Annotated in this window: 36 protein-coding genes (1 of these 36 only partly in view); 18 read left to right on the forward strand and 18 right to left on the reverse strand. The window is 64.7% G+C overall.

The genetic code is table 11. The annotated features are described in order from the left end of the window. From RND78_RS16000 to RND78_RS16025, 6 genes are all read left to right on the forward strand, one after another. On the forward strand, window positions 1-2,966 hold the 3' portion of the coding sequence (locus RND78_RS16000) for a translocation/assembly module TamB domain-containing protein (protein WP_312730164.1). It extends 727 nt beyond the left edge of the window; the window shows 2,966 of its 3,693 coding nt (coding positions 728-3,693); its start codon lies beyond the left edge, outside the window; the stop codon is at window positions 2,964-2,966. Between the two features lie 81 nt (window positions 2,967-3,047). After that, on the forward strand, window positions 3,048-3,548 hold the full coding sequence (gene tpx / locus RND78_RS16005; protein WP_312730167.1) for a thiol peroxidase: 501 nt from the start codon (window positions 3,048-3,050) through the stop codon (window positions 3,546-3,548). Between the two features lie 157 nt (window positions 3,549-3,705). Then, the gene (locus RND78_RS16010; RefSeq protein WP_312730169.1) at window positions 3,706-4,941 is read left to right on the forward strand and encodes an MdtA/MuxA family multidrug efflux RND transporter periplasmic adaptor subunit; all 1,236 of its coding nucleotides are present in this window, start codon (window positions 3,706-3,708) and stop codon (window positions 4,939-4,941) included. Window positions 4,942-4,950: 9 nt separating this feature from the next. Next, on the forward strand, window positions 4,951-8,082 hold the full coding sequence (locus RND78_RS16015; RefSeq protein WP_312730171.1) for a multidrug efflux RND transporter permease subunit: 3,132 nt from the start codon (window positions 4,951-4,953) through the stop codon (window positions 8,080-8,082). A gap of 1 nt (window position 8,083) precedes the next feature. Continuing rightward, window positions 8,084-11,194, forward strand: a complete 3,111-nt coding sequence (locus RND78_RS16020; protein ID WP_312730172.1) for an efflux RND transporter permease subunit — start codon at window positions 8,084-8,086, stop codon at window positions 11,192-11,194. Then, entirely contained in the window at window positions 11,191-12,672 is a 1,482-nt protein-coding gene (locus tag RND78_RS16025; RefSeq protein WP_312730173.1) for an efflux transporter outer membrane subunit, read from the forward strand. Before RND78_RS16020 ends, RND78_RS16025 begins: the two co-directional genes overlap by 4 nt. Window positions 12,673-12,907: 235 nt before the next feature. On the opposite strand, the gene RND78_RS16030 is transcribed toward RND78_RS16025, so the two are convergent. Next, window positions 12,908-13,219 carry an SCP2 sterol-binding domain-containing protein gene (locus RND78_RS16030; RefSeq protein WP_058765123.1) on the reverse strand — a complete coding sequence of 104 codons (312 nt, stop codon included), beginning with the start codon at window positions 13,217-13,219 and terminating at the stop codon, window positions 12,908-12,910. A 261-nt stretch (window positions 13,220-13,480) separates the two neighbouring features. On the opposite strand from RND78_RS16030, the gene sohB reads away from it, so the two are divergent. Next, window positions 13,481-14,506 (forward strand): protease SohB, encoded by a 1,026-nt coding sequence (gene sohB / locus RND78_RS16035; RefSeq protein WP_312730178.1) that lies wholly within the window; start codon window positions 13,481-13,483, stop codon window positions 14,504-14,506. Between the two features lie 48 nt (window positions 14,507-14,554). Beyond that, a complete protein-coding gene (locus tag RND78_RS16040; protein ID WP_312730179.1) occupies window positions 14,555-15,547 on the forward strand; it encodes a YhdH/YhfP family quinone oxidoreductase in 993 nt (330 codons plus the stop codon). A gap of 66 nt (window positions 15,548-15,613) precedes the next feature. Here the strand turns inward: RND78_RS16040 and RND78_RS16045 are convergent, their stop codons facing one another. The 9 genes from RND78_RS16045 to RND78_RS16085 form a co-directional block, all read right to left on the reverse strand. Continuing rightward, entirely contained in the window at window positions 15,614-16,114 is a 501-nt protein-coding gene (locus RND78_RS16045; RefSeq protein ID WP_312730180.1) for a DUF934 domain-containing protein, read from the reverse strand. Continuing rightward, window positions 16,098-17,756, reverse strand: a complete 1,659-nt coding sequence (locus tag RND78_RS16050) for a nitrite/sulfite reductase (RefSeq protein WP_312730181.1) — start codon at window positions 17,754-17,756, stop codon at window positions 16,098-16,100. The genes RND78_RS16045 and RND78_RS16050 overlap by 17 nt, the downstream gene beginning before the upstream one ends. A 202-nt stretch (window positions 17,757-17,958) precedes the next feature. After that, window positions 17,959-18,774, reverse strand: coding sequence for an iron uptake system protein EfeO (gene efeO, locus RND78_RS16055; RefSeq protein WP_312730182.1), 816 nt, complete (start codon window positions 18,772-18,774; stop codon window positions 17,959-17,961). Window positions 18,775-18,795: 21 nt separating this feature from the next. Further along, entirely contained in the window at window positions 18,796-20,085 is a 1,290-nt protein-coding gene (gene efeB / locus RND78_RS16060) for an iron uptake transporter deferrochelatase/peroxidase subunit (protein WP_312730184.1), read from the reverse strand. Next, window positions 20,082-21,281 (reverse strand): iron uptake system protein EfeO, encoded by a 1,200-nt coding sequence (efeO, locus tag RND78_RS16065; RefSeq protein ID WP_312730185.1) that lies wholly within the window; start codon window positions 21,279-21,281, stop codon window positions 20,082-20,084. Before efeO (RND78_RS16065) ends, efeB begins: the two co-directional genes overlap by 4 nt. After that, window positions 21,278-22,135, reverse strand: coding sequence for an iron uptake transporter permease EfeU (gene efeU / locus RND78_RS16070; protein WP_312730186.1), 858 nt, complete (start codon window positions 22,133-22,135; stop codon window positions 21,278-21,280). Before efeU ends, efeO (RND78_RS16065) begins: the two co-directional genes overlap by 4 nt. Before the next feature lie 149 nt (window positions 22,136-22,284). Continuing rightward, complete coding sequence (locus tag RND78_RS16075; RefSeq protein WP_312730187.1) at window positions 22,285-23,307, reverse strand: twin-arginine translocation pathway signal protein; 1,023 nt, start codon at window positions 23,305-23,307, stop codon at window positions 22,285-22,287. 51 nt (window positions 23,308-23,358) lie between these two features. Then, window positions 23,359-23,763 (reverse strand): 3-phosphoshikimate 1-carboxyvinyltransferase, encoded by a 405-nt coding sequence (locus RND78_RS16080; RefSeq protein ID WP_312730188.1) that lies wholly within the window; start codon window positions 23,761-23,763, stop codon window positions 23,359-23,361. Between the two features lie 101 nt (window positions 23,764-23,864). Beyond that, the gene (locus RND78_RS16085) at window positions 23,865-24,893 is read right to left on the reverse strand and encodes an RNA methyltransferase (RefSeq protein ID WP_312730189.1); all 1,029 of its coding nucleotides are present in this window, start codon (window positions 24,891-24,893) and stop codon (window positions 23,865-23,867) included. An 85-nt stretch (window positions 24,894-24,978) separates the two neighbouring features. On the opposite strand from RND78_RS16085, the gene RND78_RS16090 reads away from it, so the two are divergent. Beyond that, window positions 24,979-25,281: a DUF1883 domain-containing protein gene (locus RND78_RS16090; protein WP_133863084.1), complete on the forward strand. Its 303-nt coding sequence runs from the start codon at window positions 24,979-24,981 to the stop codon at window positions 25,279-25,281. 35 nt (window positions 25,282-25,316) lie between these two features. Here the strand turns inward: RND78_RS16090 and RND78_RS16095 are convergent, their stop codons facing one another. The 3 genes from RND78_RS16095 to metH form a co-directional block, all read right to left on the reverse strand. Continuing rightward, the gene (locus tag RND78_RS16095) at window positions 25,317-26,444 is read right to left on the reverse strand and encodes a PQQ-dependent sugar dehydrogenase (protein ID WP_312730191.1); all 1,128 of its coding nucleotides are present in this window, start codon (window positions 26,442-26,444) and stop codon (window positions 25,317-25,319) included. A 191-nt stretch (window positions 26,445-26,635) separates the two neighbouring features. Further along, window positions 26,636-27,199 (reverse strand): DUF2059 domain-containing protein, encoded by a 564-nt coding sequence (locus RND78_RS16100; RefSeq protein ID WP_312730192.1) that lies wholly within the window; start codon window positions 27,197-27,199, stop codon window positions 26,636-26,638. A gap of 80 nt (window positions 27,200-27,279) precedes the next feature. Further along, a complete protein-coding gene (metH, locus tag RND78_RS16105) occupies window positions 27,280-30,990 on the reverse strand; it encodes a methionine synthase (RefSeq protein ID WP_312730193.1) in 3,711 nt (1,236 codons plus the stop codon). Window positions 30,991-31,260: 270 nt separating this feature from the next. Between metH and RND78_RS16110 the strand changes: the two genes are divergently transcribed. The 3 genes from RND78_RS16110 (at window position 31,261) to nfuA (ending at window position 33,866) form a co-directional block, all read left to right on the forward strand. After that, window positions 31,261-32,232, forward strand: a complete 972-nt coding sequence (locus tag RND78_RS16110; protein ID WP_409457057.1) for a response regulator — start codon at window positions 31,261-31,263, stop codon at window positions 32,230-32,232. A gap of 2 nt (window positions 32,233-32,234) precedes the next feature. Next, a complete protein-coding gene (locus RND78_RS16115) occupies window positions 32,235-33,200 on the forward strand; it encodes a diguanylate cyclase (protein ID WP_312730195.1) in 966 nt (321 codons plus the stop codon). A gap of 81 nt (window positions 33,201-33,281) precedes the next feature. Beyond that, on the forward strand, window positions 33,282-33,866 hold the full coding sequence (gene nfuA / locus RND78_RS16120; protein WP_312730196.1) for a Fe-S biogenesis protein NfuA: 585 nt from the start codon (window positions 33,282-33,284) through the stop codon (window positions 33,864-33,866). A 61-nt stretch (window positions 33,867-33,927) separates the two neighbouring features. On the opposite strand, the gene RND78_RS16125 is transcribed toward nfuA, so the two are convergent. Beyond that, window positions 33,928-34,338 carry a PA2817 family protein gene (locus RND78_RS16125; protein ID WP_312730197.1) on the reverse strand — a complete coding sequence of 137 codons (411 nt, stop codon included), beginning with the start codon at window positions 34,336-34,338 and terminating at the stop codon, window positions 33,928-33,930. A 142-nt stretch (window positions 34,339-34,480) separates the two neighbouring features. Here RND78_RS16125 and RND78_RS16130 point away from each other — a divergent pair, with 142 nt between their 5' ends. The 3 genes from RND78_RS16130 to queF are packed head-to-tail and all read left to right on the forward strand — an operon-like array spanning window position 34,481 to window position 37,031. Further along, a complete protein-coding gene (locus tag RND78_RS16130) occupies window positions 34,481-35,413 on the forward strand; it encodes an ABC transporter ATP-binding protein (protein WP_312730198.1) in 933 nt (310 codons plus the stop codon). Further along, window positions 35,410-36,189, forward strand: a complete 780-nt coding sequence (locus RND78_RS16135) for an ABC transporter permease (RefSeq protein ID WP_059229419.1) — start codon at window positions 35,410-35,412, stop codon at window positions 36,187-36,189. Before RND78_RS16130 ends, RND78_RS16135 begins: the two co-directional genes overlap by 4 nt. A gap of 14 nt (window positions 36,190-36,203) precedes the next feature. Then, window positions 36,204-37,031: an NADPH-dependent 7-cyano-7-deazaguanine reductase QueF gene (gene queF, locus RND78_RS16140; RefSeq protein ID WP_312730199.1), complete on the forward strand. Its 828-nt coding sequence runs from the start codon at window positions 36,204-36,206 to the stop codon at window positions 37,029-37,031. Here the strand turns inward: queF and RND78_RS16145 are convergent, their stop codons facing one another. Next, window positions 37,032-37,301 carry a DUF4404 family protein gene (locus tag RND78_RS16145; RefSeq protein ID WP_312730200.1) on the reverse strand — a complete coding sequence of 90 codons (270 nt, stop codon included), beginning with the start codon at window positions 37,299-37,301 and terminating at the stop codon, window positions 37,032-37,034. It lies immediately after the preceding gene. Window positions 37,302-37,444: 143 nt separating this feature from the next. On the opposite strand from RND78_RS16145, the gene RND78_RS16150 reads away from it, so the two are divergent. Continuing rightward, window positions 37,445-38,146 carry a VacJ family lipoprotein gene (locus RND78_RS16150; protein WP_312730202.1) on the forward strand — a complete coding sequence of 234 codons (702 nt, stop codon included), beginning with the start codon at window positions 37,445-37,447 and terminating at the stop codon, window positions 38,144-38,146. Window positions 38,147-38,207: 61 nt separating this feature from the next. Here RND78_RS16150 and RND78_RS16155 read toward each other — a convergent pair whose 3' ends face one another. Beyond that, window positions 38,208-38,507 (reverse strand): PilZ domain-containing protein, encoded by a 300-nt coding sequence (locus RND78_RS16155; RefSeq protein WP_312730204.1) that lies wholly within the window; start codon window positions 38,505-38,507, stop codon window positions 38,208-38,210. A gap of 203 nt (window positions 38,508-38,710) precedes the next feature. Here RND78_RS16155 and rssB point away from each other — a divergent pair, with 203 nt between their 5' ends. Together rssB and rssC are read left to right on the forward strand one after the other, a co-directional pair. Next, a complete protein-coding gene (gene rssB / locus RND78_RS16160) occupies window positions 38,711-39,895 on the forward strand; it encodes a two-component system response regulator RssB (protein ID WP_059229409.1) in 1,185 nt (394 codons plus the stop codon). Continuing rightward, on the forward strand, window positions 39,892-40,374 hold the full coding sequence (gene rssC / locus RND78_RS16165) for an anti-sigma factor antagonist RssC (protein WP_059229407.1): 483 nt from the start codon (window positions 39,892-39,894) through the stop codon (window positions 40,372-40,374). Before rssB ends, rssC begins: the two co-directional genes overlap by 4 nt. A gap of 12 nt (window positions 40,375-40,386) precedes the next feature. Here the strand turns inward: rssC and tal are convergent, their stop codons facing one another. Both tal and dusA read right to left on the reverse strand, forming a co-directional pair. Beyond that, complete coding sequence (gene tal / locus RND78_RS16170; RefSeq protein WP_312730206.1) at window positions 40,387-41,313, reverse strand: transaldolase; 927 nt, start codon at window positions 41,311-41,313, stop codon at window positions 40,387-40,389. Between the two features lie 46 nt (window positions 41,314-41,359). Beyond that, window positions 41,360-42,322, reverse strand: a 963-nt coding sequence (dusA, locus tag RND78_RS16175; RefSeq protein WP_312730208.1) for a tRNA dihydrouridine(20/20a) synthase DusA, incomplete at its 5' end; no start/stop codon positions are given.

Raw genomic sequence — 42,322 nt, forward strand, 5'->3', positions numbered from 1 at the left:
TCCCGGCCGATCTGCAACTGGGGGCGAATGGCTTCAAGGCGGCGGCGAGCCTGCCCGATACCCTGCGCCTGGATGACCTCAAGCTCACCGCCCGGGGCGATCTGGCCGCGGGCTACGCCTTGCTCGGCCAGGCAAGGTTGCCTGGGGAGGGTGGCCCGGTGGCCCTGGAGCTGGATGGCCGCGTCGACGCCAAGGGCGCACGGATCGCTGCCCTGCGCCTGCAGGCCACGCCCGAACAGCGGGTGCTACTGGCCGGGCAACTGGACTGGCAGCAGGGCCTGTCCGCCGACGCCACCCTCGACTGGCGCGACTTCCCCTGGCGGCGTCTCTATCCCATGGCCGAACCGCCGGTGTCCCTGCAGCGCTTGCAGGGAGAGGTGGCCTATCGCGATGGCGGCTACCTGGGCAATCTCAAGGCCGAGGCCACCGGGCCGGCCGGCGCCTTCACCCTGGCCACTCCCTTCAGCGGTGACACCACCCAGCTCAACCTACCGTCGCTGGACCTGCAGGCCGGCCAGGGGCGCGCCCAGGGCAAGGTCAACCTGGGCTTCGCCGAGGGCGTCAGCTGGCAGGTGGCGCTGGACCTCAGTCGCCTGGACCCGGCCTTCTGGGTCGCCCAGTTGCCGGGTAGCCTGGCGGGTCCGTTGCGCAGCTCCGGCGCCTTCAAGGAGGGACGCCTGCAACTGGATGCCGACCTGGACCTGAAGGGCCGCCTGCGCAACCAACCGGCCGTGCTGGCGGCCCAGGCCAAGGGTGCCGGCGAGCAGTGGCAGGTCTCCCAGCTGGATATTCGCTTGGGTGACAACCGCATCCACGGAGAGGGCGCTCTCGACCAGCGCCTGCAAGGCCAGTTGCAGCTGGATTTGCGTCGCCTGGCCCAGCTCTGGCCCGATCTCTCCGGTAGCGCCGAGGGCCGACTCGACCTGGCCGGTACCCTCAAGGCGCCCGCAGGTCAGTTGCGGCTCAACGGTCGCCAACTCACCTATGCCGACAATCGACTGGCCAGCCTGGCGTTGTCCGCCGATCTGGACGAGCGCCAGCGCGGCCAACTGGACCTCACCGCCCAAGGTCTGCAGGCGGCCGGCCGAGACTTCGGGGTGCTGCGGTTGCAAGGGCAGGGCGATCGTCGACAGCAACAGGCGAATCTTTCGCTCCAGGGGTCTCAGTTGACCCTGGCCCTCGCGGCGGACGGCACCCTGTCCGAGAAGGGCGACTGGAAGGGGCAAATGGCCCGGGGCTCAGTCGCCGCCAGCGGCCAGGACTGGACGTTGGCGAGTCCGGCGCGTGTCGAGCGCCTGGCCAGCGGCCGTCTCGAGCTGGGCCGCCATTGCTGGCGGTCGGGCGCGGCCAGTCTCTGCGGCGACGATCAACAGCTGCTACCGGATACCCGCCTGGCCTGGCACCTGCGTGCCTTCCCCTTGGCCAGCCTGCAACCGCTGCTGCCACCGGAGCTGGCCTGGCAGGGCACTCTCGACGGTGACGTGGACCTGCGCCTGCCCAAGGCCGGACCCGATGGGGAAGTCCGCCTCCAGGCTGGCCGCGGCAGTCTCAAGCTACGTGACGCCACCGGACAGTGGCAAACCTTCAGCTACGACAGCCTCGACGTGACCAGCACCCTGAAGCCGCAACAGGTGGACACCCAGGTACACCTGACCAGCGCCGATCTCGGACGCCTGGATGTCCAGGCCCGGCTGGACCCACGTGACCCGAACCAGGCGTTGGCCGGGCACTTCCAGTTGCAGGGTCTCAATCTCGCCCTGGGCAAGGCCTTCGTCGAAGGCATCGAGCACCTGGAAGGCAAGATCAACGGCTCGGGCGAGCTGGGCGGCACCCTGTTGCAACCCCGCGTCAATGGCCAGATCCAGCTCAGCGGTGGCGACATTGGCGGCGGCAGCGTGCCGACCCGGTTGCAGGATCTCGGCCTCACCGCCCGCATTCAGGGGGATACCGCTATCCTCGATGGCGGCTGGCGCAGCGGTACCCAGGGCCACGGCCAGATCCAGGGCAGCGTCGGCTGGGCCCAGGGCCTGGACGTCAATGTCGCGGTGACCGGCGACCGGCTGCCGGTCAACGTCGAACCCTATGCCCAGCTGGAAGTGGCGCCCAATCTCAAGATCCTGATGAAGGACGGGCGCCTGGCGCTGGCCGGGGAAGTCAGGGTGCCGCGCGGACGCATCCAGGTGCGACAGCTGCCGCCCTCCACGGTCAAGGTGTCGGACGATGCCGTCATCGTCGGCCAGGAAGCCCCGGCCAGGCAGCCGCCGCTGCAGATCGCCATGGACGTCGACGTGCTGGTCGGCGCCGACAAACTCACCTTCGACGCCTTCGGTCTGTCCGCCGAGATCGTCGGCAAGGTCCACATCGGCGACAATCTCGATACCCGCGGCGAGCTCAACCTGCGCAACGGCCGCTACAACGCCTATGGCCAGCGCCTGACCATGAGACGGGCGCGGCTGTTCTTCCAGGGGCCTATCGGCCAGCCCTACATCGATGTCGAGGCGGTGCGGGTGGTGCAGGAGCAGAACGTCACCGCCGGCCTGCGCCTTTCCGGCTTCGTCCAGCAACCGCGCATCGAGGTGTTCTCCGAGCCGAGCATGAGCCAGGAACAGGCGCTGGCCTACCTGGTGCTGGGACGACCGCTGTCCAGCGGCAGCGAAGGGGACAACAACGTACTCGGCCAGGCCGCCCTGGCGTTGGGTCTGGCGGGTAGCTCGGGCACTGCCGGCGAGCTGGCCCAGCGCCTGGGTATCCAGAATTTCCAGCTCGACACCGCAGGCTCCGGCGACAAGACCAGTGTCGTCGCGTCGGGCAATCTCACCGATCGGTTGTCGCTGCGTTATGGTGTCGGGGTATTCGATTCGGCCAACACGGTCGCGCTGCGTTACCAGCTCACCCGGCGGCTCTATCTGGAGATCGCCAGCGGGCTGGCCAACTCCCTGGATTTCTTCTATCGCCGCGATTTTTGAGTAGGGGACGCGCAAGGCTTTGATCGGCCGCGGAAAACGTGTTTACTCCCTGTCCCCGTCTCATGAGAAAAGGAGCAATTCATGGCAACCGTCAATCTGCGCGGCAATCCGGTCGAAGTGCAGGGCAACCTGCCGCAGCCCGGCCAACAGGCACCGGCCTTCAGCCTGGTCAATGGCGACCTGCAGGACGTCACCCTGGCCAGCCTCGCCGGCAAGCGCAAGGTGCTCAACATCTTCCCCAGCGTCGATACCCCGACCTGCGCCACCTCGGTGCGCAAGTTCAATGCGGAGGTCGACAAGCTGGATAACACCCTGGTGCTCTGCATCTCGGCCGACCTGCCGTTCGCCCAGAAGCGTTTCTGCGGTGCCGAAGGGCTGGAGAAGGTGGTGAATCTCTCCACGCTGCGCGGTGCCGAGTTCCTGCAGAACTACGGCGTCGCCCTGGCCAGCGGTCCGCTGCAGGGCCTGGCCGCTCGCGCCGTGGTGGTACTGGACGAGCAGGACAAGGTGTTGCATAGCGAACTGGTCCCGGAAATCGGCCAGGAGCCGAACTACGCGGCGGCGCTGGCCGTCCTGGGCTAAGCCTTGCCCGCGGCGCTGTTGGGCCGCAGGCCACGAGAAACGGGCGGACGTCTTTGTTTCCGCCCGTTTCTCCCTAGGTAAAAACGCAGTAAAGGGGCTGGTGACTGCGGCTCCGGCTGCTTATCTTCCGCCTTCTCCTGCGCGTACGAACTCTTCGATGTCCGACTCTTCTCCCCACACCTCTTCGCGTCGCCGACTGCTCTGGCTGCTGCTCATCGTCTTGCTGTTGGCCGCTGCCGGCGGGTACTGGTATCACCAGCATGGGCAGAAGGAGGCGGCCGCCTCGGGCAAGGGTGCGCGGTCGCCCTTCGGTATGACCGGCCCCACACCGGTACGGGTGGTGGCGGTGGAGCAGCGCAGTTTTCCCATCGTGCGTAAATCCATCGGCACGGTCACGGCGCTCAATACCGTGAATGTCCGCACCCGGGTGGCCGGCGAGCTGGTGCGCGTGGCCTTCGAGGAAGGCCAGAAGGTCAAGGCCGGCGATTTGCTGGCGACCATAGATCCACGGCCCTACCAGGTGGCCCTGCAACAAGCCGAAGGTACCCTGCAGCAAAACCAGGCGCAGCTGCGCAACGCCGAGCTGGACCTCAAGCGCTACCAAGGGCTGTTCCGCGAAGACAGCATCGCCAAGCAGACCCTGGATACCCAGGAGGCGCTGGTCAATCAGTATCGCGGCACGCTCAAGAACAGCCAGGCGGCGGTGGCCGACGCCAAGCTCAACCTTGCCTTCACCCAGATCAAGGCGCCCATCACCGGCCGCGTCGGCCTGCGCCAGCTGGACGGCGGCAACCTGCTGTCCGCCAATGACAGCACCGTGGTGGCCGTGATCACCCAGACCCAGCCGATCTCGGTGGTCTTCACCTTGCCGGAAAGCCAGCTCGGCGAGCTGCTCAAGCGCGCGCGCAGCGGCCAGACGCTGCCGGTCGAAGCCTGGGATCGCGGCGGGATACGCAAGGTCGCCGAGGGTACCCTGCAGAGTTTCGATAACCAGATCGACACGTCCACCGGTACCCTTAAGTTTCGCGCGCGCTTCGCCAATGGCGACGAAGCGCTGTTCCCCAATCAGTTCGTTACCGTGCGGGTCCGCGAGCAGGTGCTGGACCAGGCGCTGGTGCTGCCGTCTTCCGCCATCCAGTTCGGCTCCAACGGCACCTTCGCCTACGTGGTGGGACCCGACAACAAGATTCAGGTCCGCGCCCTCAAGGTCGGCCCGGATGACGGTAGCCTGACGGTGGTCACCGAAGGCCTGGCCGCTGGCGATCGCGTGGTCACCGAAGGTACCGACCGCCTGCGCGAGGGCGCCGAGGTGGAGGTCGTGACAGGAGCCTCGGCGCCGCCCAGCGAACCGGCCAAGCCGGCGGTGCGCAAGCCCGGCAAGACCCAGGGCTGATCGGCCGCGATGGATATCTCGCGCCCGTTCATCCTGCGCCCGGTCGCCACCACCCTGTTGATGGTGGCGCTGCTCATCGCCGGTCTGCTGGCCTATCGGCTGCTGCCGGTGGCTGCGCTGCCGCAGGTGGACTATCCCACCATCCGCGTCCTCACCCTCTATCCGGGGGCCAGCCCCGACGTCATGACCAGCGCCGTCACCGCGCCGCTGGAGCGCCAGTTCGGCCAGATGCCGGGGCTGTCGCAGATGGCGTCCACCAGCTCCGGTGGCGCCTCGGTGATCACCCTCAGGTTCAACCTGGAACTGGACCTGTCGGTCGCCGAGCAGGAAGTCCAGGCGGCGATCAATGCGGCCAACAACCTCTTGCCCAACGACCTGCCGGCACCGCCGGTGTACAACAAGGTCAATCCGGCCGATACGCCCATCGTCACCCTGGCGATCAGCTCCAGGACGCTGCCGTTGCCCACCCTCTATGACCTGGTCGATACCCGCATGGCGCAGAAGCTGGCCCAGGTCAGCGGGGTCGGGATGGTCAGCCTGGCCGGTGGCCAGCGCCCGGCGGTGCGCATCCAGGTCGATCCCGATAAGCTCGCGGCCCACAACCTGACCCTGGCCGATGTGCGCAGCCTGGTCACCAGCGAGAACACCAACCAGCCGAAGGGCAGCTTCGACGGCCCCACGCGGGTCGCCACCCTGGACGCCAACGACCAGATACGCGATCCCAAGGCCTACGGCGAGCTGATCCTCAACTATGCCGACAACGGCGCCCTGCGCCTGGGTGACGTCGCCACCATCGCCCAGGGTGCGGAAAACGACCGCCTGGCGGCCTGGGCCAATCGCAGCGGTGCCATCCTGGTCAACGTCCAGCGCCAGCCCGGCGCCAACGTCATCCAGACCGTCGACCGCATCCAGGCGTTGTTGCCCAGCCTCAAGGAAAGCCTGCCGGCCGGGCTCGACATCGCCGTGCTCAGCGACCGCACCGAGACCATCCGCGCGGCGGTCACCGACGTCCAGCACGAGATGCTGCTGGCGGTGGGGCTGGTGGTCATGGTCACCTTCGTCTTCCTGCGCCGCTTCAGCGCCACCCTGATTCCCTCGGTCACGGTACCGCTGTCGCTGATCGGCACCTTCGGCGCGATGTACCTGGCCGGCTTCTCGCTGAACAACCTGTCGCTGATGGCCCTGACCATCGCCACCGGTTTCGTCGTCGACGATGCCATCGTCATGCTGGAAAACATCTCGCGGCATCTGGAGGAGGGTGCCACTCCACTGGAGGCCGCCCTCAAGGGCGCCCGGCAGATCGGCTTCACCCTGGTGTCCCTCACCATTTCCCTGATCGCCGTGCTCATCCCCCTGCTGTTCATGCAGGACGTGGTGGGCCGGCTGTTCCGTGAATTCGCCATTACCCTGGCGGTGGCCATCCTCATCTCCCTGGTGATCTCCCTGACCCTCACCCCGATGATGTGCGCGCGACTGCTCAAGCAGGAACAGGCCGCCGAGCATCGCCTGGTGTGGCTGGAGCGGCTGATCGCCGGCTATGGCCGGGCACTGCGTTGGGCGTTGCTGCACCGGGCGCTGATGCTGCTGCTGGCGGTGGCCACCTTCGTGCTCACCGCGTTGCTCTACCTGCTGGTGCCCAAGGGCTTCTTTCCGGCCCAGGACACCGGCTCCATCCAGGGCATCACCGAGGCGCCCCAGTCGATTTCCTTCCGCGGCATGAGCGAGCGCCAGCAGGCACTGGCCGAGGTGGTGCTACAGGACCCGGCGGTGGCCAGCCTGTCCTCCTACATCGGCGTCGACGGTGACAACGTCACCCTCAACAGCGGTCGCCTGCAAATCAACCTCAAGCCGCAAAGCGAGCGCGACGTCACCGCCCAGGAAGTGATCGACCGCCTGCGTCCCGCGGTCGCCAAGGTGGTGGGCATCACCCTCTACATGCAGCCGGTGCAGGACCTCAGCGTCGAGGACCGGGTCAGCCGGACCCAGTACCAGCTGAGCCTGGATTCGCCCGATGCCAACCTGCTCGACACCTGGGTGCCGCGGCTGACCCAGGCCCTGCAACAGCGCCCGGAACTCACCGACGTCACCAGCGACCTGCAGAACAAGGGCTTGCAGCTGTACCTGACCATCGACCGTGATGCCGCGGCGCGCCTCGGCGTCCAGGTGTCGGCCATTACCGACGCCCTCTACGATGCCCTCGGCCAGCGGCAGATCTCGACCATCTACACCCAGGCCAACCAGTACCGGGTGGTCCTCGCCAGCGCCGCCGCCGACAGCCTTGGCCCGGATGCCCTCAGCCAGGTCTGGGTCAAGGCGGGTAGTGGTACCAGCTCCAGCGGTAGCAGCGGGACCGGCACCGCGACCACGACGGAAACCACCACCGATACCGCCCGCGCCCCGGTGCGCCTCTCCAGCCTGGTGAAGATGGAGCAGCGGCCGACCCGGCTGGTGATCAACCACCTCAGTCAATTCCCGGCGGTGACCCTGTCCTTCAACCTGGCCACCGGCGTCTCCCTCGGCGCCGCCGTGGCGGCCATCGACGCGGCCAAGCAGGAGATCGGCTTGCCGCTGGGCATCAACACCCGCTACCAGGGCGCGGCGGCGGCCTTCCAGGCGTCGCTGTCCAGCACCCTGCTGCTGATCCTGGCCGCGGTGGTGGTGATGTACATCGTTCTCGGGGTGCTCTACGAGAGCTTCATCCATCCCCTGACCATCCTCTCGACGCTGCCGTCGGCGGCCATCGGGGCCTTGCTGGCATTGCTGCTCACCGGCAACGACCTGGGGCTGATTGCGGTGATCGGCATCATCCTGCTGATCGGCATCGTCAAGAAGAACGCCATCATGATGATCGACTTCGCCCTGGACGCCGAACGGCACCAGGGGCTCATGCCGGAGGAAGCCATCTACCAGGCGGCGCTGTTGCGCTTCCGGCCGATCCTCATGACCACCCTGGCCGCCTTGTTCGGCGCGGTGCCGCTGATGCTGGCGACCGGCGCGGGCGCCGAGCTGCGCCAGCCGCTGGGGCTGGTGATGGTCGGTGGCCTGCTGGTTAGCCAGGTGCTGACGCTGTTCACCACGCCGGTGATCTACCTGGCCTTCGACAGTCTTGGCGAGCGCCTGGGTCGGCGCAGGGCGGCCTGAGGTGAATCTCTCGGCGCCTTTCATCGCCCGGCCGGTCGCGACCCTGCTACTGAGCCTGGCCCTGCTGCTGCTGGGCGCCATCGCCTTCCGCTTGCTGCCGGTGGCGCCGCTACCGCAGATGGACTTCCCGACCATCACGGTCTCGGCGACCCTGTCTGGCGCCAGCCCCCAGGTGATGGCTTCCAGCGTGGCCACGCCCCTGGAGCGCTCCCTCGGCACCATCGCCGGCATCAGTTCCATGACCAGCCGCAGCAGCCAGGGCTCGACGCAGATCATCATCCAATTCGACCTGGACAAGGACGTCAACACCGCCGCCCGCGAGGTCCAGGCGGCTATCAACGCTTCGCGCAACCTCTTGCCCAGCGGCATGCGCCAGATGCCGCGCTACCGCAAGGTCAATCCGTCCCAGGCACCCATCATGGTGTTCTCGCTGACGTCCAAGACGCTGAGCAAGGGCGAACTCTACGACCTGGCCTCCACGGTCCTCGCCCAGAGCCTGTCCCAGGTCAATGGGGTAGGTGAGGTACAGATCGGCGGCAGTTCGCTGCCCGCGGTACGCATCGAGCTGGAACCGCGTCAGCTGGAACACTATGGCCTGGCACTGGACGACGTCCGCACCGCGATCAACAGTGCCAACCAGCGCCGCCCCAAGGGCGCGGTGGCCAACGATGACCACAACTGGCAGATCCAGGCCAACGATCAGCTGTTCAAGGCCGCCGACTACGCCCCGCTGATCATTCGCTACCAGGACGGCGCGACCCTGCGCCTGCGCGATGTCGCCAAGGTCAGCGACGCGGTGGAGGACCGTTACAACGCGGGGTTCTTCAACGACCAGAGCGCCGTGCTGCTGGTGGTCAACCGCCAGGCCAACGCCAACATCATCGAGACCATCGCCGCGCTCAAGGCGCGCCTGCCGGCCCTGGAAGCCATCGTCCCGGCCAGCGCCCGCCTGGAAGTGGCCATGGACAGATCCGGGGTGATCAAGGCGACCCTGCATGAAGCCGAGCTGACGCTGATCATCGCCGTGTTCCTGGTGATCGGCGTGGTCTGGCTGTTCCTCGGTCGGCTGCGCAGCGCAGTCATTCCGGCGTTGGCCGTGCCCATCTCCCTGGTGGGCACCTTCGCCGTCATGTACATCCTCGGCTTCTCGCTCAATACCCTGTCGCTGATGGCCCTGATCCTGGCGGCGGGGCTGGTGGTGGACGATGCCATCGTGGTGCTGGAGAACATCGCCCGGCATATCGACGAGGGCATGCCGCCGCTCAAGGCCGCCTATCAGGGCACCCGCGAGGTGGGGTTCACCCTGCTGTCGATGAACGTCTCCCTGGTCGCCGTCTTCGTCGCCATCCTGTTCATCGGCGGAATCGTCGAGAAGCTGTTCCGCGAATTCTCCCTGACCCTGGCCGCGGCCATCCTGGTCTCGCTGGTGGTGTCCCTGACCCTCACGCCGATGCTCTGCGCGCGCTGGCTGAGACCACACGATCCGGACAAAGAAGGGCGGTTGCAGCGTTTCAGCGAGCGGACCCATCGGCGCCTGGTGGCGGGCTACGACCGTACCCTCGGCTGGGCCCTGCGCCATCGGCGGCTGACCCTGCTGAGCCTGATCGCCACCATAGCGCTCAACGTGGTGCTCTACGTGGTGGTGCCCAAGACCTTCATGCCGCAGCAGGACACCGGCCAGCTGATCGGCTTCATCCGTGGGGACAATGCCCTGTCGTTCCAGGTCATGCAGCCGAAGATCGAGATCCTGCGCAAGGCGCTGCTGGCCGATCCGGCGGTGGCCAGCGCCTCCGGCTTCGTCGGCAGCTCCGGCGCCGGCAGCGGGGTGAACAACGCGGTGATGCTGATCCGCTTGAAGCCCATCGCCGAACGCCAGCTGGATGCCCAGAAGGTCATTGAGCGCATCCGGGCCAATGCGCCCAAGGTACCGGGTGCCCAGTTGTTCCTCATGGCCGACCAGGACCTGAGATTCGGCGGTCGCCAGCAGAGTACCTCGTCCTATGAGTACAACCTGCTGTCCGGTGACGTCGACCTGTTGGAGGCTTGGCAGCCCAAGGTCCTGGCGGCACTCAAGGCACTGCCGGAGCTGACCGCGGTGGACGGCCGCGAGGGCAGTACCCAGCAGATCACCCTGCAGATCGACCGCGAGATGGCCAAGCGCCTGGGCGTGAACATGGAGACGGTCGCCGCGGTGCTCAACAACTCCTTCGCCCAGCGGCAGATCTCGACCATCTACGAGCCGCTCAATCAGTACAAGGTAGTGATGGAGATCAATCCGCGCTATGCCCAGGACCCGACCGTCCTCGAGCAGATCCGCGTCATCACCAGTAGCGGGGCCCAGGTGCCGCTGGCAGCCTTCGCCCACTACACCAACAGCCTCGCCGAGGACCGGGTCACCCACGATGGCCAGTTCGCCTCGGAGAGCATCAACTTCGACCTGGCGCCCGATGTCAGCCTGGAACAGGCAACCCGGGCGGTACAGCGCGCCGTGGCCGCCATCGGCCTGCCGAGCGATGTCCAGGGCCGGCTGGGTGGCTCGGCCAACATCTTCGCCAGCACGGTATCCGGACAGCCGTTGATGATCCTCGGCGCCCTGGTGCTGGTCTACATCGTGCTCGGCGTCCTCTACGAGAGCTACGTGCACCCACTGACCATCCTCTCGACGTTGCCATCGGCCGGGGTGGGGGCCTTGCTGGCCATCCAGCTCACCGGCGGCCAGTTCAGCCTGATCTCCATGCTCGGCCTGTTCCTGCTGATCGGGGTGGTGAAGAAGAACGCCATCATGATGGTGGACCTGGCCCTGCAACTGGAGCGTAACCAGGGCCTGTCGCCCGAGGAGGGTATACGCCAGGCCTGCCTGTTGCGCCTGAGACCTATCCTGATGACCACCATGGCCGCCATCCTCGGCGCCGTGCCCTTGTTGATCGGCGGCACCGAGGGCGCCGAGATGCGCCAGCCGCTGGGCCTGGTGATCGTCGGCGGCCTGGTGCTGAGCCAGATCCTCACCCTCTACACCACGCCGGTGGTCTACCTCTATTTCGAACGCCTGCGCCGCCGCGTCAATCGCTGGCGCGGCATCCGTACCGACGCTGCCCTGGATACGCCGCTATGATCCCAACCCCGCGCCTGTCGGCGCTGACCCTGGCCCTGTTGCTGGCCGGCTGCACCCTGGGGCCGGACTACCAGCGGCCGAGTACCGCGGTGCCCGTCGCCTATCGCCACGCCGAGGGCTGGCAGGCCGCCGCACCCAAGGATCTGGAGGTGCGGGGTGACTGGTGGCGCCACTACGACGATCCCACCCTGGATCGGCTGATGGTCCAGCTGAACCAGCGCAACCAGAGCCTGGCCCAGGCCGAGGCCAGCTATCGGCAGTCCCTCGCCCTGGTGCGCCAGGCGCGCTCCGCGCTGTTTCCCACGCTCTCGAGCAGCCTGGGCGCCACTCGCTCCGGACGTGGCGGCGGCTCGGGCAACAGCACCGTCATCCGCAATTCCAGCGGCACCAGCAGCACCGTCAGCAGCGGTGGCGTGAGCACCATCAACAACTCCTATGACGCCAGCCTGGGGGTGAGCTGGGAGGTGGATCTCTGGGGCCGCGTGCGTCGCCAGCTGGAAGCGGACCGGGCCACCGCGCAGGCCAGTGCGGCGGAACTGGCGGCTACCCGCCTGAGCCTGCAGACCCAGTTGGCCACCAACTACCTGCAACTGCGGGTGCTGGACGCCCAGCAGCGGCTACTCGATGCTACCGTCGCCACCTACGAGCGCTCGCTGCGCCTGACGCAGAACCAATATCGTGCGGGGATCGTCACCCCGGCCGATGTCGCCCAGGCCACTACCCAGCTCAAGAGCACCCAGGCCGATGCCATCGACCTGAGGTATCAGCGCGCCCAGCTGGAAAATGCCATTGCGGTGCTGGTTGGCGAGGTCCCGGCCAACTTCCAGCTGGCCGCGGTCGACGCCATTCCGACCTTGCCGAGCCTACCCAGCGCCGTGCCCTCGACCTTGCTGGAGCGACGGCCCGACATCGCCCAGGCCGAGCGCCAGGTCATGGCCGCCAATGCCGCCATCGGCGTCGCCGAAGCCGCCTACTATCCCGACCTGACCCTGAGCGCCAGCGGCGGCTACAGCGCCGGCCAGTGGGACAGCCTGGTCAGCACGCCGAATCGCTTCTGGTCGATCGGGCCGTCCTTCGCCCTGGCGCTGTTCGATGGTGGCCTGCGCCGCGCCCAGGTGGAAGCCGCCGAGGCTAGCTACGACGCCAGCGTCGCCGGCTATCGCCAGACCGTGCTCGATGGCTTCCGCGAGGTGGAAGACTACCTGGTGCAACTACGCACCTACGGCGACGAAGCCGGTGTGCGCCAGGAAGCCCTGGACGCTGCCCGGCGTGCCCTGCAACTGGCCGAGAACCAGTATCGCGCGGGTCTGATCGGCTATCTGGACGTGGTCACCCTGCAGACCACCGCCTTGAGCAACGAGCGCACCAACCTGACCCTGCTGGGCAGTCGCCTGAGCACCAGCGTCCAGTTGATCGCGGCCCTCGGCGGTGGCTGGGATGGCAATATCGCTCCCGCCGTAGCGCCTCGCCGCCCTTGAACCCAGGCACGAAGAAGCCGGGCAGGTGCTAATGATCGCGGCCATGGGCCGCTCCTACAAAAGGCACGATGTAACTGTAGGAGCGGCCCATGGCCGCGATAACGCTTGAATTGGCACTGCCGATCACTCAAGAAAAAACGCCGCGTTCTTGGCAAGAGAACGCGGCGTTTTTCGTGGTTGCCAGGGCGGCTGTGATCACCGCTCAGCTGCCTGGCCTTGGTGTTGCGTGGGCGACTCAGTTGGGGAAGAGTTCGCCCAGCTTCATGCTCAGCATCATGTTGCCTTCGACGCGCAGCTTGCCGGACATGAAGGCCTGCATGCCGTCGGTCTCGCCGCTGACGATGCCGGCCAGGGTCGCCTGGTCCATGATCAGGGTGCAATCCGGATCGGCGGCGTCGCCCTGCTGGACGTCGCAGGTGCCATCCTTGATGACCACGTAGTAGTTGTCACCGCCCTCGACGTCGAACTGATAGGTGAGATCCAGGCCGGCCGCGGCGGAGGGGTCGAATTTGCTCTTCAGGGTAGCGATGGCATCGGCTGCGCTCATGGCGAGGGTCCTTGTAGTCTTCTTCGATGAGGCCAGGTCCGTGGTGGCCTGGCTGGGATACTCGACCGAGGGTAGGGGGCGACAGGTGCCCTGTCAACGGATATTCATACACTTGTTTGAATGCCTGGCAGGCAGGCCTCGCGCCGGCCCGACGAAGCCATTGCTCTGACTGGATAACCGGCCGGTGGCTGCCGAGTTTCTATCGGCCTGGCGACTCGGTATGCTGGGCAGGGCATTGCTGCCGCCATTCTAGGAGAGTCCGTGGAGTTTCTTGCCGACTATGCCAGTTTCCTGGCCAAAACCGTCACCCTGGTGGTGGCTATCCTCGCTGTGCTGCTCTTCGCTGCGACCATTCGCGGGCGCAATCGCCGTGGATCGGGCGGACAGCTTCAGGTCCAGAAGCTCAACGACGTCTACCGCGATCTGCGCCTGAGATTGCAGCAGAGCGTGCTCGGCAAGGAGGCCTTCAAGGCGCTGCGCAAGCGTGAGACCAAGGCCGAGAAGCACAAGCGCAAGAGCGAGTCCGGCAAGTCGCGGGTCTATGTGCTGGACTTCCACGGCGACATCAAGGCCTCGGCCAACGAGCACCTGCGCAACGAGATCACCGCCATCCTCACCCTGGCCACGCCCAAGGACGAGGTGGTGGTGCGGCTGGAGAGCGGCGGTGGGCTGGTGCACAGCTACGGCCTGGCCGCCTCGCAACTGGCGCGCATTCGCCAGGCCGGCGTGCCCTTGACCATCTGCGTCGACAAGGTGGCGGCCAGCGGCGGCTATATGATGGCCTGCATCGGTGACCGTATCCTCAGTGCGCCCTTCGCCATCCTCGGCTCCATCGGCGTGGTCGCCCAGTTGCCCAACGTCCATCGCCTGCTGAAGAAGCACGATGTGGACTTCGAAGTCTTCACCGCCGGCGAATACAAGCGCACCGTCACCGTGTTCGGCGAGAACGACGAGAAGGGCAAGGAAAAATTCCAGGACGACCTGGAGACCACCCACGAACTGTTCAAGAACTTCGTCGCCCACTACCGGCCGCAGCTCAACATCGAAGAGGTCGCCACGGGCGAGGTCTGGCTGGGGCAGGCCGCCCTGGGCAAGCAACTGGTGGACGAACTGCGTACCAGTGACGAGTACCTGGCCGAACGCGCGCAGGTCGTGGATGTCTTTGCCGTACGCTTCGTCGAGAAGAAGTCGCTGCCCGAACGGCTGGGCATGGCGGCCAGCCTCGGCGTGGATCGGCTGGTGACTACCTGGTGGGAGCGGCTTTCCGAGTCGACCCGCTGGCGCTGAGCCTCAGGCTTGCCGATCCCATAACAAGACTTCAAGGGAGGAACAGCGATGAGCAATTTCCAGGCACTCTGGGTGACCGAAGGGCCCCATGGGGCATTCCGTCAGGAGGTGGTGAGCCGTACCCTGGACGACCTGCCTGCGGGTGAGGTGCTGGTCCGGGTCCGTTACTCCTCACTCAACTACAAGGATGCGCTATCGGCCATCGGCAATCGCGGCGTGACCCGGCGGTATCCCCATACCCCGGGCATCGACGCGGCCGGCGTGGTGGAGGCCTCCAGCGCGGCCGAATTCGCTCCCGGTGACGAGGTCATCGTCACCGGCTACGACCTGGGCATGAACACCGCCGGCGGCTTCGGCCAGTACATCCGCGTGCCAGCCGCCTGGGTGATCCGCCGGCCGGACAACCTGGGTCTGCGCGAAGCCATGGTGCTGGGCACCGCTGGCCTGACCGCGGCGCTGTGCGTCGAGAAGCTCGAACAGATGGGGCTGACCCCCGAAGCGGGAACGGTGCTGGTCACCGGCGCCAGCGGAGGCGTGGGCAGCCTGGCGGTCAAGCTGCTGGCCAGGCTCGGCTATCACGTGGCGGCGTCCACGGCGAAGCTGGAGCGCGCCGAATGGCTGCATCGCCTCGGCGCACGGCAGATCCTCGACCGGGCGACCCTGGCCGACGGCGTCGGCAAGCCGCTGCTGGATCAGCAATGGGCGGGCGCGGTGGATACGGTCGGCGGCGACATCCTGTTCAACGTCATCAAGTCGCTGGAATACGGCGGCAGCGTGGCCTGCTGTGGGATGACCGCCGGCACCAAGTTCGAAGCCGGTATCTTCCCCTTCATCCTGCGCGGGGTGAATCTGCTGGGCGTCGATTCCGTCGAGTTGCCGCTGATGGCCAAGGCTGCCCTCTGGGACAAGCTGTCGGTGCAGTGGAAGCTGGACGACCTGGACAGCCTGACCCGGGAAATCGGCCTGCAGGAGCTGCCGGATACCATCAGCCAGATCCTGGCCGGGAAGATGGTGGGGCGTGTGGTGGTCAATCTGGGTTAGTGCCGAGTAAGCAAAAGAAAACCCGCCGCGGCGGGTTTTCTTTTGGCTGATCGCCGGACTGGCCAGTCAGGCCTGGCGGCGGCGGAACAGCGGCTGGGGCTCATCGACCGCAGCCTGGTAGGTCTCACTGAAGTCGCGCAGGCCTTTGAGGGCTGCTTCCGGATCGCGGTCGGCGCGGATCACGTAGGCGTCGAAGCCGCAGCGCTTGAGGAAGAACAGCTGATCCTGCAACACATCGCCAATGGCACGTAGCTCGCCTTTCCAGCCGAAGCGCTCGCGCAGCAGGCGGGCATAGGAATAGCCCCGGCCGTCGACGAAGGCCGGGAAGTTGATGGCGATGAGGGTGAAATGCTCAAGATGACCGGCGATGCTCTCGGGCTCCTCGTCGCTGTCCAGCCAGATGCCCAGGCGACCATCGCGGCAGGTGAGGGCATGACCGTGTTCCAGCCACAGGGCGGCGGGGATGATGACGTCGTCGCTGTTGGGGACGTCTGCCAGGGCGATGTCCTTGGGCAGCAGGTGCCAGTTATCGGTGACCAGCTGGTCGCCCTTAATGATTCTTTGCATAGACGCGCTCCTTGAAGGGGTCGATACCGATGCGGCGGTAGGTGTCTATGAAGCGCTCGTCTTCGGTGCGTTGTTCGACGTAGACGTTGATGAGCTTGCCGATCACCTCGGGCATCTGGTCCTGGGCGAAGGAGGGGCCGAGGATCTTGGCCAGGGTGGCGTCACGGCCGGCGTCGCCGCCCAGGGATACCTGGTAGAACTCCTCGCCTTTCTTGTCCACGCCCAGGATGCCGATGTGGCCGACGTGGTGGTGACCGCAGGCGTTCATGCAGCCGGAGATGTTCAGGTCCAGCTCGCCGATGTCGAACAGGTAGTCCAGGTCGTCGAAACGGCGCTGGATGGCCTCGGCGATGGGAATCGACTTGGCGTTGGCCAGGGAGCAGAAATCACCACCCGGGCAGCAGATCATGTCGGTCAGCAGGCCGATGTTGGGCGTAGCGAAGCCGTGCTCGCGCAGTTCGTGCCAGAGCTCCAGCAACTGCTCCTGGCGGACGTCGGCGAAGATGACGTTCTGCTGGTGCGAGGTGCGCAGCTCGCCGAAGCTGTAGCGATCGGCCAGGTCGGCCATGGCGTCCAACTGGCGGTCGATGACGTCACCCGGGGCCACGCCAGTGGGCTTGAGCGACAGGGTCACGGCGACATAGCCCGGACGCTTGTGGCGGAAGGTGTTGCGCTGGCGCCAGCGGGCGAAGCCCGGGTGCTCGGCGTCCAGGCGGGCGAGGGCGGCGTCCTGGTCCTGCAGCTCGGCATAGGGCGGATCGACGAAGAAGGCGGAAACACGGGCGACTTCGGCTTCGGTCAGGGTGATGGGGCCGTCCTTGAGGTGGGCCCATTCGGCCTCGACCTTCTCGGCGAAGACGTCGGCGCCCAGGGCCTTGACCAGGATCTTGATGCGCGCCTTGAACTTGTTGTCGCGGCGGCCATAGCGGTTGTAGACCCGCAGGGTGGCTTCCAAATAGCTGAGCAGGTGCTGCCAGGGCAGGAATTCACGGATGAATTCGCCGGTGTGCGGGGTACGGCCCTGGCCGCCGCCGACCAGTACGCGGAAGCCCAGCTCGCCGGCGTCGTTGCGCACCGCTTCCAGGCCGATGTCGTGTACCTCGATGGCGGCGCGGTCCAGGGCGGCGCCATTGACGGCGATCTTGAACTTGCGCGGCAGGAAGGCGAATTCGGGGTGGAAGGTCGACCACTGGCGGATGATCTCGCACCAGGGACGCGGATCGACGAGTTCGTCATGGGCCACGCCGGCGAACTGGTCGGTGGTGGTGTTGCGGATGCAGTTGCCGCTGGTCTGGATGGCGTGCATCTGGACGCTGGCCAGCTCGGCGAGGATCTCGGGGACGTCTTCCAGCTCCGGCCAGTTGAACTGGACGTTCTGGCGGGTGCTGATGTGGGCGTAGCCCTTGTCGTAGTCGCGGGCGATCTGCGCCAGCTTGCGCACCTGGGTGGTGTTCAGCAGCCCATAGGGCACGGCGACGCGTAGCATGGGCGCATAGCGCTGGATGTAGAGGCCATTCTGCAGGCGCAGGGGGCGATATTCCTCGCCACCCAGCTCTCCGGCCAGGAAGCGGCGGGTCTGGTCGCGAAACTGGGCGACACGTTCTTCGACGATCCGCTGATCGTACTGATCGTAAACGTACATGGTCATCCTGCTGTCAGGCGGCGCGCACGGCTGCGCGTGATCGAAGTCTTCGGCACCCGCGAGGGGAACGCCAGCGACTTTTCTAGGCCGTGAACGATAGCAGCAGGGCTATATGCTTAAAAGCGATGTTTCTTTATATATAAATCTATTCCGGCGATAAGCGGTAGGAGCGGTGCGGCGCCGGACACCGCCCCTAGGGCACTTAATTCAGGCCCAGCTTGCCACGCAGAGTGGACAGATCCTCGGCCAGGGTATTGACCGGGCCGACCAGGGCCTTGCGATCACGCTCGCTGACCTTGTCGTAGGTCTCGAAGCCGCCATCCTTGGTCTTGTACTTGGCCAGGATCTTGTCGACGGTAGCGAAGTTCTTGTCGACCTTGGCGACGAAGGCCTTGTCCTGTTTCTCGATCTGCGGGCGGAATAGGTCGACGATCTTCTTGGCGCCATCGACGTTGGCCTGGAAGTCATAGAGATCGGTGTGGCTATAGCGCTCTTCTTCGCCCGATACCTTGGTGGCCGCGACTTCTTCCATCAGCGCCGCGGCACCGCCTACCACCTTCTCCGGCGGGAAGGTCAGACCGTCGACCCGGCCTTGCAGGTCCTTGACGTCGCTCAGCAGCTTGTCGGCGATGGGCCCCTGGCCTTCGGTAGTATTCTGGGTGAAGAGGGCGTATTCCAAGCGGTGGAAGCCAGTGAAGTCCTCGGACTTCACCCCCTGCTCGTGGTCGTCTTCCCGTGAGTCGATGGCGGCGTCCAGGTCGCTGAAGAGTTCGGCGATGGGCTCCACCTGCTCGTAGGACACCCGGGTAGGGGCATAGAGCTTACGCGCCGTGGCCAGGTCACCGCGCTTGACCGCCGCGGTGAAGGCCTCGGTCTGCTCGGCGAGCTTGGCCAGGTTGTCGGTCACGTAGATCTTGTAGTCGGAGATGGGGCCGACCAGGTCCAGTGGCGAATTGGCGGCGAACACCGGCGCGCTGAGCGCCAGACCGAGGGCAACGGCGAGGAACGAGCGTTTCATTCGACTTCTCCTGTCGAGGTTTCAAGACTGCGCGGCGGCCAAGAGGCTGCGGCCGAGGTAATCCTTTGGATCGGTGATGCCCGGCAGGACGAAGAAGTAACCGCCGCCGATGGGCTTGATGTATTCCTCCAGGGGCTCGCCATCCAGGCGCTTCTGCACGGCGATGAAGCCCTGCTCGAGATCGGCCTGATAGGCGATGAACAGCAGGCCCATGTCGAGCTGGCCGTTCTTGCGCACGCCGTTGGAGTAGTTGAAGGGCCGGCGCAGGATGAGATTGCGCTGGCTCTCCAGGGTGCGTGGGTTGGCCAGGCGGATGTGGGCATCCAGGCGCGTGACCTGGCCCTTGGGGTCGCTGCCGTAATCCGGTACATCGGTCTCGTGACCGCCCGACATGGGCGCGCCACTGGCCTTGCGCCGACCGAAGATGGCTTCCTGCTCCTGCAGTGGCGTGCGATCCCAGCGCTCGACGAAGTTACGGATGATGCGCACCGCCTGGTAGCTGCCCTGGGCGGCCCAGGTGGGCTCGCCGTTGCCAGGCTGGACCCAGACGATGTGGTCCATGGCCTGCTGGTCGGTGGAGTCGGGGTTGGCCGAGCCATCGCGGAAGCCGAGGAAGTTGCGTGCGCTTTCCGCGGGCTTGCCGGGTACCGGGTCCTGCACGGGCACGCTGCCTTCCTGCTTCCAGCGGATCGCCAGCAGATCGGGCAGGTTCTTCACGATGTCGCGCAGCGCGTGGATATTGGTGTCCGGCGTATTGGCACAGAACTGCAGGCAGAGATCGCCGTGGCAGCAATCCGCTTCCAGGGCGTCGTTGGGGAAGCTGGTCATGCGCTGCAGATGCTTGGGCTTGGCTGCCGCCAGGCCGAAGCGGTCGTCGAACAGGGACTCGCCCACCGAGAGGGTGATGGTGAGGTTGTCGGGCGTCACCACTGGGCCGAGGATGCCGGAATCCAGCGGCGGTAGCCTGGGGTCCACCTCGGGCACGGGACCGCCCTGCATGAGGAAGCGAATGCGCTCGTCGAGGGTGCGCAGCAGCCGCTCCAGGTCTTCGCGATCGCTGGCCAGGACATCGAAGGCCACGACCATGCCGGCCGCCGGGCGCGGAGTGACGATGCCGCTCTGGTGCCGGCCAAAGAATTCCTGGCGCTGATGGGTGTTGGCACTGCCGGGGGCGCGGGTCACCTCGGCGGTGGTGGCGGCACTGGCATGCATCGGGCACAGACCGGCGCCGGCCAGGGCCAGGCTGGTGGCGCCGAGGCCGCCCAGCAGCCGGCGGCGTTCGATATTGGGCTGATCGGAAGATTTCTTCATGACGAGGTCTTGGTCGCGGCAAGGCCGAGGGCAGGGGCTACCTGGTCGAGGGTGTCGGCCAGGGCCTGCGCCGCTGCGGCGATGCGGTTGCGTTCTTCGCTGGAGAGGCTGGCATAGGGACGCCGCTGATCGCCCAGGGCCGTGGCGAAGGCCTGGACCTGGCTGTCGAGTCGCTGCTGCAGGTCCTGATTGCCCTTGCTTAGCAGGGGCCGCAGCAGGTCGATGATCTTGCGAGTGCCGTCCAGGTTCGCGGCGAAGCCGGGCAGCACGAGCTGGCTGTAGCGCTCTTCCTCGCCGGAAATGCGGGTGGTGGCCAGGTTGTGCAGCAGGCGCGCGGCGTTGCCGCTGAGTTGCTCCGGCGGCAGCGACTGGCCGAGCAGGGCGTCGCGCAGCGCGGCGGCGTCCTGTTGCAGGCGCGCGGCGATCGGCTCCAGCCCAGCCGTGCTGTTGGCGACGAACAATCCGTGCTCCAGGCGATGGAAGCCACCGAAGGCGGGATCCTGCTCGCGCTGTTCGTAGTAGTCGGCGCGGGCGTTGAGGCGATTGTCCAGCTCGGCGAAGCGCTGGGCGGTGGCGGCCAGGCGCTGGTAGGGCAGGCGGGCGGCGGCGTAGGCGGTGCGTGCCTGGTTTAGGTCGCCGGTGGCCAGGGCTTGTTGCAGCACGCTGATGCCCTGCAACAGCAGGCGGCTCTGCTGATTCAGGTAGACGCGGTATTCCGACAGCGGCCCGATGAATTGGGTCAGGGTCGGGCCGGCCTTGCTGGCGGCTTCCGAGGCAGCGGTGGGGAGTACCTTCAACGTCCCCCGTGGATTGCTCAGCAAGCCGCAGGTGATGGCGTAGTCGCCGGGGGCCAGGGTGGCGTTGATGACCTGGCTGAGTCCGGGGGCGATGTTCTCGCGTTCCTCGACCACCAGGACGCCGTCGAGAATCTCCCACTCAACCGCGCGGTCCGAGCGGTTGACGATGCGGAAGCGCGCCGGTCCCGCGGGCACTTCGAGGGCATTGGGTTCGCAGCGATTGGCCAGGATGTCGACCTTGATTTCGCCGTCGGCCACGGCGGCGTGACGCTCGCCCGCCGAGCGCGAGGCGTAGTAGAAGGCCGCGGCCGCCACGATCAGCAGGCTCGCGGAGCCGAACAGGGCCAGGCGCAGTGCCGGCGAGGTTTTCTTCGGCAGGTTGGCGTTCGGGGCGTTCACGGCTGGCGCTCCAGCGAAGCGGTGGAAGGATTCGACGCGGCCGGGCGCGGCGGTGCCGGAGTGCGGAAGAACAGCGGCAGGGTGACGGCGAGGAACAGCAGGTAGGCGCCGAGGGTACTCACGGTCGGGGTGTCCTGGTAACCGAACATGCCGGCCAGCACCGTGCCAACCGGGCCGTCGGCGGGCAGCAAGTGACTCCAGTCGAACAGCACCTGCTGCAGCGAATTCCACAAGCCGGCTTCATGCAGTGCCTTGATCGAGTTGGTGAACAGGCCGGCCGCGACGAACAGGATGAACAGCCCGGTGAAACGGAAGAACTTGCCCAGGTTCAGTCGCACGCCGCCGGTGTAGAGGCCATAACCCACCGCGATGGCGATGATCAGCCCCAGCAGGGCACCCAGCGGGGCACCCGGACCGGTGCTCTGCTGGAAGATGGCCAGCAGGAAGAACACGGTTTCCAGTCCTTCACGGGCGACTGCCAAGAACACCATGCCAATCAGGGCATAGACCTGGTTACGCGAGGCGGACAGGGCGTTCTCCAGGGATTCGTGCAGCTCGCTCTTGATGGAACGCGCTGCCTTGCGCATCCAGAACACCATGGAGGTCAGAATGGCGGTCGCGGCCAGACCGACCACCGCTTCGAACAGCTCCTGCTGGCGCTGTGGAAACTCGGCGCTGGCCAGCTGCAGGCCGGCGCCGACGAAGAGCGAAAGGGCTGCTGCCAGCATCACCCCGATCCACACCGCCGGCATCCAGTGGCCGCGACCGGTGCGCTGTAGATAGCTGGCGATGATGCCAACGATGAGCGCCGCCTCGATACCTTCGCGGAGCATGATCAGGAAAGGGACGAGCATGGAGTGGATCACCGCCTGAGAAGAGAAAGAGCGAACGCCCTTCGCAATCGGCACTTTGTATCACAATGATTCAGTTTGTTAAATGAGGATGATTCTCGTACGACAGCTCGCCAGGTCTGCACAAAGGCGACTGGCGCGCGCTTTTGGGCTCAGCTGCGGAAGACCACGGCGGTGTCGGGCGCCTTACCCGTGGCGAAGCGCCGGACCTCGCGCCAGTTACGCAGATCGACCACCGCCAGCTGGTTGTCTTCCAGTGCCGCGAACAGGCGCTCGCCGTCGGGGGCGAGGTTGAGCCCCGGTACGGCACTGCCCATGGGCAGATAGGCCACTTCGGCCAGGGTGTCGGGCCTGAGCAGTGACAGACTCTTGTCCGCCAGGTTGGAGACCAGCAGATGACCATCCGGCAGGGCGACTACGCGTACGGCTTCTCCGCGCAGCCTTGTCTGGCTGATGGGGGCGAGGTCGCGGGCGTCCAGCGCATGGAGGATGCCAGCGAAGCGATCCAGCACATAGAAGACGCGCTCGTCCGGACTCAGGCAGCAGCCTTCTGGCGCCTGGCCAAGTAGTCTTTTCACCGGCAGGACGGCGGGATTGTGGGTATCCACCAGGATCACCAGACCGCTCAGGGTATCGGCGACATAGGCACGGCGCCCGTCACGGGTCAGTACGAAGTAGTGGCTGCGGGTGCCGCCCACCGGGACGATCTGGCTGGGGTACTCGGCAGTGGCGGGCTGGTCGAAGCGGATGAGCAGCGAATCGGTCTCGCTGAGCACATAGAGGCGACCCTGGTCATCCAGGCGCATGCCGTGCAGGCGGTGATAGGGCGACAGATCGATGGATCTCACCAGGCGACGTTCGGCGAGATCGATCACGCTGACCTGATGCCCCCCTTCGCCAGGCGCTTGCCAGCTCTTTACTCCGTACTGGCCGACATAGGCATAGCGCCCTTGGCGATCGGCGACGATCTCGTGGGGTTGCGCAGGCAGCTCCAGGCTACTGGTGCGCTCGCCGTCGGCCAGGCGGTAGAAGGCGACGCCGGGCGCTTCCTTCTCGACCAGGGCGAGATACTCGGTGTTCGCCGCGAAGGCGCGGAGCGGATAGCTGCCCAGCAGGGGCAGGGCAGCACTGGCGGCGAGCAGGCCGAGGGTCTGGCGGCGATTCAGGTGGGGCATAGGAGGTCTCCCGGTAGGCAAGCCTCCCTGCCAGGGTCGTGCGAATCCGTGCTACTCGAACAGACCCTTGAACCAGTCCCAAAGTCCCACGTGATAATCCGGCAGGATGTCGATGCCGAGCGCGGACTTGAGCAGATAGAGCAACACCAGCCCGACCAGGCCGCAGGCCAGCAGGATCACCGCGAGCATGGTGGCCTTGCCGAGCAGCGACAATTCCTGCTCCAGGCGCGAGAGCTGCCGGTAGTTGCGCCCGGCCAGCACGACGAAGTAGTAGCGGCGATGCCAGAACTTGAGGGTGCCGCGCAGATCGATGCTGTGCTTGCCCCAACTGCGGGTACCGAAGGCCAACTTGAGCGCTTCCAACTGTTCCTCGGTGAAGGACTCCCGTAGCTCGTCCGGGAGCCGTTCCTTCAGGCCGGCGATGAAAGGGTCGTGGCGATAGCTGCGGTCCTGCATGAAGAGTGCTTCCCTTTGAATGGTGCAAAGGCAGTCAGAAAGACCGAAAAGGTCAGCGTTCCGCCTGACCTGATGGGCGGGTTCCTGGACGGGACGATCGGTCAGGCGCTGACTCGCCTTGGCCGCAGCACCTCGGCCCTTGCCCGCAACTGGCCGCAACCGCCATCGACGTCCTGCCCGGCGGAGTTGCGCACCTTGGTGAGAACACCGCGGCTATGCAGGTAGCGCACGATCTGGACGATGCGCTCGCCATCGGGACGCTGGTAGTCGTCCACTTCCAGGCTGTTGTAGGGGATCAGGTTGAGTACGCCGTACTTGCCCTTCAGCAGGCGCAGTAGCTCGTCCATTTCCTCCTGGCTGTCATTGATGCCGGATAGCAGCGTCCACTGGTACTGGATGGGATAGCCGATCAGTCGCGCATAGGCTTCGCCGAGTTCGACCAGCTCGGCGGGCTCGTAGCGTGGCGCCCTGGGCAGCAGCCGGGCACGGCGCTCGGCATCGGTGCTGTGCAGCGACAGCGCCAGCGCTGGCCTGACCTCTTGCCGGGGCAGGCGCTCGAACACCCGGGGATCGCCCACCGTGGAAAACACCAGGTTGCGATGACCAATGCCGCCGGCGGTGCCCAGCAGGTCGATGGCGTCCAGGACGTTGTCGAGGTTGTGGGCCGGCTCGCCCATGCCCATGAAGACCACCTTCTTCACTGGCCGCAGGCGCCGGGCGAGGGCGACCTGGGCGACGATCTCGGCGCTGCCCACCTGGCGCAGCAGGCCGCTCTTGCCGGTCATGCAGAAGACGCAGCCCACCGCGCAGCCGACCTGGGACGACACGCAGAGCCCGTCGCGCGGCAGCAGCACGCTTTCCACCGCCTGGCCATCGCCCAGGGTCACCAGCATCCGCGCCGAACCGTCGGCTCCCGGATGCTCCGAGGTCACCCGGGCCAGGCCTTCCAGTCGCGCGGTCAGTGCCGGGATGGCCTGGCGTACCTCCAGCGGCAGAAAGTTCTCCGCCTGCTGGCGCCGGGTGCCGGTATCCAGGGGCAGCCCCTGGCACCAGGCGCGGAGGATCCGGGCACTGTGCTTGGGCTTGGCGCCGGCATCGGCGAGCAACTGGACGACATCGGAAATACGCATGGGAAAAGGGCAGGTCGAGGGCGGGCGGCGATAATAGGACAGGGCAGGGATGCTATCCTAGTCCTTTGCAAGACGAGGACCCGTCATGAAGTTCATCCACCAGCGCGAGCATCTCAATGAGGGCGACCTGGTCGTCATCCAGAGTTCGGGGGTGTGCAACATCCGCCTGATGAACGATGCCAATTTCCGCAGCTTCAAGAACGGCGGCCGCCACTCCTATCACGGCGGCGCCTTCGACACCTTTCCAGCGCGCATCACCGTCCCGAGCACCGGCTTCTGGAACATCACCCTGGACACCGTCACCAAGCGGCCGATCAGCGTGACCCGCAAACCCGAGATCAAGCACTCGATCAAGATCGTCCGCCGCTCGCCTTCCGAGTTGCGTTGAGACAGCGGTCACCCGTCCCTGGGTGATCCTGCTGGCTATTTCGGCTGCAACTCCAGCAGCCGTGCCTTGGCGCCGTCTTCCAGGACCCAGAGGCTGCCGTTGGGACCTTCTTCGACGTCGCGGATGCGCGTGCCCATGGCATAGCGCTCGACTTCGCGTGCCTCTTCGCCCTTGAGTTCGATCCGCACCAGCGCCTTGGAAGACAGGCCGCCGATGAAGGCATTGCCCTTCCAGGCCGGGAAGCGGCTGCCCTCGTAGATCATCAATCCGGCCGGGGAAATCACCGGCGTCCAGGTGATCTTCGGCGGGATGAATTCCGGGCGCGTCGCGTGATCCGGGATCGGCTTGCCGCCATAGTGATCGCCATTGGAGACCTCGGGATAGCCGTAGTTACCGCCACGCTGGATCAGGTTCAATTCGTCGCCACCCTGGGGGCCCATCTCCTGTTCCCACAGGCGACCCTGGGTGTCGAAGGCGATGCCCAGCGGGTTGCGGTGACCCAGCGACCAGACCTGCGCCGCCACGCCGCCCTGCTGGGCGAAGGGGTTGTCCGCCGGCGTGCTGCCGTCGTCGTTGAGGCGGATGAGCTTGCCCAGGTTGCCGGTCATGTCCTGGGCCGGTGTGAATTTTTGCCGTTCACCCGAGGTGATCCACAGCTTGCCGTCCGGCCCGAATCTCATCCGGTGGCCATAGTGGCCGTTGCCCGTGAGCTTGGGCGTCTGGCGCCAGATCACCTGTAGCTCGCTGAGCGAACCACTGCCGTCGGTGTTCAGCTTCAACTTGGCCCGGGCGACCGCAGCACCCTGGGTGTCGCCTTCGCCGGCCTCGGCATAGCTCAGGTAGATCAGCCGGTTACTGGCGTATTGGGGATGCAGGATGACGTCGCCCAGCCCGCCCTGGCCGGCGGCGACCACCTTGGGCACACCGCTGATGTCCTGCGCCTTGCCGGTCTGCACGTTCAGGTGCTTGAGGACGCCGCCTTTCTCGGTGACCAGCGCCGTGCCATCCGGCAGGAAGGCGATGGCCCAGGGCGCGTCCAGGGTGGCCCGTGGGGTGGCGGTGAAGGGCCACTGAGCTTCACTCAGGGCCTGGGGCGCAGCATTGGCGTTCAGGGTGGCGAGACCGAGCAGGAGACTGCCGGCGGCTAGGGTAAGGCCTTTCATGGGCACGCGGTCCTCGTCGATGGAAGTCCCTACACCCTAGTAGGGACGCCCGCGAAAAGGGCCGCGTTTTTGTTACCTGAGGCGTCTAAGGCATAAAGGCTAACCAATAACCGGCGTCTTCTAGAGCTTATCAACCTCTTGGATTTCAGGTGTCTGTAGGGGCTTGTAACTAATTCGTTTCTATCTTGCTATCAGTTGGGTTGGGCTGTATTCGGTTGGGTTGAAGTGGAGGGCTTGGATTGTTTGGCGCAGTTGCACTGAATGGCGATTAGCTTTAGCTCTTTTATGTAATCGTCGGTAGCTTTTTTTATGATGGGTTGGTTTGCCTCTTCAAAGTAGGTGTACATACTCTTTAAAGAGCTTTTTGTGACTTTAAGATCTTTTTGTCCAATAGGGGATGAGTAGAAGCTAATTAACTGGTCAAGCTCTTTTTCAGAAAATTCAGGGCCATAATACTTGGCCCAGAGCGAAACCATTTTGTCGGCGGTCCACAATGCACCTGATGCCTCTACAAAATTATCGTTCGCAACTTTGAAACGCTGCTTGAAATCTTCATTGGGAGTCAGCTGGGAAAGGATTTGCTCGTTAATCTGTGCACTAAACTTCAAGCCGTATTCTTTGCTCTGTTCAAGTTGCTGCCCCCACGCCTCTTTCAACCCCTGGGCCTCTATGAGTCGCTCGATTTTTTCATTCTTGCTTTCTGCAAGTGCTTGAAAGGCCAACGTGAAAACTATCATTCCGATGATTTGGCGCATACCAATACATTCCTTGTAAGTCATATTTGTGTGTCGATGGATTAGCTACAGTTCGCGGCCGTGGAAGGGTACTAATACCGTCATGCATCATACCCCAGATTCGGCGCCAACCACCGTTCCGTCACCGCCAACTCCTGCCCCTTGCGCTCGGTATAACGCTCCACCTGATCCTTGTCGATTTTGCCCACGGCGAAGTACTGGGCCTCGGGATGGGCGAAGTACCAGCCGCTGACGGCCGCTGCCGGGAACATGGCGTAGTGTTCGGTGAGGAAGACGCCGCTGCGACCGGCCTCGTTGAAGCGTGCCTCGGGGTCGAGCAGGGCGAAGAGGGTGGCCTTCTCGGTGTGGTCGGGGCAGGCCGGGTAGCCGGGGGCGGGGCGGATGCCCTTGTATTGCTCGCGGATCAGCGCCTCGTTGTCCAGGGTCTCGTCCGCGGCGTAGCCCCAGTGCTCCTTGCGCACCCGCTCGTGCAGCCATTCGGCGCAGGCCTCGGCAAGACGGTCGGCCAGGGCCTTGACCATGATGGAGTTGTAGTCATCGCCCTTGCGCTCGTAGTCCTTGGCCAGCTCCTCGGCACCGATACCGGCGGTGACGATGAAGCCGCCCATGTAGTCGGTCACGCCGCTGTCCTTGGGCGCGACGAAGTCGGCCAGGGACAGGTTGGGCTTGCCCTCGGGTTTGATGGTCTGCTGGCGCAGGTGGTGCAGGGTGGCCAGGCGTTGGCCGTCTTCGCCATAGACTTCCAGGTCGTCGTCACGCACCTGGTTGGCCGGCCAGAAGCCGAACACGGCGCGGGCCTTGATCAGCTTCTCGTCGATCAGCTTCTTGAGCATGGCCTGGGCATCGTGGAACAGCGCGGTCGCCGCTTCGCCCACCACCTCGTCGGTGAGGATGCGCGGATACTTGCCGGCCAGGTCCCAGGAGATGAAGAAGGGCGTCCAGTCGATGTAGTCGGCCAATACCGCCAGGTCGATGTCCTCCAGCACCCGGGTGCCGGTGAAGCTCGGCTTGGTCGCCTGGTAGCCCAGCCAACTGAAGGCCGGCTTGTTGGCCACGGCCTTTTCGTAGGACAGGCGTTCGGTGCGGGCGCTGCGATTGGCGGTACGCTCGCGCACCTCGACGTAGTCGGCACGGGTGCGCTCGACGAAGCCGGCCTTGAGTTCCTTGGACAGCAACTGAGTAGCCACGCCCACCGCGCGCGAGGCATCGGTGACGTAGACCACGGCATCGTTCTTGTACTGCGGCTCGATCTTGACCGCGGTATGGGCCTTGGAGGTGGTGGCGCCGCCGATCATCAGCGGCAGGGTGAAGCCCTGGCGCTGCATCTCCTTGGCGACATGGACCATCTCGTCCAGTGAGGGGGTGATCAGGCCAGAGAGGCCGATGATGTCGCACTTCTCGGCGATCGCCGTCTGCAGGATCTTCTCTGCCGGGACCATGACGCCGAGGTCGACGATGTCGTAGCCGTTGCAGCCCAGTACCACCCCGACGATGTTCTTGCCGATGTCGTGGACGTCACCCTTGACCGTGGCCATTAGGATCTTGCCCTTGGCCTCGGGCTTGTCGCCTTTCTCCGCCTCGATGAAGGGGATCAGGTGCGCCACCGCCTGCTTCATCACCCGGGCGGACTTGACCACCTGGGGCAGGAACATCTTGCCCGAGCCGAACAGGTCGCCGACCACGTTCATGCCGCTCATCAGCGGGCCTTCGATGACCTCGATGGGGCGCGCGCACTGCTGGCGACACTCCTCGGTGTCCTCGACGATATAGGTGGTGATGCCCTTGACCAGCGCATGCTCCAGTCGCTTGCCCACCGGCAGGCCGCGCCACTCCTCGGTCTCGGCCTCCTTGACCGCACCACCGCCCTTGTAGTCGTCGGCGATGGCCAGCAGGGCGTCGGTGCCCTCGGGGGTGCGGTTGAGCACCACGTCCTCGACCTTCTCGCGCAGCGCGGCGGGGATCTCGTCGTAGATCTCCAGCTGGCCGGCGTTGACGATGCCCATGGTCAGGCCGTTCTGGATGGCGTGGTAGAGGAAGACCGAGTGGATGGCCTCGCGCACCGGGTTGTTGCCGCGGAAGGAGAAGGAGACGTTGGACACGCCGCCGGAGGTGAGGGCGTAGGGCAGGTTGTCGCGGATATAGGCGCAGGCGTTGATGAAGTCGACCGCGTAGTTGTTGTGTTCCTCTATGCCGGTCGCCACGGCGAAGATGTTCGGGTCGAAGATGATGTCTTCCGGTGGGAAGCCCACCTGGTTGACCAGGATGTCGTAGGAGCGCGCGCAGATCTCGTTCTTGCGCGCCTCGGTATCGGCCTGGCCGTCTTCGTCGAAGGCCATGACCACCACTGCCGCACCGTATCTCTTGCACAGCTTGGCATGATGGATGAAGGCCTCGACGCCTTCCTTCATGGAGATGGAGTTGACGATGCCCTTGCCCTGGATGCACTTCAGGCCCGCCTCGATCACCTCCCACTTGGAGGAGTCGATCATGATCGGTACCCGGGAGATGTCCGGCTCGGAAGCGATCAGGTTGAGGAAGGTGACCATGGCCGCCTTCGAGTCCAGCATGCCCTCGTCCATGTTGATGTCGATGACCTGGGCGCCGGCCTCTACCTGCTGTTGGGCCACTTCCAGGGCCTCGGCGTAGTTCTCTTCGCGGATCAGTCGGGCGAACTTGGCCGAGCCGGTGATGTTGGTGCGCTCGCCGACGTTGACGAACAGCGACTCGCGGCTGATGGTGAAGGGCTCAAGGCCGGAGAGACGACAGGCCTTGGGAATCTCCGGCAACTGGCGCGGCCGATGCTTGGCGACCGCCTCGGCGATGGCCTGGATATGCGCCGGGGTAGTGCCACAGCAGCCGCCGACGATGTTGAGCAGGCCACTGGCGGCGAATTCCTCGACCACTACGGCCATCTGCTCGGGGCTTTCGTCGTATTCACCGAAGGCGTTGGGCAGGCCGGCGTTGGGGTGGGCGGAAACGAAGGTATCCGCCTTGGTCGCCAGTTCCTCGACGTAGGGCCGCAGCTCCTTGGCGCCCAGGGCGCAGTTGAGCCCCACGGAGATGGGGTTGGCATGACGCACCGAGTTCCAGAAGGCCTCGGTGGTCTGGCCGGAGAGGGTGCGGCCGGAGGCGTCGGTGATGGTACCGGAGATCATGATCGGCAACTCGATGCCGACCTCTTCGAACACGCCCTGGACGGCGAAGATCGCTGCCTTGGCGTTGAGGGTGTCGAAGATGGTCTCGATCAGGATGAGGTCGGCGCCGCCCTCGATCAGGCCGCGGGTGGCCTCGGTATAGTTCTCCACCAGCGTATCGAAGGTGACGTTACGATAGCCGGGATTGTTGACGTCCGGGGAGATGGAGCAGGTGCGGCTCGTAGGGCCGAGCACCCCGGCAACGAAGCGCGGGCGATCCGGCGTCTCCCGGGTCTTGGCATCGGCCACCTCGCGGGCGACCCGGGCGCCGGCCAGATTCAGCTCGTAGGTGATTTCTTCCATGCCGTAGTCGGCCTGGGAGACCCGGGTGGCGTTGAAGGTATTGGTCTCGAGGATGTCGGCACCGGCATCCAGGTAAGCCTTCTCGATCTCGGCGATGATCTTGGGCTGGGTCAGCAGCAGCAGGTCGTTGTTGCCCTTGACGTCGCTGGGCCAGTCGGCGAAGCGCTCGCCACGGTAGTCCGCCTCTTCCAGCCGGTAGCTCTGGATCATGGTGCCCATGCCGCCGTCGAGGATGAGAATGCGCTGTCCGAGAGCTTGGCGGAGGGCGGCGAGGCGAGCGGTACGATCGGTCATGGGCGTTCCAGAGAGATGAAGAGATACTGGCGAAGGGCGGCAGCATAGCAAAAGCCAGGGCTACGCCCGTGGTCGGCAGACGCTGATGATGAACGCCGCTCATGCAGCCCCGGCGCACCGTTCATGCCAGCGGGACGCGGCATCTGGCGCCCGTGGCGTGCAGGCGCGGCACGAGCTGCTTTACTGTGCAGTGACCGACGTTTACTGTGCGTCAAAACTGCGTCATGGAAGGTGGCCGTGATTCCTCTGGTGATTTGTGACGACTCGAACATGGCGCGCAAGCAGCTGGTTCGCTCCCTGCCGGAGGGCTGGGCGGTATCCATCACCCAGGCTACCAATGGCGAAGAAGCCCTGGCCGCCCTGCGCCAGGGGCTCGGCCAGGTCATGCTGCTGGACCTGACCATGCCGGTCCTGGATGGCTACGGGACCCTGGCGGCCATCCGCAGCGAAGGCCTGCCGGTCAAGGTGATCGTGGTCTCGGGGGACGTTCAGGAGCAGGCCGTCGCTCGCGTCCGTGAACTGGGCGCCCTGGATTTCATTCGCAAGCCGGCCGATCCCGGCGAACTCGTCAAGGTGCTCGAACGCCACGGCATCTATAGCGCCAATGCGGCGGCAACGGCGGAATCCGCCGAGTCGATCGAGCGCCCGGAATTGCAGGTCAGCTTCCGCGATGCCCTGCGCGAGGTGGTCAACGTCTCCATGGGGCGCGCCGGGGCGTTGCTGGCCAAAGCGCTGGACGTCTTCGTCCAGTTGCCCATCCCCAACGTCAACATCCTGGAAGTCAGCGAGCTGCATATGACACTGCAGGATGCGCAGCGGGAGAATCGCCTCAGCGCGGTGTGCCAGGGCTACATCGGCGAGGGTATCGCTGGCGAAGCCCTGCTGATCTTCCACGACTCCGAATTCGACGACATGGCGCGCCTGGTGCGCTGGCGCGAGGCAGGGGAGTCCGGTGACATCGAGATGCTGCTGGACCTGTCCAGCATCATCATCGGCGCCTGCCTCGCCGGCATCGCCGAGCAGTTCGACATCCGCTTCTCCCAGGGCCACCCCACCATCCTCGGTCACCATGCGTCCATCGACGAACTCATCGTCGTCAACAAGACCCGCTGGAAGAAGACCCTGGCGGTCGAACTCAGCTACAGCCTGGAAGGCCATAACGTCCACTTCGATCTGCTGCTGCTGTTCACCGAGGATTCGGTGAAGCGCATCACTCGCAAGATCGGCTACCTGATGAGTTGAGCATGGCCGCACAGATCGACATCAACGAGCTCCACTGGCTGCTGGACATCGTGCAGAACATCGACGTCGGCGTCGTGGTGCTCGACCTCGACTACCGCATCGAGGTCTGGAACAGCTTCATGGAGAACCACTCCGGGCGGATTCTCAGCGAGGTCAGCCAGCAATCGCTGTTCGCCGTCTTCGCCGAGATCGACGAAGCCTGGTTCCGCGCCAAGGCCGAGAGCGTCGTCCTGCTGGGCACCCGGGCGTTCTCGATCTGGGAGCAGCGCCCCTACCTGGTCCACTTCAAGAGCTACCAGCCGATCACCGGGGTGGAAGCCTTCATGTACCAGAACGTGACCCTGCTGCCGCTGCGCGACTCCACCGGCGCCATCGCGCACATCTGCGTGGTGATCTACGACGTTACCGACGTGGCCATCAACAAGCGCCAGTTGGAGCTTTCCAACGACAAGCTGCAGGAGCTGTCGCGTACCGACCGGCTCACCGGCCTGGCCAACCGCGGCTACTGGGAGGAGCGCCTCACCGAGGAGTTCGCCCGGCACCAGCGCTATGGCGGCCGCATGGCCTTGATGATGCTCGACATCGATCACTTCAAGCGTATCAACGACACCTACGGCCATGCCGTAGGTGACCAGGCGATCAAGGCTCTGGCCGGAATGATCAAGACCCACGTCCGTACCGCCGACATCGCCGGCCGTTACGGTGGCGAGGAATTCGGCATCGTCTTGCTCGATACCGGCGTCGACGGTGCGCGGCTGCTCGCCGAACGGTTGCGTGAGGCGGTCGAGGCGATGCGCCTGGACGTGCTCGGAACGCCGCTGAACTTCACCATCAGCATCGGTATCACCGATCTTTCGGTACCCCTGGGTAACCACGAGCAGATGATCCAGCAGGCCGACAAGGCGCTCTACGATTCCAAGCACGCGGGGCGCAATCGAGTGACCAGTTTCGTGCAGAGCCTGGATTGAGACGATTATCCGACTGTTTCACTAGGGCTTTCGTCTAGGGGTGGGGTGGCGTAAACTTGTCACACCTGTTGAGGAGTGACCATGAGCGCCATCATCATTACCGACGCGGCTCAGGATTACCTGGCCGACCTGTTGGAAAAGCAGAACACCCCTGGGATCGGTATCCGCATCTTCATCACCCAGCCCGGTACCCAGTACGCCGAAACCTGCATCGCCTACTGCAAGCCCGGCGAAGAGAAGCCCGATGACCAGCCCATCGGTCTGAAGAGCTTCACTGCCTATATCGACGCCATCAGCCAGCCCTTCCTCGAAGACGCCCTGGTGGACTACGCCACCGACCGCATGGGCGGCCAGCTGACCATCAAGGCGCCCAACGCCAAGGTGCCCATGGTCAACGAGGATAGCCCGCTCAACGAGCGTGTCGACTACTACCTGCAGACCGAGATCAATCCGGGCCTCGCCAGCCACGGTGGCATGGTCAGCCTGGTGGATATCGTCGACGACAACGTCGCGGTGCTGCGCTTCGGCGGTGGTTGCCAGGGTTGCGGCCAGGTCGATCTCACCCTCAAGGATGGTGTCGAGCGCACCCTTCTGGAGCGGATCCCCCAGCTCACCGCCGTGCGCGACGTGACCGACCATACCAATCGCGAAAACGCCTACTACTAAAAGGTAGCGCGTTCGTGCGGTGGCGGAGGGCTATCGACCTGGTCGATAGCCCTCTGGCGTTTCAATGGCGCGCTGCGTCAGCCGGCAGGGTCATCAGGCGCTGTTCCTGCGCCCAGTCGAAGGCTTCGCCACGGGATTCCGCCTCATGGCGGCGTTCGTCCAGTCGCTGATAGAGCTCCAGCTCTTCGTCCGGCATGAAGTGCAGGCAATCGCCGCCAAAGAACCACAGCAGGTCGCGCGGCACCCGGTGGGCGATCTGCGGATAACGACTGAAGATCTGGCTGAGCAGATCCTGACCGAGGTAGGCGTATTCTTCGGGCGCCTTGGGCAGCCCGGCGACCAGCTCATCGAAGCGGTCGAGGAACAGCGCGTGGTTCTCCGAGGGCACCTGCTCGGCCGCGCCGACATCGGCCAGGACCCCACGCAGCTGGGCGAGGAGGGCAACGTGGTGATCGAGATAGGAAGTGGCCATGGGTGTCTCCTGAAAAAGCGGCTGCGCAGTATAGGGGCACTGTCCGACGTTGTCTGGTTCGACTAGGATCGAACCTTTGCTTCCTGCCGGGGTTATAGGAAGTAGTACTTTTCTTTGCGAATCAGTTCTTGCCGGGAGGCACATGAGTCTAGCTCTCTCCATTCGTGGTCTGACCAAGACCTACAACAACGGCTTCACCGCCCTCAAGGGCATCGACCTCGATGTGGTCGAAGGTGACTTCTTCGCGCTGCTCGGTCCGAACGGGGCGGGCAAGTCGACCACCATCGGCATCCTGTCGACCCTGATCAACAAGACCGGTGGCCAGGTCTCGGTGTTCGGCAATGACCTGGACAAGGACCCGGCCGGTCTGAAGCGCTGCCTCGGCGTGGTACCCCAGGAGTTCAACTTCAACCAGTTCGAGAAGGCCTTCGATATCCTGGTGACCCAGGCCGGCTACTACGGCATACCCGCCCGCATCGCCGGCGAGCGCGCCGAGCAATACCTGACCCAGCTCGGACTGTGGGACAAGCGTGATACTCCGTCGCGCATGCTCTCCGGCGGCATGAAGCGTCGCCTGATGATCGCCCGCGCCCTGATCCACAAGCCCCGGCTGCTGATTCTCGACGAGCCTACCGCCGGGGTGGACATCGAGCTACGTCGCTCCATGTGGACTTTCCTCACCGAGCTGAATCGGCAGGGGACCAGCATCATCCTCACCACCCACTATCTCGAAGAGGCGGAACAGCTCTGCCGTAACATCGCCATCATCGATCACGGTGAGCTGGTCGAGCACACCAGCATGCGCAAGCTGCTGCAGAAGCTCAACGTGGAGACCTTCATCGTCGACGTGGTCCAGCCGCTGACGACCGCGCCGCAACTGGAAGGCTATCCGACCCGGTTGCTGGGCGATCACGCCTTCGAGGTGCAGATCGACAAGGCCAGCGGTGTCAATGCGCTGTTCCGCCAACTGGACGCCGCCGGCATCCAGGTCCAGAGCCTGAGAAACAAAGCCAACCGCCTGGAGGAGCTGTTCGTCTCCCTGGTGGAAAAAAATCTAGCCAAGGTCGCCCGATGAGTACCGAATTCCAAGCCAACATGGTGGCGCTGCGGACCATCGTCCACCGCGAAGTACGCCGCTTCACCCGTATCTGGGCGCAGACGCTGCTGCCCCCGGCGATCACCATGGTCCTGTACTTCGTGATCTTCGGTAACCTGATCGGCAACCGCATCGGTGGCATGGGTGGCTTCACCTACATGCAGTACATCGTACCGGGCCTGATCATGATGTCAGTGATCACCAACGCCTACAGCAACGTAGTGTCCAGCTTCTTCAGCAGCAAGTTCCAGCGCTCGGTGGAAGAACTGCTGGTCTCGCCGGTCTCGCCCCACGTCATCCTCATCGGCTACGCCATGGGCGGCATTCTGCGCGGCCTGGCCGTGGCGGCCATCGTCAGCCTGCTGTCGCTGTTCTTTACTCACATGCAGGTGCACCACATCGGCATCATGCTGCTGGTGATCGTCCTGACCGCGGCGATCTTCGCCCTAGGTGGCTTCATCAACGCCGTCTACGCACGCAACTTCGACGACATCTCCATCGTGCCGACCTTCGTGCTGACGCCTCTGACCTACCTGGGCGGGGTCTTCTATTCCATCGACCTACTGCCCGAGTTCTGGCAGAAGGTATCCCTGGTCAACCCCATCCTGCACATGGTCAACGCCTTCCGCTACGGCATCCTTGGCGTGTCGGACATCCGCATCGGGGTGGCGATCGCCTTCATGCTGTTCGCCGTGGTCGTGCTTTATCTGGTCAGCATCCGCCTGCTCGTCAGCGGGCGTGGCATGCGTCACTGAGTGTCGAAAGAGTCATGCAGAGCGTAGAACAATCGCCCCTGGGCAAGAGCACCGAGTACGTCAGCCACTACGAGCCGGCCTTGCTCTATCCCATCCCACGGGCGCCCAAGTGGGCGGAGCTAGGCCTGAGCGCGGAGGCGCTGCCGTTCCGCGGTGTGGATGTCTGGACCTGCTACGAGCTGTCCTGGCTGCTGCCGTCGGGCAAGCCGGTGGTCGCCATCGCGGAATTTGCCATCCCGGCGGCGTCGCCGAACATCATCGAGTCCAAGTCCTTTAAGCTGTACCTCAACTCCCTGAACCAGTCGGTGTTCGCCTCTCTGGGCGAACTCGAAGCCATTCTGGCCGGGGATCTGAGCGCAGCCGCTGGCGCCACGGTCGGGGTCACGCTGCTATCGCTGGATGACTGGGCCGCCCGGGGCATCCAGCGGCCTGCCGGCCAGTGCATCGACGACCTGGACGTCACCGTGGACCGCTATGCCGAGCCGCAGGCCCAGGCCTTGAGCGTCGGCGAGACGCGGAATAGCGAGCGCCTCTATAGTCATCTGCTCAAGTCGAACTGCCCGGTCACCGGTCAGCCGGACTGGGGTACCGTGGTGGTCGAGTACGAAGCAGGGCTGTCGCTGGATCCAGCCAGCCTGCTGCGTTACCTGGTCGCCTTTCGCCAGCACGCCGACTTCCATGAGCAGTGCGTGGAGCGCATCTATCTGGACCTCTGGCGGATACTCCAGCCAGAGCGGCTCACGGTATTCGCCCGCTATGTACGGCGGGGTGGGCTGGACATCAATCCCTACCGCAGCAGCGACGATATCCAGCACGGGATCGAACGTTACGTACGGCAGTGATCAGATGCCCATGCTGCTGAGGCTGTTCATGATCGACCTGAGCGTACCGGCCATGGTGGGGTGACTGACTTCGAAGCGTTCCACTGCCAGATTGACGCCGTCCACCAGGCTGCTGTCGCTGGTATGGGTAGCGTCTTCGTTAGCCAGCTGGAATTCGATGTCGCGGATCAAGAGCTCTAGACTTTCCCGGTCCTCGGGCGAAGACGGCGGATCCTGATCCAGCTGGTGGCGGAGTTCGTCGAGTTGGTCCTGCAGATGAGACGTGGTCATGGCGTTTCTCCTGTGTCCGGATTCTTTGACCGCAACGACGGGTCAAAGATCGAATGACTGAGCTCGGCCACTGAGCCAAAGTAGCAAAGCTATGACTATAATCGGCGCCTTTCAGGCGTCTGAGTGCAACTAGGAGAGAAGCGATGACGGTCGAGCGACGGGGTTCCAGGGTCTGGGGAGTGCTGCTGTCGACAGCCCTGGCGTTTGCCGGTCAGGCGATGGCGGCGGAAGCCGAGAATCCCGATCCGTGGGAGGGCTTCAACCGCAAGATCTTCGTGTTCAACGATACCCTGGACACCTATGCGCTCAAGCCGGTCGCCCAGGGTTACCAGCGCTTCACGCCGGGCTTCGTGCAGACGGGCGTGAGCAACTTCTTCAATAACCTGGGGGACGTGCGCAACCTGGCTAACGACCTGCTGCAGGGCAAGGTGGAGCACGCCGGGGTGGATACCGCGCGGCTGCTGATGAACATTACCCTGGGTGGCCTCGGCCTGGTGGACGTGGCTACCAAGGCCGGTCTGCAGCGCAACGACGAGGATTTCGGCCAGACCCTGGGCAAGTGGGGCGCGAGCAGCGGTCCCTACCTGGTGCTGCCGTTCTTTGGCCCCAGCAGCGTGCGTGACGGGCTCGGCCGTATCCCGGACAGCTACACCAGTGCCTATCCCTATGTGGACGACGTGGCTGTCCGCAACAGCGCCTTCGCCCTCAGCACCGTCGATACCCGCGCCGGCCTGTTGCAGGCCGAGCGCCTGATCACCGGCGACAAGTACGTCTTCATCCGTAACGCCTATCTGCAGACCCGGGAATTCAAGGTCAACGATGGCCATGTGGTAGACGATTTCTAGCGCACGGCGCTACGAAACAAGAAGGCAGCCCTGAGGCTGCCTTTTTTCGTTGCTGTTGCACCTAGCGCATTTCGAGCACGGACAGTCCGAGCAGCTGCTTGCCCGAGTCGGTGGCCTGGACGCGCAGCACCTCGGCATCTGCTTCCAGCCCCTTGAGTTCGGCATGGCTGGAGGGAATGACCACCGTCACCCGGTCACCGACCGAGAGCGCGGTTTCCGCTTCGATCTGGAAGCCGGTGCTGGACATATCGACGCAGCGGGCATCGAAGCTCTGGTCTCCCACCTTGAGGATGGCCTGGGAATCGATATTCATGCGAATGAAGTCGCGCTTTTCACTGTAAGAGCGGTCACTGGTACTCATGGCAATCCTACTGCGTGGGAGGATGGATAGCGTTAGGCTTGAGGTATAAACTCAAGAAAGGCACCCTGTAAAGAAAATCCATCCCGTTGGCAAGCTTGAACGCCTGGGTGGATGGGAGTAGTGTCTCGCCGTGTCGTAATCACCGTGGCCCGTGTCGGATAGCGTCCGCCGGTTAGCCGTTCGGGTGCATGCCTGGATCCTCTATGTCTAATACGCCTGCCACGCTCTTGATCATTGACGATGACGAGGTGGTTCGCCTCAGCCTCGCCGACTATCTCGAGGACAGTGGCTTCAATGTCCTGCAAGCCAGCAATGGCCAGCAGGGCCTGCAGATCTTCGAGCGTGAACAGCCTGATCTCATCATCTGCGACCTGCGCATGCCGCAGGTCGATGGGCTGACGCTGCTGCGCCGGATCAGTGAACTATCCATCGATACGCCCGTGCTGGTGCTTTCCGGCGCGGGGGTGATGAGCGATGTCGTCGAGGCCCTGCGCCTGGGTGCAGCCGATTACCTGATCAAGCCGCTGGAAGACCTGGTGGTGCTCGAGCACTCGGTGAACCGGGCGCTGGATCGTGCCCGGCTACGCCTGGAGAACGATCGCTACCGGGTCAAGCTGGAGAACACCAATCGCGAGTTGCAGGCCAGCCTGAGCCTGCTGCAGGAAGACCAGAACGCCGGTCGCCATGTGCAGATGAACATGCTGCCGGTGACACCCTGGGAAACCGAGGGGCTGAAGTTCGCCCACGAGATCATCCCATCGCTGTACCTGTCCGGCGATTTCGTCGACTACTTTCGTATCGACGAGCATCGCGTCGCCTTCTACCTGGCAGACGTTTCCGGGCACGGCGCCTCGTCGGCGTTCGTCACGGTGCTGCTCAAGTTCATGACCACCCGGCTGCTGTACGAGTCCAAGCGCAACGGTACGCTACCCGAATTCAAGCCGTCGGATGTGCTCGGCCACATCAATCGGGGTCTGCTCGATTGCAAATTGGGCAAACACGTGACCATGCTGGGCGGGGTGATCGACGAGACCACCGAGACCCTGAGCTACAGCATCGGTGGTCACCTGCCGTTGCCGGTCCTGCACACGCCGGACGAGACCCGCTTCCTGGAAGGCAAGGGGTTGCCGGTGGGCCTGTTCCAGGAGGCCACCTACAATGACTACCAGATGGCGTTGCCGGAGCGCTTCAGCCTGACCCTCTTTTCGGATGGCATCTTCGACCTGCTGCCGGGAGACAATTTGAAAGAGAAAGAACGCAGCCTGCCCGAATACGTCCGCCGCGCCGGCGGTACACTGGCAGGCCTGAGTGAAGCCCTTGAGCTGGCAGCGGTCAACGACATGCCTGACGATATCGCTTTGCTGGTGTTGAGCAGGAATCTGGCATGAGCACCGGAAAAATCCAATTTGCCGAGCAGGACGGTACCTTCGTCCTGAAATTCACCGGCGAGGTGCGCCTGACCCTCTGCTCGGCGCTGGATGCGACCATCGAGCACATCTTCTCGTCCTTGAATTTCTCATCCATCGTCATCGACTTGACCGAGACGCAGAGTATCGACAGCACCACCCTGGGCCTGCTGGCCAAGCTGTCCATCCTGTCGCGCCAACGTATCGGGCTGCTGCCCATGCTGACGACGAACAACCCGGACATCCTGCGGCTGCTGGATTCCATGGGCTTCGATCAGGTGTTCAATATCGTCGAGACCGTGCTGCCTTGCCCCGAGTGCCTCACCGACCTGCCACCGCAGGACCAATCCGAAGCCGAGGTGCGCAGTCGCGTGCTGGAAGCCCATCGGGTGTTGATGGGCCTGAACGAATCCAACCGCAATGCCTTTCGCGATCTGGTCAGTGCCCTGGAAAGGCACTGACCCAATCGTCGCTCAGCGCTTGCCCGGCAGCAGCACTTCCAGCTTTTCCTGATCCCGCGCGAACTGGCGGATACCTTCGGCCAGCTTCTCGGTCGCCATGGCATCCTCGTTGTGCGCCCAGCGGAAGGCCGCCTCGTTCAGCTGCTGCTTGGGTTCGCCACTACCAGTGTCGGCGGTCAGCGCGCGCGGCAGGTCGCCCTGGGCGTCAGACAGCTGTTGCAGCAGCTCGGGGCTGATGGTCAGGCGGTCGCAGCCGGCCAGTTGTTCGATCTGGTTCAGGTTGCGGAAGCTGGCGCCCATGACCACGGTCTTGTAGCCGTTGGCCTTGTAGTAACGGTAGATGCGCGTCACCGACTTCACGCCCGGATCCTCGGCGCCTTCGTAATCACGGCCTTCGGCCTTCTTGTACCAATCGTAGATCCGGCCGACGAAGGGCGAGATCAGGAACACGCCGGCGTCGGCACAGGCCGCGGCCTGGGCGAAGGAGAACAGCAGGGTCAGGTTGGTCTGGATGCCTTCCTTCTCCAGTTGCTCGGCCGCGCGGATGCCTTCCCAGGTGGAGGCGATCTTGATCAACACGCGGTCCTTGCCGATGCCGGCCTTTTCATAGAGCTCGATCAGGCGATGGGCGCGCTCCAGGGTGGCGACGGTTTCGAACGACAGGCGCGCGTCCACCTCGGTGGAGATGCGGCCGGGGATCAGCTTGAGGATCTCGCCACCCACGGCCACGGCGAAGCGATCGCAGGCTAGGCCGATGTCGCCACCGGCGCCGCTGAAGGCAGCCTGCAGGTGGTCTTCGTAGCGGGGCAGGGCAGCCGCCTTGAGCAGAAGCGAGGGGTTGGTCGTGGCGTCGTAGGGCTTGAGGCGGGCAATGGCGTCCAGGTCGCCGGTGTCGGCAACGACCGTGGTGTATTGCTTGAGTTGTTCCAGCTTGCTCATGGCAGTCTTTCCTTCGGTTAACGAATGGATATCGTGGAGACGTGACTCAATGGCCCCTGAGAAGTTCAGTGGCCTCGTCGTACAGGCGCAGCGGATCAGGGCTGCGATGCAACTCGGTGGACAGCAGTTGACGGAAGCGCCGCGCGCCGGGAAAACCTTGCGCCAGGCCGAGGACATGACGAGTGACGTGATGGACGACGCCACCCTGTTGCAGATGTGCCTCGACGTAGGGGCGTAGCTGCAGCATGACCTCATGCCGGCTGATCTGCGGACGATCCGCGCCATACAGCGCAGCGTCCACTTCGGCCAGCAGATAGGGGTTCTGGTACGCCTCGCGCCCCAGCATCACGCCGTCGAAGACCTGCAACTGCTCGCGGCAGGTCTCCAGGGTCTTGATGCCGCCATTGAGGATGAACTCAAGATCCGGGAAATCCTGCACCAGTTGCGCGGCCACCTCGTAGCGCAGCGGCGGGACTTCCCGATTCTGCTTGGGCGAGAGCCCCTCAAGGATGGCGATGCGGGCGTGGACGGTGAAGCTGCGGCAACCGGCGTCGGCGACCTGACCGACGAAGTCCCGCAGTGCGTCGTAGCTGTCGCGGCCGGAGATACCGATGCGGTGCTTGACCGTCACCGGAATGGCCACGGCATCGCGCATCGCCTTGACGGCGTCTGCCACGCGCTCGGGATAGGCCATCAGGCAGGCGCCAATCATGTTGTTCTGCACCCGATCGCTGGGGCAGCCGACGTTCAGGTTGATCTCGTCATAGCCCGCCTGCTCGCCCAGCCGCGCCGCCGCGGCCAACTCCTGCGCCACACTGCCACCCAGTTGCAGCGCTACGGGATGCTCGGCCTGGTCATGGCGCAGGAAGCGCTGGGCATCACCATGCAGCAGGGCGCCGGTGGTGACCATCTCGGTATAGAGCAGGGCATGCTGCGAGAGCAGGCGGTGGAAATAGCGGCAGTGACGATCCGTCCAGTCCATCATGGGCGCCACGGAGAAGCGGCGGGA

Origin of the sequence: Pseudomonas oryzihabitans (assembly GCF_032027545.1) — a bacterium.
Classification (GTDB): Bacteria; Pseudomonadota; Gammaproteobacteria; order Pseudomonadales; family Pseudomonadaceae; genus Chryseomonas; species Chryseomonas oryzihabitans_F.

Bases quoted from the DNA above. Each gene is read 5' to 3' on its own strand.
- tpx (WP_312730167.1), top strand. From the start codon at position 3,048: ATGGCAACCGTCAATCTGCGCGGCAATCCGGTCGAAGTGCAGGGCAAC.
- RND78_RS16010 (WP_312730169.1), top strand. From the start codon at position 3,706: ATGTCCGACTCTTCTCCCCACACCTCTTCGCGTCGCCGACTGCTCTGG.
- RND78_RS16015 (WP_312730171.1), top strand. From the start codon at position 4,951: ATGGATATCTCGCGCCCGTTCATCCTGCGCCCGGTCGCCACCACCCTG.
- RND78_RS16025 (WP_312730173.1), top strand. From the start codon at position 11,191: ATGATCCCAACCCCGCGCCTGTCGGCGCTGACCCTGGCCCTGTTGCTG.
- RND78_RS16030 (WP_058765123.1), bottom strand. From the start codon at position 13,219: ATGAGCGCAGCCGATGCCATCGCTACCCTGAAGAGCAAATTCGACCCC.
- RND78_RS16040 (WP_312730179.1), top strand. From the start codon at position 14,555: ATGAGCAATTTCCAGGCACTCTGGGTGACCGAAGGGCCCCATGGGGCA.
- RND78_RS16045 (WP_312730180.1), bottom strand. From the start codon at position 16,114: ATGCAAAGAATCATTAAGGGCGACCAGCTGGTCACCGATAACTGGCAC.
- RND78_RS16050 (WP_312730181.1), bottom strand. From the start codon at position 17,756: ATGTACGTTTACGATCAGTACGATCAGCGGATCGTCGAAGAACGTGTC.
- efeO (WP_312730182.1), bottom strand. From the start codon at position 18,774: ATGAAACGCTCGTTCCTCGCCGTTGCCCTCGGTCTGGCGCTCAGCGCG.
- efeB (WP_312730184.1), bottom strand. From the start codon at position 20,085: ATGAAGAAATCTTCCGATCAGCCCAATATCGAACGCCGCCGGCTGCTG.
- efeU (WP_312730186.1), bottom strand. From the start codon at position 22,135: ATGCTCGTCCCTTTCCTGATCATGCTCCGCGAAGGTATCGAGGCGGCG.
- RND78_RS16075 (WP_312730187.1), bottom strand. From the start codon at position 23,307: ATGCCCCACCTGAATCGCCGCCAGACCCTCGGCCTGCTCGCCGCCAGT.
- RND78_RS16080 (WP_312730188.1), bottom strand. From the start codon at position 23,763: ATGCAGGACCGCAGCTATCGCCACGACCCTTTCATCGCCGGCCTGAAG.
- RND78_RS16085 (WP_312730189.1), bottom strand. From the start codon at position 24,893: ATGCGTATTTCCGATGTCGTCCAGTTGCTCGCCGATGCCGGCGCCAAG.
- RND78_RS16090 (WP_133863084.1), top strand. From the start codon at position 24,979: ATGAAGTTCATCCACCAGCGCGAGCATCTCAATGAGGGCGACCTGGTC.
- RND78_RS16095 (WP_312730191.1), bottom strand. From the start codon at position 26,444: ATGAAAGGCCTTACCCTAGCCGCCGGCAGTCTCCTGCTCGGTCTCGCC.
- RND78_RS16100 (WP_312730192.1), bottom strand. From the start codon at position 27,199: ATGCGCCAAATCATCGGAATGATAGTTTTCACGTTGGCCTTTCAAGCA.
- metH (WP_312730193.1), bottom strand. From the start codon at position 30,990: ATGACCGATCGTACCGCTCGCCTCGCCGCCCTCCGCCAAGCTCTCGGA.
- RND78_RS16110 (WP_409457057.1), top strand. From the start codon at position 31,261: ATGGCGCGCAAGCAGCTGGTTCGCTCCCTGCCGGAGGGCTGGGCGGTA.
- RND78_RS16115 (WP_312730195.1), top strand. From the start codon at position 32,235: ATGGCCGCACAGATCGACATCAACGAGCTCCACTGGCTGCTGGACATC.
- nfuA (WP_312730196.1), top strand. From the start codon at position 33,282: ATGAGCGCCATCATCATTACCGACGCGGCTCAGGATTACCTGGCCGAC.
- RND78_RS16125 (WP_312730197.1), bottom strand. From the start codon at position 34,338: ATGGCCACTTCCTATCTCGATCACCACGTTGCCCTCCTCGCCCAGCTG.
- RND78_RS16130 (WP_312730198.1), top strand. From the start codon at position 34,481: ATGAGTCTAGCTCTCTCCATTCGTGGTCTGACCAAGACCTACAACAAC.
- RND78_RS16135 (WP_059229419.1), top strand. From the start codon at position 35,410: ATGAGTACCGAATTCCAAGCCAACATGGTGGCGCTGCGGACCATCGTC.
- queF (WP_312730199.1), top strand. From the start codon at position 36,204: ATGCAGAGCGTAGAACAATCGCCCCTGGGCAAGAGCACCGAGTACGTC.
- RND78_RS16145 (WP_312730200.1), bottom strand. From the start codon at position 37,301: ATGACCACGTCTCATCTGCAGGACCAACTCGACGAACTCCGCCACCAG.
- RND78_RS16150 (WP_312730202.1), top strand. From the start codon at position 37,445: ATGACGGTCGAGCGACGGGGTTCCAGGGTCTGGGGAGTGCTGCTGTCG.
- RND78_RS16155 (WP_312730204.1), bottom strand. From the start codon at position 38,507: ATGAGTACCAGTGACCGCTCTTACAGTGAAAAGCGCGACTTCATTCGC.
- rssB (WP_059229409.1), top strand. From the start codon at position 38,711: ATGTCTAATACGCCTGCCACGCTCTTGATCATTGACGATGACGAGGTG.
- rssC (WP_059229407.1), top strand. From the start codon at position 39,892: ATGAGCACCGGAAAAATCCAATTTGCCGAGCAGGACGGTACCTTCGTC.
- tal (WP_312730206.1), bottom strand. From the start codon at position 41,313: ATGAGCAAGCTGGAACAACTCAAGCAATACACCACGGTCGTTGCCGAC.